The following is a 41,564-nucleotide window of genomic DNA, read 5'->3' on the forward strand; positions in this document are numbered from 1 at the left end:
GGGAAAAGGGGGAGTGGAGTGGGGAGGTTCCCTTTGATGGGGGGAGGGAAAAGACAAATACAGTTGGCGGGGGGTGGGGGGGGGAAAAAAGGCCCCCAGGGGAGGGGGGGGGGAACCACCAACACCCCCCCCCCCCCCACTGTCGTAGGAAGCTACTTACTGATCGCGGTACATCTCGGCCACGAGGAACGCCAGGTCCAGCGACTGGCTGCGGTTGAGCCGCGGGTCGCAGGCCGTCTCGTAGCGCTGGTGCAGGTCGTCGACGAAGATCTCGTCGCCGCCGCCCACGCACTCGGTGACGTCGTCACCGGTGAGCTCGACGTGGATGCCGCCCGGGTGGGTGCCCAGCTCCTTGTGGACCTCGAAGAAGCCCTTGACCTCGTCGAGGACATCGTCGAAGCGGCGGGTCTTGTGGCCGGAGGCCGCCTCGAAGGTGTTGCCGTGCATCGGGTCGGTCACCCAGGCGACCGTCGCGCCCGAGGCGGTGACCTTCTCGACCAGCTCGGGGAGCTTGTCGCGGACCTTGTCGGCGCCCATGCGGACGATGAAGGTCAGCCGGCCGGGCTCACGGTCCGGGTCCAGGCGGTCGATGTACGTCAGCGCCTCTTCGGCGGTGGTCGTCGGGCCGAGCTTGATGCCGATCGGGTTCGCGATCTGCGAGGCGAACTCGATGTGGGCGTGGTCGAGCTGGCGGGTCCGCTCACCGATCCAGACCATGTGGCCGGAGGTGTCGTACAGCTTGCCGGTGCGCGAGTCGGTACGCGTCAGCGCGCCCTCGTAGTCGAGGAGCAGCGCCTCGTGCGAGGCGTAGAACTCCACCGCGCGGAACTCGGCCGGGTCGGTGCCACAGGCCTTCATGAAGTTCAGCGCGTTGTCGATCTCGCGCGCCAGCTGCTCGTAGCGCTGGCCCGACGGGGAGGACTTCACGAAGTCCTGGTTCCAGGCGTGCACCTGGCGCAGGTCGGCGTAGCCACCCGTGGTGAAGGCGCGCACCAGGTTGAGCGTGGAGGCGGAGGCGTTGTACATCCGCTTGAGGCGCTCGGGGTCCGGGACGCGGGCGGCCTCGGTGAAGTCGAAGCCGTTGACGGAGTCGCCCCGGTAGGTCGGGAGCGTCACGCCGTCGCGGGTCTCGGTGGGCTTCGAGCGCGGCTTGGAGTACTGCCCGGCGATGCGGCCGACCTTGACGACGGGCACGGAGGCCGCGTACGTGAGGACGGCGCTCATCTGGAGCAGGGTCTTGAGCTTGGCCCGGATGTGGTCGGCGGACACGGCGTCGAAGGCCTCGGCGCAGTCGCCGCCCTGAAGGAGGAACGCCTCGCCACGGGCGACGGCTCCCATCCGGGCGCGCAGCTGGTCGCACTCGCCGGCGAAGACGAGCGGAGGATACGACTCGAGGTCCGCGATCACATCGCGCAGAGCCTCGGCATCGGGGTACTCGGGCTGCTGCGCCGCGGGCAGGTCTCGCCAGGTCGCCTTGGCGACGGCGTGGGTATCAGCGTTCACGGTCACGCGACAACAGTACGGGGTCTTCGCCCCGTCTCGTCCCCCTGCCCAGCTGCTGAGACACGGACCCGCCATCCGGACACGCGCGCGACACCTTCCGTGAGCCCGCGCGTTGAACAGCGCTGTTAGTTTCCGGCCCTTCCGACAACTGCACCGAGGGGTGGGTGTGATCCACAGACACCGCAAGAGACACCGCCAGGACCGCGGGCGGAGGCGACTGCTGTACGGCACGCTGGCGGGCGTCGTCGTCGGCGCCACGATCGGCACCCTCGCGGTCGCCTCCCCGGGCTCACTCGGCGGCGACGACGGCAGGAACGCCGCCGAACCCTCGCTCCGCTCGGCCTTCGCCGACGCGGCCCGCGAGTTCGACGTGCCGCAGAGCGTGCTGATGGCGGTCTCCTACCGGCAGACCCGCTGGGAGTCGCACGACGGCGAGCCCAGCACGACCGGCGCGTACAACGTCATGGGGCTGACCGACGTCGACCCCGACGACATCGAGGCGGAGGACGACGAGGAGCGCCTCGCGCACCTCAACGAGAGCGGCCGCCCGGAGATCGAGAGGACCTTCGACCGGGCCAGGGTGCTGGCCGCCCTGCCCAAGCGCGCCGTCGACACCGGTGATCCGCGGCTCCACACCGCCGACGCGGCCGCCGCGCTCATCGACGGTTCGGCGGAGTCCGTGAAGGAGGACCCGGCCCAGAGCATCCGGGCCGGCGCGGCGCTGCTCGCGGAGTACCAGCGCCAGGCCGGCGGCGGCGACGAGCTGCCGGACGCGCCCGGAGCCTGGTACCCGGCCGTCGCGCGCTACAGCCAGTCGCCCGACCGCAAGGGCGCCGAGCTCTTCGCGCGGCGCGTCTTCGAGTCGATCAGGACCGGCGAGAGCGAGCTGACCTCGGACGGCGAGCAGCTCGTCCTGCCGGCCGACCCCTCGGTACAGCCCGTCAGGCCGTCCCGGATGCCGCTCGCCGTCACCTCCGCGAGCACCGCGCAGGTCCCGACGCCCGAGTGCCCCTCCGGCCTCACCTGCAACTTCGTGCCCTCGCGCACGGCCTCCGACGGCACCACCCGCAACTACACGCTCGCCGACCGCCCGAACCAGAGTGTCGGCATCCGCCAGATCGTGATCCACGACACCGAGGGCGGCTACGACGGCTCGCTCGCCACCCTCACCAACCCGGACGTCAAGGCGAGCGCCCACTACCTGGTCCGCGCCTCCGACGGCCTGGTCACCCAGATGGTGGAGAACCGCAACCTGGCGTGGCACGCGGGCAACTGGACGCTCAACATGCACTCCATCGGCGTGGAGCACGAGGGCTACGCCATCAAGGCGGGCAGCTGGTACACCGAGTCGCAGTACGCGTCGACCGCCGCCCTGGTGAAGTTCCTGGCCGGGAAGTACGGCATCCCGCTGGACCGCGAGCACGTCATCGGGCACGACGAGGTGCCGATGCAGCTCGACGGCTACAGCAGCAGGACCCACTGGGACGCGGGCCCGTACTGGGACTGGAACCACTTCATGGCTCTGATGGGCGCGCCCACGGGCGCCGGCGGCGCGGGCGGGCTGCTCACGGCCGGCCAGGTCGTCCGGGTCGTCCCGCCGTTCACCACGGCCAACCAGCCGCCGCTGACGTACAACGGGAGCGCGGTCCCGGCCCGGCCGAGCAACTTCGGCTACCTGTACTCCGCCCCGTCGACCGGCTCGGCGCCGCTCACCGACCCGTACTTCTCCTCGCTCTGGACGGAGGGGTCGAACTGGGGCAACAAGGTCCGCGCGGGCGCCACCTACGTGGTCGCCGACCGGACCACCGACTGGACGGCCGTCTGGTACGCCGGGAAGAAGGCCTGGTTCCAGAACCCGGGCGGGCAGTACACCGTGCCGGTGACGTCCGCGCCGACCCGGGTGAGGGCCAGGGCCGGGGTGACGGTGCGGGTCTACGGCCGCTCCTATCCCGAGACCGCCGCCTACACGGCCGCGGGCCTGCAGGCGCCGACCGACGACCCGGACTTCCTGTCCAAGTACGCCCTCACGGGCGAGTACGCGAAGGCCGGCGTCGAGGTGAAGGGCGACGACTGGTTCGGCTCCGCCCAGAAGAACGTCGTCGGCACGGTCACGTACGTCCCGATCCACTACAACCACCGTCTCGCGTGGGTGCGGGCCGACCAGGTGGAGCAGGTGCCGGGCGTCGCGCCGGACCCCGGCACCACCCGGCACGACGTGCTCGCCCGTGACGCCTCCGGCGTGCTCTGGCAGTACCAGGGCAGCGGCGACCCGGCGCGCCCCTTCCTCACCCGCTACCGGGTCGGCCCCGGCTGGAACGCGTACGACGTGATCAGCGCGACGGGCGCACTGCGGGCCGACGGCACCGGGGACCTGGTCGCCCGCGACGGCTCCGGCTACCTCTGGTACTACCGGGGCACGGGCAACCCGTCGGCGCCGTTCGCGGCCCGGCTCAAGGTGGGCACCGGGTGGGGCATCTACAACCGGCTCTCCGGCGCGCGGGACGTCACCGGCGACGGCAGGGCCGATCTGATCGCCCGCGACGGTTCCGGCTACCTGTGGCTGTACAAGGGCACCGGCACCCCGTCGGCGCCGTTCGCCACCCGGGTGAGGATCGGCGGCGGCTGGAACCTGTACGACCGGCTGGTCCCGACCGGCGACATCACCGGCGACGGCAGGGCCGACCTCGTCGCCCGCGACGGCTCGGGCTACCTGTGGCTGTACAAGGGCACCGGCAGCGCCACCTCTCCGTACACCACCCGCGTGAAGATCGGCGGCGGCTGGAACCTGTACGACCGGCTGCTCGCCGTCGGCGACGTCACGGGTGACGCCCGGGCCGACCTCGTCGCCCGCGACACCTCGGGCTACCTGTGGCTGTACAAGGGCACCGGCAGCGCCACCTCCCCGTACGCCACCCGCGTGAAGATCGGCGGCGGCTGGAACGTCTACAACCTCCTGATCTGACCCGACCGTGGGTTAGAGTGCGGGCATGTTCGCGCAGACGACCCAGAACTGGTGGTGGACCGCTCATCCGGCGGCCCACTGACTGCGCGTACACCGAACGCACGCGAAGGCCGCCCGAGGGGCGGCCTTCGTCGTATCCACAGGCCGTTCCTCTCCGAATCCCGCCCCCCAGGCTCCCGGACCCCCGGAAGGAACCCGCTCATGGACCTCTCCCGTCTCCTCGACGACTCCGCCCCTCCCTTCGCCCTGCTGCGCCGCCGCACCCCCGGCCGCGACCACGACACCGTCGAGGTGCTGACCGGCCCGGTGCACGAGGCCGGGCGATTGGCCGAGCTGCCCGTGCGGGACCTGCCCACGCTGGCCCTGGTGCCGTTCCGGCAGATCCGCGAGCGCGGCTTCGACGTCCGCGACGACGGCACCCCGCTCGCGGTCCTGGTCGCCGAGGAGGCGTACGAGCTGCCGCTCGCCGACGCCCTCGCACAGCTCCCCGCCCACGACGTCCGGGTGGAGGGCGGCGGCTTCGACGTCTCCGACGAGGAGTACGGGCGGATCGTGCGGCGCGTGATCGACGAGGAGATCGGGCGCGGCGAGGGCGCCAACTTCGTCATCCGGCGCACCTTCACCGGCGAGGTCCCCGGCTTCGGGCGGGCCGACGCGCTCGCCCTGTTCCGGCGGCTGCTCACCGGCGAGCGGGGCGCGTACTGGACCTTCGTCGTCCACACGGGAGACCGCACGCTGGTCGGCGCGAGCCCGGAGGTGCACGTGCGGATGTCGGGCGGCACGGTCGTGATGAACCCGATCAGCGGCACCTACCGCTACCCGGCCGGCGCCGCGCCGACCCCCGACGACCTGCTCGCGTTCCTGGCCGACCGCAAGGAGACCGAGGAACTGTCGATGGTCGTCGACGAGGAGCTCAAGATGATGTGCACGGTCGGCGACCGGGGCGGGGTCGTGATCGGGCCGCGGCTCAAGGAGATGGCGCACCTCGCGCACACGGAGTACGAGCTGCGCGGACGCTCCTCGCTCGACGTGCGCGAGGTGCTGCGCGAGACGATGTTCGCCGCGACCGTGACCGGCTCGCCGGTGCAGAACGCCTGCCGGGTCATCGAGCGCCATGAGCCTGTCGGGCGGGACGGGGTCGGCCGCGGCTACTACGCGGGCGCGCTGGCGCTGCTGGGCACCGACGAGAACGGGGGACAGACCCTGGACTCGCCCATCCTCATCCGGACCGCCGACATCGCGGCGGACGGGACGCTGCGGGTGCCCGTCGGCGCGACGCTGGTGCGGCACTCCGACCCGGCGGGCGAGGTGGCCGAGACCCACGCCAAGGCGGCGGGCGTGCTGGCGGCCCTGGGGGTACGGGAGGGGCGGCCGCGGGACGAGGGCGCGGTGCCGCCGCGACTCGCCGAGGACCCGCGGGTGCGGGCGGCGCTCGACGCGCGGCGGGCGGATCTGGCGCCGTTCTGGCTGAGGATGCAGGTCCGGTCCGCGGAGCTGTCCGGGCACGCGCTGGTGATCGACGCGGAGGACACCTTCACCGCGATGCTGGCGCACCTGCTGCGGTCCTCGGGCCTGGAGGTGTCGGTGCTGCGCTACGACGAGCCGGGCCTCCGCGAGCTGGCGCTCGGGCACGAGGGCCCGGTGGTGCTCGGTCCCGGCCCCGGCGACCCGCAGGACGCGGCCGATCCGAAGATGCGTTTCCTGCGCGGGCTGACGGCGGAACTGCTGCGCGGCCACCGGCACGGGCTGCTCGGCGTGTGCCTGGGCCACGAGCTGATCGCGGCCGAGCTGGGCCTGGAGATCGTCCGCAAGCGGACCCCGTTCCAGGGCGCGCAGGTGCGGATCGACCTGTTCGGGCAGGAGCGGACGGTCGGCTTCTACAACAGCTTCACCGCGCGCTGCGACGAGCGGACGGCGACGGAACTGGCCCTGCACCGGATCGAGGTGAGCCGGGACGCGGCGACGGACGAGGTGCACGCGCTGCGCGGCCCCGGGTTCGCGGGCGTGCAGTTCCACCCGGAGTCGGTCCTGACGACGGAGGGGGCCGCGGTGACCGCCTCGCTGCTCGCGGGCGTGCTGGTCTGAACGGCGCGCGCTCCTGGGCGGGTGTCTAGGAGGCCCTCGGTACCAGGACGTTCGCGTCGCGCTCGCGCGCGAGGTGGTTGCGGACGTTCTGGACCGTGGTGTCGATGATCTGGCCGACCGCGTCGGCCGTGTAGTACGCCTGGTGGGAGGTGACCACGACGTTCGGGAAGGTCACCAGGCGGGCGAGGGTGTCGTCCTCGATGCCGGCGAGGGACTTGTCGAGGAAGAAGAGACCGGCCTCGGCCTCGTACACGTCGAGGCCCACGCCGGTGAAACGGCCGGCGCGCAGTTCGCGCACCAGGGCGTCGGTGTCGACGAGGCCGCCGCGGCTGGAGTTGACCAGGATCGCGTCGTCCTTCATGGCGACCAGGGCGGCCGCGTTGATGAGGTGGTGGGTGGCCGGGAGCAGGGGCACGTGAAGGCTGACCAGGTCGGCCTCGGCGAGGAGCGTCTCCTTGTCGACGTACTTCATGCCGAGTTCGAGGCAGGCGGGGTTCTGGGCGACGTCCCAGCCGAGCAGGTTCATGCCGAAGCCGTGGGCGATCCGGGTGAAGGCCTCGCCGATCCTGCCGGTGCCGAGGACGCCGACGGTACGGCCGCGCAGGTCACGGCCCATGAGCCCGTCGAGCCGGAAGTCGAAGTCGCGGGTCCGGTTGGAGGCCCGGACGATCCGCCGGTTGACGGCCATGGCGAGGGTCCAGGCGAACTCGGCGACGGAGTACGGCGAGTAGGAGGAGACGCGGGCGACGGTGAGGCCGAGCCGCTCGGCGACGTCGAGGTCGATGTTGTTGAAGCCGGTGGAGCGCTGGGCGATCATCCGGGTCCCGCCGGCCGCCAGGCTCTGCAGCACCCGCTGGTCGAGGCTGCAGTTGACGCTGGTGGAGACGACCTCGTGGCCGGCGGCGATGGGCGCCGTGTCCTCGGTGAGGAAGACGTCCAGGCACCGGACGTCGTGGTGTCCCTCGAAGGCCTTCTCGATCAGCGGCTTCTCGTCCCTCTGTACGCCGAACGCCAGGATCTCCACGGGCCCTCCGAAGACGTGCCGGAATTTTGTGGGTACGGGGCGAATATACGGGCTGGGGCCGGACCCGGCCCGGGCAGGGCGGCTCAGCCGAAGAAGACGCCCGCCTCCGCGTACAGCGCCGGGTCGACCGTCTTCAGCCGCGCCATGGCGGCGGACAGCGGGACCCGGACCACCTCGGTGCCGCGCAGCGCGACCATCGTGCCGTGCGCTCCGTCCCGTACGGCGTCCACGGCGTGCAGTCCGAAGCGGGTGGCGAGCCAGCGGTCGAAGGCGCTGGGGCTGCCGCCGCGCTGGACGTGGCCGAGGACTGTGGTGCGGGCCTCCTTGCCGGTGCGCCGCTCGATCTCGGCTGCCAGCCACTCCCCCACCGGCCCGGTGACGGGTCCGCCCGCCCGGGGCCTGGCGCCCTCGGCGACGACGAGGATCGGGGCGTAGGTGGCCTGGAAGCGGGAGGCGACCCAGGCGAGGACCTGGTCGAGGTCGAAGCGCTGCTCGGGCACGAGGATGACGTTGGCGCCGCCCGCGAGTCCGGCGTGCAGGGCGATCCAGCCGGTGTGCCGGCCCATGACCTCGACGACGAGGACCCGGCGGTGGGAGTCGGCGGTGGTGTGCAGGCGGTCGATGGCCTCGGTGGCGATGCCGACGGCGGTGTCGAAGCCGAAGGTCCAGTCGGTCGCGGAGAGGTCGTTGTCGATGGTCTTGGGGACGCCCACGACGGGCAGCCCGTGCTCGGCGTGCAGCCGGGCGGCGATGCCGAGGGTGCCGCGGCCGCCGATGGCGACCAGCGCGTCGGTGCGGTGCTTGGCCAGGTTCTCCCGGAGCCGCCGGACGCCGTCGGGGACGGCGAACGGGTCGGTGCGGGAGGAGCCGAGCACGGTGCCGCCGCGCGGCAGGATGCCGCGGACGGCCCGTACGTCGAGGGTCTCGGTGTCGCCCTCGACGACCCCGCGCCAGCCGTCGCGGAAGCCGGTGAAGCTCCAGTCGTACTCCTGGACGCCCTTGCGGACCACGGCGCGGATCACCGCGTTGAGTCCGGGACAGTCGCCTCCGCCGGTCAGCACACCGACGCGCATGGGCCGCACTCCTTCGCCGTACGTGGGGGATGCGGCCCACGCTAGTGGTGACGCGGGTCACACCGACACGGCGAAGAGGGTGAACCTTGCGGGCGGACCGGGCGTCCCGGGTCAGGCGTCGTCGAGGCCGCGCTCGATGGCGTAGCGGACGAGCTCGACCCGGTTGTGCAGCTGGAGCTTGCCGAGGGTGTTCTGGACGTGGTTCTGCACCGTGCGGTGCGAGATGACCAGGCGCTCGGCGATCTGCTTGTAGCTCAGGCCCTTGGCGACCAGGCGCAGCACCTCGGTCTCGCGGTCGGTGAGCTGCGGGGCCTTCGGCTCGTCGGCGCCGGCCGCCGGGCCGGGCTCGGAGGCGAGCCGCCGGTACTCGCCGAGGACCAGGCCGGCCAGGCCGGGTGTGAAGACGGGGTCGCCGACGGCGGTGCGGCGCACCGCGTCGATGAGCTCCTCGGTGCTGGCCGACTTCAGCAGATAACCGGTGGCGCCGGACTTGACGGCCTCCAGGACGTCGGCGTGCTCGCCGCTCGCGGAGAGCACCAGGACCCGCAGCCGCGGGTTGGCGCCGACCAGCTCCTTGCAGACCTGGACGCCGGGCTTGAGCGGCAGGTTCAGATCGAGGACCAGGACGTCCGGGTCGGCCGCGGCGGCGCGGCGCACGGCCTGCTCGCCGTCGCCGGCGGTGGCGACGACGTCGAGGCCCGCCTCGCCGAGGTCACGGGCGACCGCGTCCCGCCACATGGGGTGGTCGTCGACCACCATGACCCTGATCGGCCGCTGCGGCTGCTCGTTCTGCTCGCTCACTTCACTCCTGCCTTCCCCCGCCGTTCCCGCGGCGCGCGCGGGACCTTCAGTTCCACTTCGGTGCCCTGTCCGGGGACCGAGATCAGCTCGGCGGTGCCGCCGAGGTCACGCAGTCTGCCCCGGATGGACAGGGCGACGCCCATCCGGCCCTCCCCCTCGGCCTGCGCGAGCCGGCCCTCGGGGATGCCGGGCCCGTCGTCCCGGACGGTCACTATCACCTCGTCGCCCCAGTCCTCGACGAGGATCCAGGCGCGCGCGCCGTCTCCCGCGTGCACCCGCACGTTGTCGAGGGCGGCGCCGACGGCGGCGGCCAGTTCGCGGGCGGCCGGGGCGGGCAGGACGACGGGCGCGCCCGGGTCGGCGAGGGTGACCCGGGCCCCGGCGCGCGGCGCGAGCAGGGTCCGCAGGTCGATCTCGGCGCCGGGCTCGTCCTCGGCGTCCGGGACCTCCACGATCCGGACGACGGCGCCCTCGGACTCGTCCTCGGAGACGTGCGAGGTACGGGTGAGACCGCCGGCGACCAGGGTGCGCAGGGCGACCTCCTGTTCGCCGGCCATCCTGCCGAGTTCGGCCGCCTCGCCGCCGAGGGCGGTGCCGCGCCGCTGCACCATGGCGAGGACCTGGAGCACGCTGTCGTGGATGTCGCGGGCGAGCCGCTCGCGTTCGCGGGTGGCGGCCTCGATCTCCAGGGCCCGGGCGAGGGTGCGTTCGGAGGCGCGGGCGACCTCGACGACGTAGCCGATGGCGATGGAGGCGACCCAGACGAGGAGCACGTTGTGGAAGGTGTCCCGGCCGGGGTGGCCGCGCTCGATGATGTTGGCGACGGCGATGAGGGTGGAGGCGAGGCCGGCCCAGCGCCAGCCGCCCCTGAGTGCCCAGGTCAGGGCGGTGCCGGCGGTCCAGATCGACGGCAGGGTGGGGTGGTCGGTCGACTGGGCGTGGATGTCCGCGAGCGGGGTGAGGAGGATGCCGGTGAGCGCGACCGTCAGGTCGGCGACCAGGAAACGCTTGGTGCAGCCGACGGCGTTCGCCACCTTGGGGAGGGTCGCGAGGGTCCACACGCACAGGACGGCGAGGAAGGCGACGGCTATCCAGGGCCGTTCGTACCGCTCGCGTCCGAAGACGAAGATCAGCACCGCGTAGACCATGGTGCCCACGCGGTAGCCGGTGACCGCGCGCCACAGCGGCTGCTCGACCGACATGCGCACGACACGTTCGCGTCTGGCCATGTTCCCTACCCCCACCGCGCCCGCCAGGGGTCAGGCGCCGGACTCTTCCCGTGCCGCGATCTCGGCCTTGACGGCCTCCTTGGCGGCCTTCTCGGCCTCCGCGATCTGCCGCTTGGCGGCCGTCGCGTAGATGTCGACGTACTCCTGGCCGGACAGCTTCATGATCTCGTACATGACCTCGTCGGTCACCGAGCGCAGGATGAAGCGGTCGCCCTCCATGCCGCGGTAGCGGCTGAAGTCGAGCGGCTTGCCGATCCGGATGCCCGGGCGCATCAGCTTGGGCACGACCTTGCCGGGCGGCTGGATCTTCTCGGTGTCGATCATCGCGACCGGGATCACCGGCGCGCCGGTGGCGAGCGCCACGCGCGCGAGGCCGCCGGGCTTGCCGCGGTAGAGCCGGCCGTCGGGCGAGCGGGTGCCCTCGGGGTAGATCCCGAAGAGGCCGCCCTTCTCGATGACCTCGATGCCGGCCTTGATCGCCGCCTCGCCGGCGCCGCGCGCGCCGGAGCGGTCGACCGGGAGCTGGCCGACGCCCTTGAAGAAGGCGGCCGTCAGCCGCCCCTTCACGCCGGGCGTGGTGAAGTACTCGGCCTTGGCGATGAAGGTCACCTTGCGGTCGAGGACGGCCGGCAGGAAGAAGGAGTCCGAGAAGGAGAGGTGGTTGCTCGCGAGGATCGCCGGCCCCTCGGCGGGAACGTTCTCGAGGCCCTCCACCCAGGGCCTGAAGGCGAGCTTCAGGGACCCTCCGAGGGAGAACTTCATTGCGCCGTAGATCAACTCGCCATGCCTTCCGTGTGCCGTCACGACGACCTTATCCCGTACCGGCCCGGCCTGATCGCCGCAGGCGCCGCGGCTCGGGCCGGAACGCCGCTCCCCGGGGTGCGAACGGCCCTGGTCGGTGTCGGTCCGGTCGCGTACGGTGAAAGCCTTCCCCTTACCGAAGCCGCTTCGGCCGCCCGCGAGAGCGGGGCCCGGAGTCGAACCCGACAGGAGACCCCGTGCCGGTCCTTCCTGGAGCCGAGCCGTACCGCCACGAGGGCGGAGAGGTCGGCGTCCTTCTCTGTCACGGATTCACCGGTTCCCCGCAGTCGATGCGCCCCTGGGCCGAGTATCTGGCCGGGCGCGGACTGACGGTGTCGCTGCCGCTGCTGCCCGGGCACGGCACCCGCTGGCAGGACATGCAGCTCACCACCTGGCACGACTGGTACGCGGAGGTGGACCGGGAGCTGCGGGAGCTGACCGCGCGCTGCGAGCGGGTCTTCGTCATGGGCCTGTCGATGGGCGGCGCCCTCACGCTGCGGCTCGCGGCGAGGCACGGCGACGCGATCAGCGGCATCGTGCTCGTCAACCCGGGCAACAAGGTGCACGGCCTGGCGGCGTACGCGCTGCCGGTCATCCGCCACTTCGTGCCGTCCACCAAGGGCATCGCCAGCGACATCGCGAAGGACGGCGTGGACGAGGTCGGCTACGACCGGGTGCCGCTGCACGCGGCGCACTCGCTGCGGCGCTTCTTCCGGGTCGTGGACGGCGAACTGCCGCAGGTCACGCAGCCGATGGTGCTGCTGCACAGCCCGCAGGACCACGTGGTGCCGCCGGCCGACTCGGCACGGATCCTCGGCCGGGTCTCGTCGACGGACGTCAGGGAGGTCCTGCTGGAACAGAGCTACCACGTGGCGACGTTGGACCACGACATGGAGCGGATCTTCGAGGAGAGCTGGGCGTTCGTGACCCGGCTCGCCCCGGAGCTGGTCGGGGAGAACGCCGAGAAGGGAAGCGCGAGCGGTGGCTGAGCAGCAGGACGGGGAGCGCGAGCCGCAGCCCATCGACGAGGAGGCGGCCTGGGCCGCGATCGTCGCGGGGTACGGCGAGGAGCCCGCCGATCCTCCGGGCGCGCGCCCGTTCCGCCCGGTGGAGGACCTGGCGCTGCCGGAGCCTCCGGAGGAGGACGGCGGGGAGGGCGAGGAGAGGGCTCCCGGGTCCGGCTCCGGACCTTCCGGCGCGGCCGGACCTTCCGGCGCGGCCGGCACGCCCGCTGTGGCCGGTGCGGCCGGGACCTCCGGTGCCGACGGGGCCTCCGGCGCGGCCGGAGCTTCCGGTGCCGACGGGACCTCCGGCGCGGCCGGGGCTTCCGGTGCCGACGGCACGTCCGGCGGGTCCGCGGGCTTGGAGAAGCCGGACAAGTTCCGCAAGCCGGAGGCGCCCGGGGCGGCCGACGGACGCGCGGGGTCCGACGGGGCCGACGGGTCCGGGAAGCCGGACGACGAGCCGGGGAAGCCCGCGCTGGGCTCGTCCGTGGTCTTCGCGCCGGGCGTGGGCCTGGGCGGCGGGCCGCGCGACTACTCGCTCGCCGAGCCGGACGATTCCGACGGGGCGGCCGGGGCCTCGGACGAGGGCCACTTCGTGCCGCCGGAGCCGCCGCCGCTCCCGGAGGCCGACACCACGACCAAGTTCGCCTGGCTCGCGGTGGTCGGCGGCCCCGTCCTGATGCTCCTGGCCGTGCTGTTCCAGTGGGACATGACGTGGTGGCTCACCACCGTGTGCGTGGGCGGCTTCCTGGGCGGCTTCGTGACGCTGGTGGCCCGGATGAAGCACGACGACGAGGACGACGACGGCTTCGACGACCCGGGCCGCGGCGCCGTGGTGTGAGCCCTGGGCAGATGCCCCCTAGGCAGCGGGAACGACGGCAGGGACACGGACCACCGCCAGCACCGGCAGGTGGTCCGTCGCCGTTCGCAGGTCCCGGGGGTCGAGGTCCGTCGGGACGCCGCAGGCCAGGAAGTCGATGCCCGGCGTGGCGAGGATCGCGTCGATGCGGCGGTCGGGGGCCGTGACCGGCCAGGTGTGTTCCGCGCCCCAGGGAGCGATGTCCCAGCCGTCCTGGAGTTCCTTCGCCAGGCGGGTCCGGCTCCGGCCGCCGGGGCGCTCGTTGAGGTCGCCCGCGACGACGGTGTACGGCGTGCCGAGCGCGGCGACGCGGTCGAGGACCAGCCCCGCCTGCGCGTAGCGCTCGTCCTCGCGCAGGCTCAGGTGGCAGCTGATCAGGCCGAGCCGCGCACCGCCGACGCGGACCACGGCGGTGGCGAGGCCGCGCCGGTGCAGCCCCGGGGTGAGCGGCAGCAGGATGTCCTCGGTGCGTTCCACGGTGGCCCGCAGCGAGCACATCAGCAGCGGTCCGGCGGCCGTGGCTCCGCCGCTCAGCACGACGAGTTCGCTCTTGGCGGCCAGCCGCGCCGCGTGCTTGCGCCAGCGGAAGAAGCGCGGGGCCTCCTGGACGAGGACGAGGTCGGGGGCGCAGGCCCGGATCACCCGGGCGAGCGCGTCCTCGTCGTCGCGCATCGAGCGCACGTTGTAGCAGAGGATCCGTACCACGGCGGAACCATCGGGCTCGGTACGGGAGTTGGGCAGCTCGCTCATCGCCATGGAGCCACCATAAGCACGGTGCCCGCCGCGCCCCAGAGGGCACGACGGGCACCAGGGTGTGAACGGCCCGAGGAGCCGGCCTCAGCCCTGGCGGGCGAGGTCGGCCGCGCCGACCAGACCGGCCTTGTTGCCGAGCTGCGCGGCGAGCACCTGGGCGTGGGGACGCCACTGGCCGCCGATCAGCCAGCGCCGGAAGGACTTCCGGATCGGGTCGAGGACCAGCTCGCCCTCGTCGGAGACGCCGCCGCCGACGATGAAGGCCGACGGGTCGAACAGCGACGCCAGGTCCGCGAGTCCGGCACCCGCCCAGCGGGCGAGCTCGCGGAAGGAGTCGACGGCCACCTTGTCGCCCGCGCGGGCCGCCTCGCTGACGTGCTTGCCCTCGATGCCGGCGGGGGTGCCGTCGCCGAGGCCGAGGAGGATCTCCGCGTTCTCGGGGGTGGCGGCGGCGCGCTGCCTGGCGTACCGGACGAGGGCGCGCCCGGAGGCGTACTGCTCCCAGCAGCCCTGGCTGCCGCAGCCGCACAGCAGTCCGTCGGGGACGACGCGGATGTGGCCGAACTCCGCCGCCACGCCGAAGCGGCCGCGGCGCAGCTTGTTGCCGATGATGATGCCGCCGCCGAGACCGGTGCCCAGCGTGATGCAGATGACGTCCTCGTGGCCCTGGCCGGCGCCGAAGCGGTACTCGCCCCAGGCTGCGGCGTTGGCGTCGTTCTCCACGACGACGGGGAGGCCGACGCGCTGTTCGACCTTGTCCTTCAGCGGCTCGTGGCGCCAGTCGATGTTGGGTGCGAAGAGGACGGTGGCGCGCTTGTCGTCGACGTAGCCCGCGGCTCCGATGCCGACGGCCTCGATCTGGTACCCCTTGCCCGCCTCGGAGACCGCGGCGCAGATGGCGTCGACGATGCCCTCGGGGGTCGGCGGGGTGGGCACGGTGTGCGTGTCGAGGATGTTGCCGTCCTCGTCCACCACGCCGGCCGCGATCTTCGTGCCGCCGATGTCGACGCCGATGGTGAGTCCCATGTGTCCCTCAGTTTTCGGTCGAGCCCCGCTACGGCCCACCGTACCCGAGGAGGACGGTCCTCCTGATCAGTCCGGGATCAGTCGAGGTCGATGTGCTGCCCGGTGGCGGGCCCGTCCTCGGGGCCGTCGGTGCCGTCGCCCCGCCGCCCGTCCCCGGGTTCGTTCCGTGGTTCGTCCCGGCCGTCGTTCCGGGGTTCGTCCTGCTCGGCCGCGCCCGTGGCCTGGCGGGTGTCGCCGCGGGTCCAGCGGGCCTCCTGGCCCTGGACGGCGGAGCGGTAGGCGGCGAGCAGCTCGTTCCCGGCGGCGGCGAGATGGTCGAAGACCTGCGGGTTGCGCTCGATGACGGGCTCGACGAGGGCCTTCGCCTGGTTGACGACCTGCTGGACGGTGGCCGCGGCCTGGCCGCCGGCGAGGGAGCCGCCGAGCGGGCCGCCCAGGGTGCCGGAGAGCTTGTCGGCGACGGCCTCGAAGAGCTTGCGGAACTCCTCGGCCGGGGAGCCGGGCTGCTCACCGGCCCGCGCGCGGCGGCGGGCCTTCTCTGCCTCCAGGTCCTCGGCGCAGGCCTCGGACCAGGCGTCCGCATCGCTCATGGCGTACTCCTCAGGTCTTCTACGGTCGACGGTACACGCCCCGCGCCGGGTCAGGGAGCGGTCCTCGGCCACAGGCCGGGGTCGGGCGTGAACCGGATCCGCAGGTCGCCCTCGACGAGCCCGGCGCCGGTGACGGTGCAGCGGCGCAGTACCGCGGGCAGCGGGACGGCGCGGCGGAACGGCCCGGCGCCGAGCAGGAGTTCGTCTCCCCGGCGGACGAGCGAGAGGCCGTCCTTGACGGCTCCGGGCAGGGGGATGTGCCAGACGAGCATGCCGTCCTCGTCGCGCCGGTCCTCGACGGTCCACGCGGGCGGGGCGGCGGGCGCGGCCGGGCCGCTCACCGCGAGCAGGGCGAGGTCCTCGGGGCCGCGCACGGCGCGCCCGAGGTGCGGCAGCTCGTGCAGGCCGGGGTGGATCTCGCGCAGGGCGGCGAGGTGGCGGTGCTGTTCGGCGGCGAGGCCGGCGAACCAGGGGTCGGGCGAGTCGGCGGGCAGCACCCGGTTGGCGACGACGCCTTCCAGGGCCAGGCCCTGCAGGGCGAGACCGAGCCGGGCGGTGCTCAGCGCGTCCTCGGCGCCGGGCCCCGGCTCGACGACGAGCCGTACGGCGGTGCCGGGCGCGTCGAGGACGTCCTGGACGGCGGCCAGCTCGGCGTCCCAGCGGGCGGTCGCCTCGTACAGCCACTGCGCGGGCATCGGTACGCCGGCGAGCTGGGCGAGCATGGGGCGCAGCGCGCGGGCGGCCTGGCGCTCGGGCGGGAGGAGGCGGCGCAGGTAGCGCCGCAGCTGGGCGGGCAGGGCGAGCAGGGCGAGGGCCTCGGTCACCGGCGGCAGGTCGACGACGAGCAGGTCCGAGTCCCCGGCGGCGGCGTCCCGCAGGGCCCTGAGCAGGGCGAAGTCGCGGCTTCCGGGAAGGGCGGTCAGCTCGGCGTCCTCGAAGGGCGCGGCGCCGAGCAGGTCGAGGGCGGCACCCGAGCGGGCCTGGAAGGCCAGGAACTCCCGGCGGAAGTCCGCGGCGGGATCGGGCACGTGCAGGCGCAGGGGCTCGCCGGCCACGGCCGCGGGGTCGGCGTCGGCCGACACCAGCAGCACGCGATGCCCGGCCCGGGCGCCGGCGAGCGCGGTACCGACGGCCACGGAGGTCCGCCCGGCGCCGCCGTTCCCGGTGACAAGAATGATCCGCATGCGCCGACCGTACCGGCGTCCGCGCCGGACGACGGCGGTGAGGGCCGGGGGCCGCCCGGGCCACGGGTCCCGGACGGCTGCGGGTCGTGGTTACTTCGGGGACTCGACCCGGGCCTTCAGGCCCGCCAGGGCGCGGTCGATGATGACCTTCTCGGCCTTGCGCTTGATCATGCCGAGCATCGGGATCTTGACGTCGACGGTCAGCTGGTACGTCACCTCGGTGCGCCTGCCGTCCGCGGTCGGGGCGAGGCGGTAGGAGCCGTCGAGGGCGCGGAGCATCTGGGACCTGACCAGGGTCCAGCTGACCTCGTGGTCACCGGTCCAGGTGTAGGCGAGGGTGTGGTCGTCCCGGATCGCGCCGGCGTCCAGGAGCAGCCGGACCTTCTCGGCGCGGCCGGCCTCGTCCGTCTCCAGGACCTCGGCCTCCTTCACCTCGCCCGTCCACTCGGGGTAGCGGGCGAAGTCGGCGATCACGTTCATGACCTCGGCCGGGGCCGCCTCGATGGTGATGCTCGAGCTGGTGTGTTCCGCCATCGCGGGGGCTCCTCGTATGGGCGCGATTCGTCAGTCTGCGTGCAGGCTATCGCGGCCCCGTCACGCGCCCGTACGCGACCGTCACCACTCCAGGGTCCACGGCCGGCCGGTCGCCGCGAAGTGCCCGACGTTGACGCACTCGGTCGCCCCGACCCGCATGCGGCGGGCCAGCGGCTGGTGGACGTGGCCGAAGAGGGCGTACCGCGGGCGGACCCGGCGGATGGCGTCGAGGAGGGCTCGGCTGCCGCGCTCGAAGCGGCGGGCGACGGTGTCGTAGGTGAGCTCGGGCACGTCCGGCGGGATGTGGGAGCAGAGCACGTCGACCTCGCCGAGCGCCTCGACCTTCGCCGCGTACTCCTCGTCGGAGATCTCGTACGGCGTGCGCATCGGGGTGCGCAGGCCGCCGCCGACGAAGCCGAAGACCAGGCCGTCGAGCTCGACGCGGTCGCCGTCGAGGACGGTGGTGCCGGGGCGCGCGTACTCGGGCCACAGGCCGGGGATGTCGACGTTGCCGTAGGTGGCGTAGGTGGGCGTGGGGAAGGCGGCGAACATCTCGGCGTACTGGCGGCGGACGGCCGATTCGATGGCCGTGGCCCGGTCGATGCCGAGTTCGGCCCAGAGCCGGCGGCCGAGGTCGCGGGCCTCGTCGAAGCGGCGGGCGGTGCGCAGCTCGACGATGAGGTCGGCGTTCTCGACGCCGAAGAGGTCGGGGAAGATGCCGCGGCTGTGGTCGGCGTAGTCGAGGAAGAGCACCAGGTCGCCGAGGCATATCAGGGCGTCGGCGCCCTCCCCCGCCTTGGCGAGGGCTCCGGTGTTGCCGTGCACGTCGCTCACCACGTTGATCCTCATGACGTCAGCCTAGGGGGTGCGACCTGCGGTTACTTGGGAGTCGGGAAAGCGGTGGACTACTGTGCGGCGAGGAACGCCATCCATGTGTGACGCACGGAACATCTGGCCTGAACCCTCTATCCGGAACCGTGTACTGATGGGTAACGTCCGGGCAGTCCACAGTCGTGCTCACCCCCACGAAGAGCACCTGCCCGATCATGGACCGCACCGGTGCATCACACAGAGCCGTGGCGCCGGCGCCCGATGAGGAGCAGCAGTCTTGCGCGAGTTCAGCCTTCCGGCCCTGTACGAGGTCCCCTCGGACGGCAACCTGACGGATCTCATCCGCCGCAACGCCTCCCAGCACCCAGATGTCGCCGTGATGGGCCGCAAGGTCGCGGGGGTCTGGACCGACGTCACCGCGAAGCAGTTCCTCGCCGAGGTCAGGGGTGCGGCGAAGGGCCTGGTCGCGGCCGGTGTCGAGCCGGGCGACCGGGTCGCGCTGCTGTCCCGTACCCGTTACGAGTGGGTGCTCCTGGACTTCGCGATCTGGAGCGCGGGCGCGGTGACCGTGCCGGTGTACGAGACCAGCTCGCCGGAGCAGATCCAGTGGATCCTGGGCGACTCGGGCGCGTCCCTGGCGCTCGTCGAGACCGCGGCGCACGAGGCCTCGGTGGAGTCGGTGCGGGCGAACCTGCCGGCCCTGAAGAGCGTGCGGCAGATCGAGGCGGACGCGATCGCCCGTCTGACCGCCGAGGGCGCGGACGTCTCCGACGAGGAGCTCGACCGCCGGATGTCGACCGCGCACGCGGACGACCCGGCGACGATCGTCTACACCTCGGGCACCACCGGCCGCCCCAAGGGCTGCGTGCTGACCCACCGCGCGTTCTTCGCCGAGTGCGGCAACGTGGTCGAGCGGCTGAAGCCGCTGTTCCGTACGGGCGAGTGCTCGGTCCTGCTGTTCCTGCCGGCCGCGCACGTCTTCGGGCGGCTGGTCGAGGTCGCCTCCGTGATGGCGCCGATCAAGCTCGGCTGCGTGCCCGACATCAAGAACCTCACCGACGAGCTCGCGGCCTTCCGGCCGACGCTGATCCTCGGTGTGCCGCGGGTCTTCGAGAAGGTCTACAACTCGGCCCGGGCGAAGGCGCAGGCCGACGGCAAGGGCAGGATCTTCGACAAGGCCGCGCACACCGCGATCGCCTACAGCCGCGCGCTGAGCACGCCGCAGGGCCCGTCGTTCGGTCTGCGGCTGAAGCACAAGGTCTTCGACAAGCTGGTGTTCAGCAAGCTGCGGGCGGTGCTCGGCGGGCGCGGCGAGTACGCGATCTCCGGCGGCGCGCCGCTGGGCGAGCGGCTCGGCCACTTCTTCCGCGGCATCGGCTTCACGGTCCTGGAGGGCTACGGCCTGACGGAGTCGTGCGCGGCGACCGCGTTCAACCCGTGGGACCGGCAGAAGATCGGCACGGTCGGCCAGCCGCTGCCGGGCTCGGTGGTGCGGATCGCCGACGACGGCGAGGTGCTGCTGCACGGCGAGCACGTCTTCTCCGGCTACTGGAACAACGAGGCCGCGACGGCGGAGGCGCTGGCGGACGGCTGGTTCCACACCGGGGACATCGGCACGCTCGACGAGGACGGCTACCTCGCGATCACCGGCCGCAAGAAGGAGATCCTGGTGACGGCGGGCGGCAAGAACGTCGCCCCGGCGGTCATCGAGGACCGGATCAGGGCGCACGCCCTGGTCGCCGAGTGCATGGTCGTGGGCGACGGGCGGCCGTTCGTGGGCGCGCTGGTCACCATCGACGAGGAATTCCTCGGCCGTTGGGCGGCCGAGCACGGCAAGCCGGCCGGCGCGACGGCGGCCTCGCTGCGCGAGGACGCGGACCTGCTCGCGGAGGTCCAGCGCGCGGTGGACGACGGCAACGCGGCGGTCTCGAAGGCGGAGTCGGTGCGGAAGTTCCGTATCCTGTCGACGCAGTTCACGGAGGAGGCGGGGCACATCACCCCGTCGCTGAAGCTGAAGCGCAACGTGGTGGCGAAGGACTTCGCCGACGAGATCGAGGCGATCTACCGAGCCTGACGGTTCATCGGAACGCCCTCGGCGGGCCCGTGTCACGGGCCGGCCGGGGGCGTTCGCGCGCGTCAGGACCGGAATGGTCAATTCCGTACACACGAGAGGAAATCGCCGTCATGCGGCTCCAGCGAACCACCGCCGCCCTGGGCGCGGCCCTCACCGCCCTCGTCGCCCTCACCGGGTGCAGCAGCTCCTGGGGCGAGGACGCCGGTCTGCCGGCGGCCGGCGACATGGCGGCGATCGAGAAGCTCGTCGGGGCCCGCACGATGTGCAGCGACCTGCGCACGGGCACGGCCGGCGGCACCATGAGCGAGGAGTCCCGGGACCCGGCCTGGGCGGTCAGGGAGCGCGGGGTGTGCGGCGACGACGCCGGTGACACGCTCACGCTGCTGTCCGTCTCGGACATGGAGAAGTTCCAGGAGTCCGCGAAGAAGGCCGCCGCGGCGGGCCACGCCACCCGCTTCCTGCTCGGCCAGGACTTCGCGGTGGTGACGGCGGACCCGAAGGCGGCGCGCGACCTGATGGCCTCCGACGTCCTGCTCTTCACCTGCGAGCAGGGCTTCAACGTCCCGGACGGCTACCGCAGCGAGAAGCTGCTCGTCGACGGCTGCGCCCTGACGGACTACCTCCCGGCCTAGCAAGGGGGCCCGGCACGGGGCCCCGACACCGGTCGCCCCGGCCGCTCGCTACAGCAGTTCCCTCAGACGGTCCGCCAGGAGGTCCCAGCGCCAGCGGTCCTCGACCCACTGCCGGCCCCGCTCGCCCATGCGGGTGCGCAGCTCGGGGTCGAGGAGGAGCGTGGCGATGCGGTCGGCGGACTCCTCGGGGACGCCGCCACGGACGACCCAGCCGGTCTCGCCGTCGAGGACGGCGTCCGGTGCGCCGCCGGAGTCGCCGGCGACCACCGGAAGGCCGGTCGCGGAGGCCTCCAGGTAGACGATGCCGAGGCCCTCGACGTCCAGGCCGCCGCGGCGGGTGCGGCAGGGCATGGCGAAGACGTCGCCCGCGCCGTAGTGGGCGGGGAGCTCCGACCACGGGACGGCGCCGGTGAAGCGGACGGAGGCGGCGACGCCCGTGCGGACGGCGAGCTTCCGCAGGTCCTGCTCGTACGGTCCGCCGCCGACAATCAGGAGCACGGCGTCCGGCACCCGCCGCAGGATCTCCGGCATGGCGAGGATCAGCGTGTCCTGGCCCTTGCGCGGCACCAGCCGCGACACGCACACGACCACGGGCCGGTCGCTCAGGCCGAGCCGCTCGCGCACCTCGGCGCCGCCCGAGTCGGGGTGGAAGGTCTTCTCGTCGACGCCCGGCGGCAGCTGCACCATGCGCGCGGCGGCGGCCGGGCTGAGCGCGGTCGCGATCCGGGAGCGGGTGTACTCGCCGAGATACGTGAGGGTGTCCGTGCCCTCGCCGATCCGTCCAAGCAGCTGCCGCGCCGCGGGCAGCTGCGCCCATCCGGCCTCGTGCCCGTGCGTCGTGGCGACGAGGCGGCGCGCGCCGGCCCGGCGCAGCGCCGGGGCCATCAGGCCGAGCGGGGCCGCCGCACCGAACCACACCGACTCGCAGCCGTGCTCCCGCAGCAGCGCGGTCGCGCGCGCGGTGACCCGAGGAGTCGGCAGCAGCATGGTGGTGCGATCGCGGACGACCGTGAAAGGCTGTTCGGCGTCGAACGCGGCGGTCGCCTCGATACCCTCGCGGCTGCGCTTCCACGTGGAGGCGTAGACCACGATCCGCTCGGGATCCAGACGCAGCGCCATGTTGTGCAGGAACGCCTGGATTCCGCCCGGACGTGGCGGAAAGTCGTTGGTTACGATCAGGGTCTTGTGCATCGTGGCCGACAGTACCGCGATCGCGCCCCGAGCCCGGCACCACCACCCTCCGCCCCGGCGGACCGACAGGACAGGAACAGGACAGGTATGACGGGCGCAGTGGGCACGGCGGTACGTGACGGACTGGCGCGCGCCCGCGACGCGGTCGACACGCGCGACGGGCGACTGGCGCGACCGCTGGGCCTGTGGGCGTTCAGCCGCGGGCTGATCCTGCTGTGCGTCTTCAAGATCGTGGTGATCCCCGGCCCCGACGTGACCAGTGACGTCGAGGAGATCTACCAGGGCTGGTACGAGGTCCTGCGGACCGGCACGTACCCCATGGACGACGTCACCTGGCAGTACCCGCCGGCCGCCGCGCTCGCGATCCTCTCCCCCGCCCTGCTGCCGTTCCTCGGCTACTCCTCCGCCTTCTTCGTGCTGGCGCTGCTCTGCGACGCCTTCGTCTTCGGCCTCCTGACGTACGCGGGCCGGCGCCCGGGCCGGTCGATGCGCGGCGCCTGGCTGTGGCTGGCCGGGGTGCCGCTGCTCGGCCCGACCGCGTACTGCCGCTACGACCTGATGGTGACGGCGGTGGCCGTGGCGGGTCTGCTCGCAGCGCTGCGCAGCCCGGTCGTGCTGGGGGCGCTCGCCGGCTTCGGGGCCACCCTGAAGGTGTGGCCGGTGCTGCTGCTCGCGGGCGCGGCGCGCGGCCGGGCGGCGTTCCGCTCGACGGCCGCGGCGGCGGGCACGGCGGCCGGCGTGCTGCTGGCCTGCGGGCTCGCGGCGCCGGGCGCGCTGGCCTTCCTGGGCTTCCAGCGGGACCGGGGCACGGAGATCGAGTCGCTGGGCGCGATGGTCTTCCACGTGGCCCGGCACTTCGGCTGGCCGGGCGAGGCGCGGATGAACTACGGCTCGATCGAGTTCCTCGGCCCGGGCGTGAAGGCGGTGTCCACGGCGGCGATGCTGCTGTCGTTGGCCGCGTTCGGCTGGCTCCTGGTGTGGTGGTGGCGGGCCCGCCGCCGGACCACGGGCACCACGGCGGACGCGGCCTTCGTGGCGGTGCTGCTGTTCACCACGACGAGCCGGGTGATCAGCCCGCAGTACATGATCTGGCTGGTGGGTCTGGCCGCCGTGTGCCTGGTCTACCGGGCGAGCCGGATGCGCCGGCCCGCGTATCTGGTGCTGTGGGCGACGGCGGTCACGCAGTTCGAGTTCCCGGTGTGGTTCTCGCACGTGGGCGACAGCGATCCGCTCGGCGTCGGACTGCTCCTGGTCCGCAACGGGCTCCTGGTGGCCGCCACGTTCTCCGCGTGCCGGATCCTGTGGCGGCAGACGGTCACGGAGCCGCGCCTGGAGGCGGCGGACCCGGTGCGCCTGCCCGCTCAGGCCGACCGCGAGAGGACGCCCGTCGCGGTCTCGTCGCCCTCCTGAGGCCCGGCCCCGCCCTCCGCGGCACGGACCCGGCGGCGGTGCAGCACGCCGAGGGCCGCGCACTGGGCGGCCATCGCGAGCGCCATGGCGAGGCAGACCCCGCCGAGGCCGAGCGCGCCGGAGAGCACGTACGCCGGCGGTAGCTGCAGCAGGACGCCGCAGACGGTGATCCTGGCGAGCAGCGAGGAGTCGCCGGCGCCCTCGAAGACCCCGGCGAGGGCGATGAAGACGGCCATGAGCAGCAGGTACGGCCCGAGGCAGCGCAGGAACAGCGCGCCGGCGGCGGCGACGGCGGGCTCGGCACCGAAGCCGCGCATGACCGGCCCGGCGGCCGCGGACAGCAGCACCGCGGCCCCCGCGCCGAGCAGCCCGCCGAGGAGGAGGGCCTGCCGGCCGACGGCCCGGCGCTCCTCGCTCCCCCGCGTTCCCTGTCCCGGCCGCCCCGGGGACGGGGCCAGGGCGCCCAGCCGGTGCGCGGTGTGGATGGCCGCGGCCTGCTTGACGGCGTAGAAGGCCATGGTGGCGACGTACATGGCCTTGGTCGCGATGCCGTAGGCGGCGATCTCGGTGACGCCGATCCGGGCGACGACGGAGACCAGGGCGAGCGCCCCGGCCATGCGGACGGCGAAGTCGACGGACATCGGCAGGCCGAGGGCGGCGGTACGGCGCACGGCGGCGGTCAGGCCCTCGGCGGGCCGCGCGGCGCGGGCGGCCCGCAGGTGGGCGTTGCGGCGCAGTGCGAGGAGTCCCGCGGCGAGCGCCGCGGTGCGTCCCACGACGGTGGAGACGGCGGCTCCCTCGACTCCGTGCGCGGGGACGAGCAGGGGGTCGAGGACCAGGATCAGCCCGTTGGCGAGGAAGGCGAGCCGCATGGGCGTGCGGGTGTCGCCGGTGCCCTTGAGGACGCCGTCGAGGACGGCGGTGGCGAAGAAGACGGCCGTGCCGGGCAGGGAGATCGCGAAGTAGGCGGTGGCGAGGCCGTGTGCGGGGTGGCCGGACCCGACGAGCAGGAGGGCGGCGAGCGGCTCCCGCAACAGGTAGCCGCCGATCGCGACGGGCGGGACGAGCAGGGCGCCCAGGGCGGCTCCGCCGCGCGCGGCGGAGCGCAGGGCCCCCGGGTCGTCGGCGCCTCTGGCGCGGGCGACGAGCACGGTGGTGCCGGAGGCGGCCATGAGGACGACGCCGAGGAGCAGGTTCTCGACGTTGGTGGCGACGGCGACGGCGGCGACGGCGTCCCCGCCGAGGCGGGCGACCCAGACCATGTTGATGATCGCGGCGGCGACTCCGGCCAGGAGCTCCAGGTAGACGGGGCCGGCGAGCCGGACGAGCGTGCGGCGGTGTTCCTTCGCGGAGTCCCTCATGGACCGCTTCCCCCTCGATTCGAGATGCCTCTTTACGAGATACCTCGAATCGAGGCATCTCGTAAAGAGATAGCATGACGCCGCGTACGCGACAAGCGCGAAGGAGTCCGCCGGTGCTGGAGCTGACGATCCTGGGCTTCCTGGACGACCGGCCGTTGCACGGCTACGAGCTGAAGGAACGCATCCAGGGCCTGAGCGGCCACGTCCGCCCGGTCAGCGACGGGGCGCTCTACCCGGCGATCACCCGTCTGGTGAAGAACGGTCTCGTCGACAGCCGTACGGAGCCGGGCGCGGGTGCGGCCCCGCGCCGGGTGCTCTCGCTGACGCCCGAGGGCCGCGCGGAGCTGTTCGACCGGCTCCGCTCGCCGAAGGACGTCGAGATCACCGACGGCCATCGCTGGTTCACCCTGCTGGCCTTCCTCGGCCGGCTCCCCGACCCGGCCGGACAGGCCGCCGTCCTGCGCCGCCGCAAGGCCTTCCTCGACACCCCCGCCAGCTTCTTCTACGAGGCGGGCGCCCCGGTCCGCGCGGAACAGGAACCGGACCTCTTCCGCCGGGGCATGCTCCGCATCGCCCGGGCCACGGGCACGGCGGAGAAGGCCTGGCTGACCGAGGCCCTGGCCGAACTGGACCGCAAGGCGGCGGGGAACCAGGGCCCGTCCGGCGGATCAGGGCGGGACGCGTCCTAGGGCCGGTCCGGGCCTGATCCGCCGGGCAGGCCCCCGCCCAGCCGCTCGCGCAGCTGTTCCCGCCACTGGGCGGTGAACTCCTCCGGCGTCGTGTCCAGGACGTCCTTCAGGGCCTTCTCCAGCGCGCCCTCGCGCTGCGGGTGGGCCCCGACGGCGCGGTAGAAGGCGGTGAGGCGCTCCTCGCCCCACCGTTCGGCGATCAGCAGGCAGGCCAGCCAGCCGCTCTCGTACGCCCGGGCCATCGCCTCGCCGTCGCCGCCGAAGGCGAACTCCTTGTCGTCCGGCAGCGCGCCGGGCGTCCGGCCGGCCCGTACCGCTCGGGCGAGTTCGGGCGCGGCCTGGGCCGGGGTGCGGCCGGTGCCGCGGTAGGCGACCCAGTCGGCGAAGCCCTCGGAGAGCCAGAGCGGGGTGGCGGCGGTGGTCTGGACGCGGGTGGCCACATGGGTGGTCTCGTGGGTGAGCACGAAGCGGCGCCCGAAGTCGCCGAGCACGCCGTACGCCTCCGGGTTGACGATCACCCGGTCCGCGGGCGCCGCCGGGCCGCCGCCGACCTGGCCGGTGGTGACCGCCGCGATGCCCCGGTACGAGGCGGCGGGCGCGCCGAGCAGCCTGCCCATCGCGTCCACGGAGGCCGGGACCAGGACCACGATCCGGCCCGCCCAGGGCGAGGGCCAGGCGTCGCCGACGGCGGGCACCGCCCGGTCCGCCGCGTCCGCGATCTCCCGCAGGCGCTCCCGGCTCTGCCCCACTCCGAGGACGAGGCTGCGGCGGCCGGTCACGGTGGTGACCTCGCCCTGCTGCCACAGCTGCTGCGGGGCGCCGTCAGCGGCGCGGTCGCCGGTGACGTACCAGCGGCCGTCCCGCTCGGCGAGGTCGAGGATCCGCTCGCTGGTGGCGGGCCCGGAGTCGTAGCCCTTGATGCGGTAGCCGAGTTCGGCGCGGGCGGTGGCCCGTCCCTCGCCGGCCGGGTCGACGTCGGTCACCCGGTAGGCGACGCCGCCGAGCGGGATCGGCGCGAGCCGGTCGAACTCGGTGCGCGCGGCGGGTACGAACGCGGGGTCGAGGCCGGCGAGATAGCCGACCTCGTCACGTGCGAGCAGTGCGGCGGCGTGCCGGTCGAGCAGGCTCTGCACCTCGGCGCGCGCCGGGCCGTCCGGCTCCGGGGCCGCGCAGCCGGTGAGGGCGAGCAGCCCGGCGAGCAGGCACACGCCCGCGCCGCGCGCCGCTCCGCTCCCCTGACCTGCCACGCTCCGATCGTACGGGGGAACGGCGGAAGCGACCCCGGACGGTTTCCGGCGCCCGCCCGGCCGCGGGACCGGCCGCCCGTCCCGGCCGCCCGCCCCGGCGCCGCCTGGGGTCCCGCCCGGGCCGTCCGGGGCCCGCCGCCGCCTCCGGCCGGCTCAGACCCGGGTCACCGTCACGTGGGACATCATGTTCACCGGGTCGTAGCGGACCCGGGCGCCGGGGTAGGGCGCGTGGATGACCTGGCCGTTGCCCGCGTAGATGGCCACGTGGCTGGCGTCGCCGCGGTAGGTGACGAGGTCGCCGGGCTGGGCCTGCGAGAGCGGGATGCGGCGTCCCGCGTTGCGCTGGGCCTGGGAGGTGCGGGGCAGGGCGATGCCCGCCTGGCGGTACGACCAGACCATCAGGCCCGAGCAGTCGAAGGCGGAAGGGCCGGTCGCGCCCCAGACGTACGGCCGGCCGATGGCGCTGCGCGCGGCGATCACCGCGGCGGCGGCGCGCGAGGGCCCGAGGTCGCCGAGCGGCGGGAGTTCCTCGTCGAGGGCGGCGCGGCCGGAGCGGGAGGCCCGTTCGAAGCCGGCCCGTTCGTCGGCGGAGAGGGAGGCGAGCACCCGGCGGGCCTCGGCGAGCTTGCGCTCGACGGTGCGCTTGTGCCGGGCCACCTCGTTGCGGCTGCGCTCCAGTTCGGCGAGGGTCTTGCCGGCCTCGGCCCGCTGCTGCGCCAGTCTGCGCAGCTCGTGCTTGAGTTCGTCGAGGGCGGCGCCCTGGCGGGCGGTGACCCGGTCGAGGACGGAGGCCCGTTCGAGGTAGCTGTCCGGGTCCGAGGAGAGCAGCAGGGCGAGGGCGGGGTCGATGCCGCCGGATCGGTACTGGGCGCCGGCGACCGAACCGAGCGCGCCGCGCATGCGGTTGATGCGCTCCTGGGCGCGGGCGAGGCCGTCCTGGGCCTGGGAGACCGTCCTGCGCAGCCGGTCGGCCTTCTCGTCGGCGCGGTTGAAGCCCTCGGTGGCGCGCTCGGCCTCCTCGAAGAGCCGGTCGACGGTGGCACGGGTGGTCTCGGGAGTGGCGCCGCCCGGGTCGGCGTGCGCGGGGACGGCGCCGAGTGCCGTGGCCGCGGTGGCCGCGGCTGCGGTGAGGACGGTGACCCTGGCGGGTCGTCGGTGGGACGCCACGAATCGCGCTCCGTTCGGTTCGACGGACTGGCGCGGCAGACAGTAGCCGGTGATCCACCCGTGTCCAACGAACCCTGCGGGCACACAAAGTGACGCCCCGCCCGAGACCACAAGGTCACCGGCGGGGCGTCGCGTCAGTCCTGGATCCGGCGAACCACCCGTTCGGAGGGCGGGTCGCGCGGGTCGGGCGCCGTCGCGCGTCCGCGTCAGACGCGGACGCCGAACTGGAAGGTGCCCATGTAGTCCATCGACTCGTAGCGGACCACGGCGCCCGGCTTGGGGGCGTGCAGGATGGTGTTGTTGCCCGCGTAGAGGCCCACGTGCGAGAGGCTGTTGAAGAAGACGAGGTCGCCCGGCTTGAGCTGGCTGCGGCCGATCTTCACGCCGTCGTTCTGCTGGGTGTAGGTGGTGCGGCTGATGCTGACGCCGGCCTGGCGGTAGGCCCACTGCGTCAGACCCGAGCAGTCGTAGGAGTTGGGGCCCTCGGCGCCGGAGACGTACGGCTTGCCGAGCTGGGTGGCGGCCGCGTTGAGGGCGGCGGCGCCGCGCTGCGAGGCGGGCACCTCGTTGCCGAGGTCGACGCGGTCGCCGGCGGCGCGGCTGGCGCGCTGCTCCTCTTCCTGCATCTTGGCGCGCTCGGCGGCGGTCAGGGTGTTGAGCAGCTTCTGCGCCTCGGCGAGCTTGCCCTGGAACTTCTTCTTCTTCTCGCCGAGGGTCCTGCGGACGTCCTCGAGGTCAGCGAGCTTCGTCGTCGCCTCGGCGCGCTGCTGGGCGAGGGTGCGCTGCTTGGTCTGGATGGACTGCAGCACGTCGGCCTGCTTGGCGCCGAGCTGGTCGATCGCGGACGCCTTGTCGAGGTAGGTGTCCGGGTCGGAGGAGAGGAAGAGCTGGAGCGCCGGGTCGATGCCGCCGGAGCGGTACTGGGCGGTGGCGACCGAACCGATCTGCCCGCGCAGGGTGTTGAGCTCCTGCTGGCCGCGGGCCACCTTGTCCTGAAGGGCGCTGATCTCCTTCTGCAGCTTCTCGCGGCGCTCCTCGGCGAGGTTGTACTGCTCCGTGGCCTCCTCGGCCTCGTGGTGCAGCTTGTCGACCTTCGACTTGACCTCGTCGATCTTCGGCTTGGGGGCTGCCACGGCGCCCGACTGGGCGGAGAGCGCGACGGCCGCGGCGGCGGTCGCGGTGAGCACGGTCACACGGGCGCGGCTCGGCTGCTTGGGACGACGGTGGGACGCCACGAAGGCGATCTCCTTCTTCCTCGAGCCGCCAACCGGGCAGCGGCAGGCGGGACCAACGCTGTCATCCCCGATGGATGATCAACCGCGCGAAGGTTCGAGGCCCGACCCTAGTGACCATCTTGTGATCAGTTCAAATCCCAACGGGCAAAATCTGGCCCGCTCAACACATTATTTACGCGCATCCCACGGGCAGTAATGGCCACTTGACCCTCTGCGGATCAGAAAACGGGCATTACGGGTGGACGTGACGAGAGGTCACGAGAGGCGCGAAAGGCGCTTCAGCAACAAGGCGGACGCGACGGGCCGCGCACCGGACTTGGCGACGCCGTCGGCCACCTCGCGGTCGGTGGACACCACCACGACCGGCCGGCCGGGCGGCTCCGCGCGCACCAGCTGACGGATCAACTCGTCGGCCGTGACACCGGGCTTGGAGAACAGCACCCGGACCCCGCGCGGCGGGGCGAGCAGCACGGGAGCCGCCAGCTCGGCCCCGTCGAAGACACAGGTGACCTCGGCGCCCGAGCGGGCCGCCAGCGCGGACAGGCCGCCGAGCAGCCGCAGCCGCTGCTTCTCCAGCGGCATCGTCGGATAGCCGGTCTTCGTCACGTTGTAGCCGTCCACCACCAGGTGCGTCTGGGGCAGTTCGAGCAGCTGGTCGAGGAGCGCGGGATCCGTCTCGGACAGGGCACGGGCCGCGATGTCCTTCGGCGACATCCGGCCCGGCTCCACCGCGTCCACGGTGTCCGCCGGATGCATCGACACCGGCGGCAGGGCGAGTTCGCGACGCAGCCCCTGGGCGGCGTCGAGCACCGTGTCCAGGAGCAGCCGCAGCCGCATGTCCTCCACCGAGCGGCCCTCGCGGGCGGCCCGCCGGCTGGCCTCCAGGGCGGCCTCGACCTCGCCGAGCCTCGCCTTGAGGCGCCGGCTCTCGCTCTCGGCGGCCGACACCTGCGCGGCGGCCTCGGTGCGCGCCGCGTCGATCTCCGCCTGGACGCGGCGCAGCGCGGCCTCGCCGCGCTTGACGTCGCTCTGGGCGCTGCGCAGCTTCCGGTGAAGCGATTCGGCTTCCTTGCGGGCGGCCTCCAGGTCGCGTCGCAGCTGCTCGGTCTCGGCCCTGGCGCGGTCCCTCGCCGCCGCGACCTCCTCGCGCAGCCGCTCCAGCTCGCGGCGGCCGGCCTCGTCGGCGCGCTCGGCGTCGGCCCGTTCGGCCTCCTCGCCCGCGGCGGCCACGAGCTTGCCCCAGCCGGGCGGGCGCAGCACGTACGCCGCCGCGGCCACGTCGACCGGGTCGGCGGCGGCCGGCGGGGCGCCGGACTCGACGGCCCCGGCCAGCTCGGGCTGGGACTCCTTGAACCGCTCCCCGATCCGCTGCCGGAACAGCGGATCGCCCTCCAGGGCGGCGGCCATCGCGTTCCCGGCGAACTTGGCCCGGCGGGAGGCGGTGAAGCGGGCGTACTGGCGCAGCGGGGCCGGCAGCTCGGCGACGGTCAGCCCGCCGAAGGCGTCGGCGACGAGCGCGACGACCTTGCGGCGTACGGCCTCGGGCAGCGGTCGGTCGAGCGCCTCCGCAGCGCCGTCTGCCGAGCCTTCCGACCCGGCACCCTGCGCGGGCTGCTCCACGATCCGTCACCCACTCCCTGTCTCGCCTCGCCGGGCCGCTCCTCAGGAAGCGGCGCCCGGCCTGTCCACCAGTTCGATCTGGTCCACCGCGTTGCACCAGCGGCAGCGGACCGACTCGATGGTCTCACTGACCACCTCGCGCTCCTCGACCTTGGGCTCTCCGGCGAGGTCCAGATGGACGTACTCGACGACCTTGGACGAGCGGGTCACGTCGAAGCGGGTCAGATTGCCGCAGAGAGTGCAGCGCCAGCGGGTCTCGGCGGTCGGCAGGGGAACCGTCGTCATCGTGCCGTCCTCTTTCCGTACGAGGCTTTACGGGCCCGCGGTGCGCCGTCGAACTGCGGGAGTACTGCCCGTAACCCTACGGCCTCGCGGGTACCCCGTGTCACGGCGAGGCACTCTGTCCAGGTGGGCCCCGGTACGCCATGATCTGTCCATGATCGACTGGCGGAGCGCGGTCCTCGGCGCCTGGCGCGGCGCCCGTGGCGGGCCCACCGTGACCTACGGACTCATCGCGTGCTGCGTGCTGCTGTTCGCCGTCAGCCCGGTGTCGGGACTCGGTCCGGCGTACGGCACGGGCGACGAGCTGCTCGCGGCGCAGAGCGCGTACTTCCAGCGCTGGGGCGTCATCCCCGCCGAGCTGACCCAGGGCGAGCCGCGCGCCCTGCTCACCCCGCTGACCGCGCTCTTCGTCCACGGCAGCTGGCTGCACCTGCTCGGGAACATGCTGTTCCTGTACGTCTTCGGCGCCATGGCCGAGGAGCGCATGGGCGCGACCGGCTTCGGCCTGTTCTACCTGGGCGTCGGATATCTGGCGCTGGCCGGCTACGCGGCGGTGCACGGCGACCAGGCGGACAGCGGGCAGACGCTGGTCGGGGCCTCGGGAGCGATCTCGGGCGTGCTGGGCGCCTTCCTCTATCTCTTCCCGCGCTCCCGGGTCACCAGCCTCTTCCCCTTCCTCTTCTTCCTGCCGCTGCGCTTCCCGGCCTGGATCGTGCTGGCGTTCTGGTTCGCGCTCCAGTGGCTGGCGGCCCGCTCGGCCGGGGCCGGGCCGGGGGTCGCGTACCTGGCGCACGTGATCGGCTTCGCGCTGGGCTTCGTCTACGCGTGGGCGCGCTACAGGCGTGGGGATAAGGTGAAACCACCAGCCGCGGCCACCGAGGGAGAAAGCCAGCCGTGATCACCGCGATCGTGCTCATCAAGACCAGCGTGGACCGCATCCCCGAGATCGCCGAGGCGATCGCCGCGATCGACTCCGTCAGCGAGGTCTTCTCGGTCACCGGCACCTACGACCTGATCGCCATGGTCCGGGTCGGGCGCCACGACGACCTGGCCGACATCATCCCGGGCCAGATCTCCAAGATCCCCGGCGTCGAGGCCACCGACACGCACGTCGCCTTCCGCGCCTACTCGCAGCACGAGCTGGACGCGGCCTTCGCCATCGGCCTGGAGTCGTAGGGCGCCCGGACACAGCGGTGAAGCCGGCCTCTCCCCACGGGAGGCCGGCTTCACTCGTACGGGGGAACCCCGTCAGCCGTGGTACGGGCCGGGTTCAGCCGCGGTCCGGGACGCAGCGGCCGTCCTCGGTGCGGTACTTCCACCGGGCGCCGTCGCGCACCAGCTCCTTCACCGCGCCGACGAACCGCTCCACGTGCTCGTCGGGCGTGCCCGCGCCGAAGCTCACCCGGATCGCGTTGAGGGACCTCTCGCCCGGGGCGGCCTCCGGGGCGCCGCACTCGCCCGGGTCCCGCGGGTCGCTGCCGAGCAGCGTGCGCACCAGCGGGTGGGCGCAGAACAGGCCGTCGCGGACGCCGATGCCGTACTCGGCGGACAGCGCGGCGGCGAAGTGGGAGCTGTTCCAGCCCTCCACGACGAAGGAGATGACGCCGACGCGGTCGGCGTCGTCACCGAAGAGCGAGAGCACCCGCACCTCCGGCACCTCGGCAAGACCCTCGCGGACCTTGGCGATCAGGTGCCGCTCGCGGGCGACGAGGGAGTCGAAGCCGGCCTCGGTGAGGGCCTTGCAGGCGGAGGCGATGGAGTAGACGCCGATGACGTTCGGCGAACCGGCTTCGTGCCGGGCCGCGGTGGTGTGCCACTCCACGTCCACACCACCGTCGGCCCGGCGGGCCACCTTGCGGGAGGCGCCGCCGCCCGCGAGGTAGGGCTCGGAATCCCGCAGCCAGTCGGCGCGCCCGGCGAGGACGCCGGAGCCGAACGGGGCGTACAGCTTGTGCCCGGAGAAGGCGACCCAGTCGACGTCCAACTCCCGTACGGAGACGGGGTGGTGGGGCGCCAGCTGGGCGGCGTCCAGGACGATCCGCGCGCCGTGCGCGTGCGCGGCGGCGGCGAGTTCGCGCACCGGCCACAGCTCGCCGGTGACGTTGGAGGCGCCGGTCACGCAGACCAGGGCGGGCCCGTAGGGATCCCGGTCGGCGAGGGCCCGCTCGAGGGTGGCGACGGCCTGCTCCGGGGTGCGCGGCGCGTTGAGGTAGGTGACCCGGGCGTCGCGCCAGGGCAGCAGCGAGGCGTGGTGCTCGGTCTCGAAGACGAAGACCTGGCAGTCGGCGGGGATCACCTGGGCGAGCAGGTTGAGCGAGTCGGTGGTGGAGCGGGTGAAGACGACCTGGTCGCCGGGGCGGCAGTCGAGGAACTCGGCGACCGTGGCGCGGCTGTTCTCGAAGAGGTCGGTGGAGAGCTGGGAGAGGTACCCGGCGCCGCGGTGGACGCTGCCGTAGTACGGGGCGTAGGCGGCCACGTCGTCCCACACGCGCTGGAGGGCCGGGGCGCTGGCGGCGTAGTCGAGCGCCGCGTAGGTGACCTCGCCGCCGGTGACGAGCGGGACGGTGACGTCACGGCCGAGGACCGGCAGCGGGGCGTCGCAGCAGGGGTCGGAGTCGGCCGGAGCGGCGGCGGAAGCGGTGGCGGAGGCGTTCGGGCGTGCGGACATGACGGTGTCTCCCGGCATAAAAGGGGCGCGAAAGGGCGTGAGGGGCCCGTGCGGCGGCAGCGCGGAAAGGGGTGCCGCGTACGGGTGTTGAGGTGGAGAAAGGGGCCGGAGGCCCTAGCGCATTCGCTTGCTCACGAGACACCGCTCCCTAGAGGACCAAGGACCCCAGGGTGTGCGCAGGGGTCCGCGCTTGCCGCAGGCTTCTGCTCGTACGGCCTGGTCTTCACCCGGGGCACCCCGCCACGGACGGAGGGTTGCCGGACAGCCAGCCGGGGCTTTGTCGCTGTCACTCATGACCTGTTCCAGAACCTATGCCAGACGATCACGACGACGCAACCCCGTCCCGGCATCCGGGACGGGGTCGCAATCCGCCGTTCACACGCGCTCAGGCGTTGCTGGCCGCGATCCACCGCTCCAGGGTGCGGCGGGCGGAGCCCGAGTCGACCGACTCGGCGGCCCGGTCCATGCCGGCCCGCAGCTGCTCCGCGAGGGTGCCCTCGCCCGGCTCCAGGGCGACCAGCGCGGCGGCCGAGTTGAGCAGCACCGCGTCCCGTACCGGGCCGGTCTCGCCGGCGAGCAGCCGCCGGGCGACGTCGGCGTTGTACGAGGGGTCGCCGCCGCGCAGGGCGTCCAGGGTCACCGGCTCGATGCCGACGTCCCGCGGGTCGAAGCGCTCCTCGCGGACGGCGCCGTCCCTGACCACCCACACCCGGGAGGTGCCGGTGGTGGTCAGCTCGTCCAGGCCGTCGTCGCCGCGGAAGACCAGGGCGGAGTTGCCGCGGTCGGCGAGCACGCCGGCCACGATCGGCGCCATGCGCGGGTCGGCGACGCCCACGGCCTGGGCGCGCACCTTGGCCGGGTTGGTGAGCGGGCCGAGCACGTTGAAGGTGGTGCGGATGCCGAGCTGGCCGCGGGCGGCGGCGACGTACCGCAGCGAGGGGTGGAACTTCACCGCGAAGCAGATGGTGATGCCCGCCTCCTCGGCGACCTCGGCGACCCGCTTCGGGGTGAGGTTCAGGTTGATGCCGAGCTTCTCCAGGACGTCGGAGGAGCCGGAGGCGGAGGAGGCGGCGCGGTTGCCGTGCTTGACGACCCTGACGCCGGTGCCGGCGACCACGATCGACGACATCGTGGAGATGTTCACCGTCTTCGCCCCGTCGCCGCCGGTGCCGACGATGTCGACGGCCGGCCCGGGCACCTCGATGACGTTGGCGTGCTCGTACATGGTCCGTACGAGACCGGAGATCTCCGCCACCGTCTCGCCCTTGGCCCGCAGGGCCACCATGAACCCGGCGATCTGCGCGTCGGTCGCCTCGCCGCGCATGATCAGGTCCATCGCCCAGGCGGTGTCGTCGGCGGACAGGTCTCGGCCTTCGAGGAGTCCGTTCAGCAGGGCGGGCCAGGAGCGGCCCGCCGCGGTGTCGCCTCCAGCGGGGTGCACAGCGCTCATGGTCGCTCCTGTGTGTACGTACGGGACTGCGAGGTCGTCTCCCACCCTATCGATCTCCGGGCACGGCAAAGAGCCCCGTCCATCGAATGGACGGGGCTCTCGCCGTGGCGACTACCAGGTCAGGCGGTCAGGTGATCAGTGGTGGCCGTGGCCGCTCTCGATCTCCCTGAACTCCTCGACCGTCGGCTTGGCGATCTGGTTGTCCGCGCCGTAGTAACCCCGGTTGAGCTTGACCCGGAGCTTCTCCATGCGGCCGATCTTGCGCTCCACGCCGTTCTCGTCGACGGCCGGCGGCAGCTCGGCCGGCTCGTACTGCTCGTGGGCGGTGAGCTTGTAGCGCTCGCCCTGGCTGAGCGGCTGGTGGACCTCGACGAACTCACCGTGCGGCAGGCGCTTGATGATGCCGGACTCGCGACCGTGCAGCACCTTGTCCTTGTCCCGGCGCTGGAGGCCGAGGCAGATCCGCTTGGTGACGATGAACGCGATGACCGGGCCGACGAAGAAGAAGATCCGGACGAACCAGGTGATCGAGTTGATCGACAGGTGGAAGTGCGTGGCCCAGAGGTCGTTGCCACCACCGACGAGCATGATCATGTACGCGGTGATCCAGGCGACACCGAAGGCGGTGCGCGTCGGAGCGTTGCGCGGGCGCTGCGCGATGTGGTGCTCGCGCTTGTCGCCGGTGATCCAGGACTCGATGAACGGGTACACCGCGATGGCGGCCAGCACCACCGGGAAGATCACCAGCGGGATGAAGACGCCCAGGACCAGCGTGTGGCCCCAGAGGTTGATCTCCCAGCCCGGCATGACACGGATCAGACCCTCGGCGAAGCCCATGTACCAGTCGGGCTGGGCGCCGGTGGACACCTGGTCCGGGCGGTACGGGCCGAGGGCCCAGATCGGGTTGATCGAGGCGATCGCCGCGATGACCGCGATGACACCGAAGACCAGGAAGAAGAAGCCTCCGGCCTTGGCCATGTACACCGGCAGCAGCGGCATGCCGACGACGTTCTTGTTGGTGCGGCCGGGGCCCTCGAAGTGCGTGTGCTTGTGGACGAACACCAGGATGAGGTGCGCGACCACCAGGCCGAGCATGATGCCCGGGAGCAGCAGCACGTGCGCCGAGTAGAACCGGGCGACGAAGTCGCCGCCGGGGAACTCGCCGCCGAACAGGAACATCGACAGGTACGTGCCGACGATCGGCACGGACAGGATCGCGCCCTGCATGAAGCGGACACCGGTGCCGGAGAGCAGGTCGTCCGGGAGCGAGTAACCGGTGAAGCCGGTGAACATGCCCAGGAAGAACAGCAGGAAGCCGAACAGCCAGTTGATCTCACGCGGCTTGCGGAACGCGCCGGTGAAGAAGACGCGCATCATGTGCACGAACATGCCGGCGAGGAAGATCAGCGCCGCCCAGTGGTGGATCTGCCGGATGAGCAGACCACCGCGCACCTCGAACGAGATGTGCATGGTCGAGTTGAACGCCTCGGACATCAGCTGTCCCTGGAGCGGGACGTACGGTCCGACGTACTCCACCTCGTTCATCGACGGGTGGAAGAACATCGTCAGGTAGACGCCCGTCAGGATGATGATGAGGAAGCTGTAGAGGCAGACCTCGCCCAGCATGAAGGACCAGTGGTCCGGGAAGATCTTCCGCATGTTGGCCTTGGCCAGCGTGTAGATCCCCAGGCGGCCGTCGGCCCAGTCGGCGATCCGCTCTCCGGCGGGCGCCTTCTTCTGCGTGTTGGTCACAGTGCTCATCCGCGCTCCCAGAAAGCAGGACCGACGGGCTCTTCGAAGTCGCCGTGCGCCTCGAGGAAGCCCTTGTCGTTCACGCCGATCCGCAGCTGCGGGAGGGCGTGGCCGGCCGGGCCGAAGATGACGCGGGCGCCGTCGGACAGGTCGAAGGTGGACTGGTGGCACGGGCAGAGCACGTGGTGCGTCTGCTGCTCGTACAGGGAGATCGGGCAACCGACGTGGGTGCAGATCTTCGAGAAGGCCACGATGCCCTCGTGGGACCACTCGAGCTCGCGCTTGTCCTTGATGTCCTCCGGCTGGATCCGGACGATCATCAGGGCGGCCTTGGCGATCTCGGTCTGGAAGTGGTGGTCGTGCTCCTCCAGGCCCTCGGGCTTGGCGAACGTCAGCGAACCGACGGCGACGTCCTCGGGACGCAGCGGCTCGTTGGTGTTCATGTTGATGAGGAGCTTGCCCTTCGCCCACATGGTGGAGCGGAGCTTCTTCTCGGGCAGCGGACCCATGTCACGCAGCAGCACGACGCCGGAGAGCGGCACCAGGGCCAGCGCGCCGAACAGCGTGTTGCGGACCAGCTTGCGGCGGCCGAAGCCGGACTCGGCGGCACCGGCCGCGAAGTCCGCCATGACCTTGGCCTTGACCTCGGGCGACGCCTCCATCGGGTGACGCTCGTCGGCCACCTCGACGTCGGACATCAGGGTGCGGGCCCAGTGGACCGCGCCCGCGCCGATGAAGAACAGGGCCAGGCCGAGCGTCCAGCCCAGGGCGAAGTTGAGCGCGGACACCCGGCCGAACGGCCAGATGTACACGATCTGGTCGACCGGGAAGATCACGTACGAGGCGATGAAGCCGATCGTGGCCAGCATCGACAGCGTGAACATGAAGGCGATCGCGCGCTCGGACCGCTTGGCGGCCCGCTCGTCGATGTCCTGGATGCGCGGCTTGTGGGGCGGGAGGCCCGGGTCGGCGAACGGGTCTTCGGCGACCTTCACCGCGCCGTGCGCGGTGTCCTGCTCGGTCGGCAGGTTCTCTTCTGAATTCTCTTGGGTACTCATGACTTCTTGGCCTTAGCGGTGTGGGCCGCGACCCAGATGGCAACTGCGATCAGCGCGCCCAGACCGAAGATCCACGCGAACAGACCCTCGCTGACGGGGCCGAGGCCACCCAGCTTGAGACCACCCGGGTTGTCGGCCTTGTCGCTGTTCACGGCCTGGACGTAGGCGATGATGTCCTTCTTCTGCTTCTCCGGCATCGTGGTGTCGGGGAAGGAGGGCATGTTCTGCGGGCCGGTCTGCATGGCCTCGTAGAGGTGCTTCGGGTCCACGCCCTCGAGGCTCGGGGCGTACTTGCCGTAGGTCAGGGCACCGCCCTCACCGGTGAAGTTGTGGCACTGGGCGCAGTTGGAGCGGAACAGCTCGCCACCCTTGGCGACGTCGGCGCCCTCAGGGCTGTACTGGTTGGCCTTCGGCACGGTCGGGCCGGCACCGAGGGAGGCGACGTACGCCGCGAGCTGATCGATCTCAGCCTGCGTGTAGATGACCTTCTTCCTCGGGACCTGCGCGCCCGGCTGCTGCGCGGGCATGCGGCCGGTGCCGACCTGGAAGTCCACGGCCGCCGAGCCCACGCCGACCAGGGACGGGCCGTCAGAGGTGCCCTGACCGCCGGTTCCGTGGCAGCTGGCACAGCCGACGGAGTAGAGCTTCTTGCCCTCCTCGATGGCCAGGGACTGGGCGGTTTCGTCGGCCTTCGCCGTGCCCGCGGGCGCGAACGCGGCGTAGAGCCCCCCAGTTGCCGCCAGCGCGAGAAGTAGGACGACGACCGCCGCCAGCGGATGGCGTCGTCGTGCGGAGAGCTTTTTCACGGATTACCCCGGTGTCAGGATCTTCTGCGTCGATGCTTGCTGGATGTGTCGGTCCGCCCGGAGGCGGAGCCCGATTACTTGATCAAGTAGATCGTGGCGAAGAGGCCGATCCAGACGACATCGACGAAGTGCCAGTAGTAGGACACGACGATGGCGGCGGTTGCCTGCTCGTGAGTGAACCTCTTGGCGGCGTACGTCCGGCCGAGGACCAGCAGGAAGGCGATGAGACCGCCCGTCACGTGCAGGCCGTGGAAGCCGGTGGTCAGGTAGAACACCGTGCCGTACGGGTCGGAGGACAGCGAGAGGCCGTCCTTCTTGACCAGCTCGGTGTACTCGAAGACCTGGCCGCCGATGAAGATCGCGCCCATCACGAACGTGATGACGAACCACGTCCGGAGCTTCTTCACGTCACCGCGCTCGGCGGCGAAGACGCCGAGCTGGCAGGTGAGGGAGGAGAGCACCAGGATCGTGGTGTTCGTCGCGGAGAACGGAAGGTTCAAGGCGTGCGCCTTTTCCGTCCAGAACTCCGCGCCCATCACGGATCGCAGGGTGAAGTACATCGCGAAGAGGGCCGCGAAGAACATCAGCTCGGAGCTCAGCCAGATGATGGTTCCGACGCTGGTGAGGTTCGGTCGATTGACCGACGGGTGCGCGTGCCCGGTATCTACTGTCGTTACTGTCGCCACGACCGACATTATGTCGGTCGCTTATCCCGCCCTCACTCCGGGGGGTGCCGTTCGGAGTGTCCGGGGCGCGTGTCCTGCCCGAACGGCCCATCCGGGCGGGCTTCCGGCACCCTTCGAACAGGTGTTGAACGGGTGTTGACGGGCTGTGGAGCGGAGTAGCATCCGCGCAACGGCCGACCACCTTCACGGAGGAACGATGCAGTCGAGCGCCACGGTCCTGGTCTACAGCGACGACGCGAACACCCGCGCGCAGGTCCGCCTCGCGGCCGGGCGCCGGCCCGCCGCCGATGTTCCCCCGGTCGAGTTCGTGGAGTGCGCGACGCTGCCGGCGGTGCTCGCGGCCCTGGACGAGGGCGGCATCGACGTGTGCGTGCTCGACGGCGAGGCGGTGCCGGCGGGCGGCATGGGCGTGTGCCGGCAGATCAAGGACGAGATCTTCCGCTGCCCGCCGGTGCTGCTCCTCATCGGCCGCCCCCAGGACGCCTGGCTGGCCACGTGGAGCCGCGCGGACGCCGCGGTCACCCTTCCGGTGGAACCGGTCGAGTTCGCGGCGTCCCTGGCGGCCCTGCTGCGCTCGCGTCTCTGCGTCGACGCGTAGCACCGCCCGTACGGGCTACAGGCTCGGCCTGAGCCGGGCCTTCGCGTCCTCGGTGGCCGTGGGGTCGCCCTTCTCGGCCACCAGGGCGCTGCCCCGGCGCCACTTGTCCCAGCTCAGGTTCCAGTCGCCGAAGCCGTTGCCGAAGGTGTCCATCATCTGGCCCGAGCTGTTGACGACCTTGACGATGTCGCCCGGGCGGACGTTCTCGTAGAACCAGGCCGCGTTCCCGGTCGACATGCCGGTGCAGCCGTGGCTGACGTTGGCGACGCCCTGGGAGCCGACGGACCAGGGCGCGGCGTGGACGTACTCGCCGCTCCAGGTGACCCGGGTGGCGTAGTAGACCGGCAGGTCGTACGACTCCGAGCTGCCCTCCGCGATGCCGATGCTGGTGCCGCGCATCCGGACGTAGTACTCCTTGCCCAGCACCACTTTGATCCCGTTCCGGGTGGAGAAGCCCGGTTTTCCGGTGGTCACCGGAATGGTGTTGATCACTTTTCCGTTCCGGCGCACCGTCATGTGGTGGGAGCCGGCGTCCGTGACGGCCTCGACGCGGTCGCCGATGGTCAGCGTGAGCGGCTTGGAGTCGCCGCCGTAGAGCTTGTCGCCCACCTTGACGCCCGCGAGGTTGCCGGTGACGGTGACGGTCGCGCCGGTGGGCCAGTACTCCTTCGGACGGTAGTGCAGCTTCTTGTCGTCCACCCAGTACCAGGAGCCCTCCACGGCCGGTACGGAGCGGACCTTGAGGGCCCGTTCGACGACCGCGCGGGCCTTCCTGTCCTTCACCGGGAGGCTGAGCTCCGCGGTGACGGGCTGCCCGACGCCGTACTTGCCCGCCTCCGGGCCGAACGTGACGGTCAGCGCCCGTTTGGCCGGGGCGGTCTCGAACGTGAACGTACGGGCTCCTGGGGCGCCGTCCTCGTCCTCGGTGGCCACCCGGACGGTGTAGCGGGCGCCGGCCGCCAGCGCGGCCGTGGAGCGCCACTTCTGCCCGTCGGCGGTGAGTTCGCCCGCCAGGTGGTGCCCGGACTCGTCGGTCGCGGTGACGTCGGTGATCCGCCCGTCCTCGCCCTTGGCGGTGATCTCCAGGGGCTTCTCGGGGTCGGCCTTCCTCCCGCCCTCGGGCGCGTTGAAGGCGATCTGGTCCGCCGCGTCGAAGGGCCTCGCCGACAGCGGATGGCCACCGCTGCCCGCGCACGCCGTGACGCCCGCCGTGACGGTGAGGGCCAGAAGAGTGCAGCTCAGAACAGTCCGAATGCGCGGCGTGTCGTTCATGACTTCACGCTAAGAACAATCCTCGCGCCCGGCGCGCCGAGCGCGGCAAAAGAGGGGCCCGGGGGGGTGTGGTTTGCTGGGGAGGGCGGATGGCGCCTGGGGTTGCT

Annotated in this window: 38 protein-coding genes and 1 riboswitch; of the genes, 12 read left to right on the forward strand and 26 right to left on the reverse strand. The window is 72.4% G+C overall.

Annotated elements, in window-relative coordinates:
• Positions 1 to 156 precede the first annotated feature (156 nt).
• A complete protein-coding gene (locus tag ACFWJO_RS14355) occupies positions 157 to 1,509 on the reverse strand; it encodes a class II 3-deoxy-7-phosphoheptulonate synthase (protein WP_386865012.1) in 1,353 nt (450 codons plus the stop codon).
• A gap of 160 nt (positions 1,510 to 1,669) precedes the next feature.
• On the opposite strand from ACFWJO_RS14355, the gene ACFWJO_RS14360 reads away from it, so the two are divergent.
• The 3 genes from ACFWJO_RS14360 to ACFWJO_RS14370 all read left to right on the forward strand — a co-directional run bounded on the left by ACFWJO_RS14360 (position 1,670) and on the right by ACFWJO_RS14370 (position 6,550).
• Complete coding sequence (locus ACFWJO_RS14360) at positions 1,670 to 4,465, forward strand: N-acetylmuramoyl-L-alanine amidase (RefSeq protein WP_386865013.1); 2,796 nt, start codon at positions 1,670 to 1,672, stop codon at positions 4,463 to 4,465.
• 25 nt (positions 4,466 to 4,490) lie between these two features.
• Positions 4,491 to 4,547, forward strand: a complete 57-nt coding sequence (locus ACFWJO_RS14365; RefSeq protein ID WP_078513512.1) for a trp operon leader peptide — start codon at positions 4,491 to 4,493, stop codon at positions 4,545 to 4,547.
• Between the two features lie 119 nt (positions 4,548 to 4,666).
• Entirely contained in the window at positions 4,667 to 6,550 is a 1,884-nt protein-coding gene (locus ACFWJO_RS14370) for an anthranilate synthase family protein (RefSeq protein ID WP_386865014.1), read from the forward strand.
• Positions 6,551 to 6,575: 25 nt separating this feature from the next.
• Here the strand turns inward: ACFWJO_RS14370 and ACFWJO_RS14375 are convergent, their stop codons facing one another.
• The 5 genes from ACFWJO_RS14375 to ACFWJO_RS14395 all read right to left on the reverse strand — a co-directional run bounded on the left by ACFWJO_RS14375 (position 6,576) and on the right by ACFWJO_RS14395 (position 11,439).
• A complete protein-coding gene (locus ACFWJO_RS14375) occupies positions 6,576 to 7,574 on the reverse strand; it encodes a 2-hydroxyacid dehydrogenase (RefSeq protein ID WP_386865015.1) in 999 nt (332 codons plus the stop codon).
• Between the two features lie 83 nt (positions 7,575 to 7,657).
• A complete protein-coding gene (locus ACFWJO_RS14380; RefSeq protein WP_386865016.1) occupies positions 7,658 to 8,647 on the reverse strand; it encodes an ATP-dependent 6-phosphofructokinase in 990 nt (329 codons plus the stop codon).
• Positions 8,648 to 8,758: 111 nt separating this feature from the next.
• Positions 8,759 to 9,406, reverse strand: coding sequence for a response regulator (locus ACFWJO_RS14385; RefSeq protein WP_386865073.1), 648 nt, complete (start codon positions 9,404 to 9,406; stop codon positions 8,759 to 8,761).
• Between the two features lie 38 nt (positions 9,407 to 9,444).
• Positions 9,445 to 10,677 carry a MacS family sensor histidine kinase gene (gene macS / locus ACFWJO_RS14390; protein WP_386865017.1) on the reverse strand — a complete coding sequence of 411 codons (1,233 nt, stop codon included), beginning with the start codon at positions 10,675 to 10,677 and terminating at the stop codon, positions 9,445 to 9,447.
• 30 nt (positions 10,678 to 10,707) lie between these two features.
• Positions 10,708 to 11,439, reverse strand: coding sequence for a lysophospholipid acyltransferase family protein (locus ACFWJO_RS14395; protein WP_384420839.1), 732 nt, complete (start codon positions 11,437 to 11,439; stop codon positions 10,708 to 10,710).
• A gap of 236 nt (positions 11,440 to 11,675) precedes the next feature.
• On the opposite strand from ACFWJO_RS14395, the gene ACFWJO_RS14400 reads away from it, so the two are divergent.
• Together ACFWJO_RS14400 and ACFWJO_RS14405 are read left to right on the forward strand one after the other, a co-directional pair.
• On the forward strand, positions 11,676 to 12,467 hold the full coding sequence (locus tag ACFWJO_RS14400) for an alpha/beta hydrolase (protein WP_386865018.1): 792 nt from the start codon (positions 11,676 to 11,678) through the stop codon (positions 12,465 to 12,467).
• A complete protein-coding gene (locus ACFWJO_RS14405) occupies positions 12,460 to 13,323 on the forward strand; it encodes a hypothetical protein (RefSeq protein ID WP_386865019.1) in 864 nt (287 codons plus the stop codon). The genes ACFWJO_RS14400 and ACFWJO_RS14405 overlap by 8 nt, the downstream gene beginning before the upstream one ends.
• Positions 13,324 to 13,341: 18 nt before the next feature.
• On the opposite strand, the gene ACFWJO_RS14410 is transcribed toward ACFWJO_RS14405, so the two are convergent.
• From ACFWJO_RS14410 to ACFWJO_RS14435, 6 genes are all read right to left on the reverse strand, one after another.
• Positions 13,342 to 14,097 carry an endonuclease/exonuclease/phosphatase family protein gene (locus ACFWJO_RS14410; RefSeq protein ID WP_386865020.1) on the reverse strand — a complete coding sequence of 252 codons (756 nt, stop codon included), beginning with the start codon at positions 14,095 to 14,097 and terminating at the stop codon, positions 13,342 to 13,344.
• Positions 14,098 to 14,178: 81 nt separating this feature from the next.
• Positions 14,179 to 15,120, reverse strand: coding sequence for an ROK family glucokinase (locus tag ACFWJO_RS14415; RefSeq protein ID WP_386865021.1), 942 nt, complete (start codon positions 15,118 to 15,120; stop codon positions 14,179 to 14,181).
• Between the two features lie 77 nt (positions 15,121 to 15,197).
• The gene (locus ACFWJO_RS14420; RefSeq protein ID WP_386865022.1) at positions 15,198 to 15,710 is read right to left on the reverse strand and encodes a DUF5304 domain-containing protein; all 513 of its coding nucleotides are present in this window, start codon (positions 15,708 to 15,710) and stop codon (positions 15,198 to 15,200) included.
• Between the two features lie 50 nt (positions 15,711 to 15,760).
• On the reverse strand, positions 15,761 to 16,894 hold the full coding sequence (locus tag ACFWJO_RS14425; protein ID WP_386865023.1) for an ArsA family ATPase: 1,134 nt from the start codon (positions 16,892 to 16,894) through the stop codon (positions 15,761 to 15,763).
• A 90-nt stretch (positions 16,895 to 16,984) separates the two neighbouring features.
• Entirely contained in the window at positions 16,985 to 17,428 is a 444-nt protein-coding gene (locus ACFWJO_RS14430) for an SRPBCC family protein (protein WP_386865024.1), read from the reverse strand.
• Between the two features lie 81 nt (positions 17,429 to 17,509).
• Positions 17,510 to 18,265 (reverse strand): metallophosphoesterase, encoded by a 756-nt coding sequence (locus ACFWJO_RS14435; RefSeq protein WP_386865074.1) that lies wholly within the window; start codon positions 18,263 to 18,265, stop codon positions 17,510 to 17,512.
• Positions 18,266 to 18,536: 271 nt separating this feature from the next.
• Here ACFWJO_RS14435 and ACFWJO_RS14440 point away from each other — a divergent pair, with 271 nt between their 5' ends.
• Positions 18,537 to 20,333: an AMP-dependent synthetase/ligase gene (locus ACFWJO_RS14440; protein ID WP_386865025.1), complete on the forward strand. Its 1,797-nt coding sequence runs from the start codon at positions 18,537 to 18,539 to the stop codon at positions 20,331 to 20,333.
• A 110-nt stretch (positions 20,334 to 20,443) separates the two neighbouring features.
• Positions 20,444 to 20,965, forward strand: coding sequence for a hypothetical protein (locus tag ACFWJO_RS14445; RefSeq protein WP_386865026.1), 522 nt, complete (start codon positions 20,444 to 20,446; stop codon positions 20,963 to 20,965).
• Positions 20,966 to 21,013: 48 nt separating this feature from the next.
• Here the strand turns inward: ACFWJO_RS14445 and ACFWJO_RS14450 are convergent, their stop codons facing one another.
• Entirely contained in the window at positions 21,014 to 22,156 is a 1,143-nt protein-coding gene (locus tag ACFWJO_RS14450; RefSeq protein WP_386865027.1) for a glycosyltransferase family 4 protein, read from the reverse strand.
• 87 nt (positions 22,157 to 22,243) lie between these two features.
• On the opposite strand from ACFWJO_RS14450, the gene ACFWJO_RS14455 reads away from it, so the two are divergent.
• Positions 22,244 to 23,566, forward strand: coding sequence for a glycosyltransferase 87 family protein (locus ACFWJO_RS14455; RefSeq protein WP_386865028.1), 1,323 nt, complete (start codon positions 22,244 to 22,246; stop codon positions 23,564 to 23,566).
• Here the strand turns inward: ACFWJO_RS14455 and ACFWJO_RS14460 are convergent.
• Positions 23,518 to 24,927, reverse strand: a complete 1,410-nt coding sequence (locus ACFWJO_RS14460) for an MATE family efflux transporter (RefSeq protein ID WP_386865029.1) — start codon at positions 24,925 to 24,927, stop codon at positions 23,518 to 23,520. The two genes, ACFWJO_RS14455 and ACFWJO_RS14460, sit on opposite strands and share 49 nt — an antisense overlap.
• 113 nt (positions 24,928 to 25,040) lie before the next feature.
• Here ACFWJO_RS14460 and ACFWJO_RS14465 point away from each other — a divergent pair, with 113 nt between their 5' ends.
• Positions 25,041 to 25,616 carry a PadR family transcriptional regulator gene (locus ACFWJO_RS14465; RefSeq protein WP_386865030.1) on the forward strand — a complete coding sequence of 192 codons (576 nt, stop codon included), beginning with the start codon at positions 25,041 to 25,043 and terminating at the stop codon, positions 25,614 to 25,616.
• On the opposite strand, the gene ACFWJO_RS14470 is transcribed toward ACFWJO_RS14465, so the two are convergent.
• From ACFWJO_RS14470 to ACFWJO_RS14490, 5 genes are all read right to left on the reverse strand, one after another.
• A complete protein-coding gene (locus tag ACFWJO_RS14470) occupies positions 25,613 to 26,863 on the reverse strand; it encodes a hypothetical protein (protein WP_386865031.1) in 1,251 nt (416 codons plus the stop codon). The genes ACFWJO_RS14465 and ACFWJO_RS14470 overlap by 4 nt on opposite strands.
• 153 nt (positions 26,864 to 27,016) lie before the next feature.
• Positions 27,017 to 28,030 carry an NlpC/P60 family protein gene (locus ACFWJO_RS14475; RefSeq protein ID WP_386865032.1) on the reverse strand — a complete coding sequence of 338 codons (1,014 nt, stop codon included), beginning with the start codon at positions 28,028 to 28,030 and terminating at the stop codon, positions 27,017 to 27,019.
• 206 nt (positions 28,031 to 28,236) lie between these two features.
• Positions 28,237 to 29,265: an NlpC/P60 family protein gene (locus ACFWJO_RS14480; RefSeq protein ID WP_386865033.1), complete on the reverse strand. Its 1,029-nt coding sequence runs from the start codon at positions 29,263 to 29,265 to the stop codon at positions 28,237 to 28,239.
• Positions 29,266 to 29,520: 255 nt separating this feature from the next.
• A complete protein-coding gene (locus ACFWJO_RS14485) occupies positions 29,521 to 30,885 on the reverse strand; it encodes an NYN domain-containing protein (protein ID WP_386865034.1) in 1,365 nt (454 codons plus the stop codon).
• Positions 30,886 to 30,927: 42 nt separating this feature from the next.
• Positions 30,928 to 31,170, reverse strand: coding sequence for a hypothetical protein (locus tag ACFWJO_RS14490; protein ID WP_128976779.1), 243 nt, complete (start codon positions 31,168 to 31,170; stop codon positions 30,928 to 30,930).
• A gap of 151 nt (positions 31,171 to 31,321) precedes the next feature.
• Here ACFWJO_RS14490 and ACFWJO_RS14495 point away from each other — a divergent pair, with 151 nt between their 5' ends.
• Positions 31,322 to 32,065 carry a rhomboid family intramembrane serine protease gene (locus ACFWJO_RS14495; protein WP_386865035.1) on the forward strand — a complete coding sequence of 248 codons (744 nt, stop codon included), beginning with the start codon at positions 31,322 to 31,324 and terminating at the stop codon, positions 32,063 to 32,065.
• Positions 32,062 to 32,343 (forward strand): Lrp/AsnC family transcriptional regulator, encoded by a 282-nt coding sequence (locus ACFWJO_RS14500; RefSeq protein WP_128976777.1) that lies wholly within the window; start codon positions 32,062 to 32,064, stop codon positions 32,341 to 32,343. The genes ACFWJO_RS14495 and ACFWJO_RS14500 overlap by 4 nt, the downstream gene beginning before the upstream one ends.
• Before the next feature lie 94 nt (positions 32,344 to 32,437).
• On the opposite strand, the gene ACFWJO_RS14505 is transcribed toward ACFWJO_RS14500, so the two are convergent.
• The 6 genes from ACFWJO_RS14505 to ACFWJO_RS14530 form a co-directional block, all read right to left on the reverse strand.
• Positions 32,438 to 33,835: an aminotransferase class V-fold PLP-dependent enzyme gene (locus ACFWJO_RS14505; RefSeq protein ID WP_386865036.1), complete on the reverse strand. Its 1,398-nt coding sequence runs from the start codon at positions 33,833 to 33,835 to the stop codon at positions 32,438 to 32,440.
• Positions 33,836 to 34,016: 181 nt separating this feature from the next.
• Positions 34,017 to 34,133: riboswitch (SAM riboswitch) on the reverse strand.
• A gap of 87 nt (positions 34,134 to 34,220) precedes the next feature.
• Positions 34,221 to 35,285, reverse strand: coding sequence for an anthranilate phosphoribosyltransferase (trpD, locus tag ACFWJO_RS14510; protein ID WP_386865037.1), 1,065 nt, complete (start codon positions 35,283 to 35,285; stop codon positions 34,221 to 34,223).
• 135 nt (positions 35,286 to 35,420) lie between these two features.
• Positions 35,421 to 37,046 (reverse strand): cytochrome bc complex cytochrome b subunit, encoded by a 1,626-nt coding sequence (locus tag ACFWJO_RS14515; RefSeq protein WP_386865038.1) that lies wholly within the window; start codon positions 37,044 to 37,046, stop codon positions 35,421 to 35,423.
• Positions 37,043 to 38,095, reverse strand: coding sequence for a Rieske 2Fe-2S domain-containing protein (locus tag ACFWJO_RS14520; RefSeq protein ID WP_386865039.1), 1,053 nt, complete (start codon positions 38,093 to 38,095; stop codon positions 37,043 to 37,045). The genes ACFWJO_RS14515 and ACFWJO_RS14520 overlap by 4 nt, the downstream gene beginning before the upstream one ends.
• Positions 38,092 to 38,901, reverse strand: a complete 810-nt coding sequence (locus ACFWJO_RS14525) for a c-type cytochrome (protein ID WP_384420829.1) — start codon at positions 38,899 to 38,901, stop codon at positions 38,092 to 38,094. Before ACFWJO_RS14525 ends, ACFWJO_RS14520 begins: the two co-directional genes overlap by 4 nt.
• A 74-nt stretch (positions 38,902 to 38,975) precedes the next feature.
• On the reverse strand, positions 38,976 to 39,596 hold the full coding sequence (locus ACFWJO_RS14530) for a heme-copper oxidase subunit III (RefSeq protein ID WP_386865040.1): 621 nt from the start codon (positions 39,594 to 39,596) through the stop codon (positions 38,976 to 38,978).
• A 187-nt stretch (positions 39,597 to 39,783) separates the two neighbouring features.
• Between ACFWJO_RS14530 and ACFWJO_RS14535 the strand changes: the two genes are divergently transcribed.
• Positions 39,784 to 40,185: a hypothetical protein gene (locus ACFWJO_RS14535; protein ID WP_386865041.1), complete on the forward strand. Its 402-nt coding sequence runs from the start codon at positions 39,784 to 39,786 to the stop codon at positions 40,183 to 40,185.
• 15 nt (positions 40,186 to 40,200) lie between these two features.
• Here ACFWJO_RS14535 and ACFWJO_RS14540 read toward each other — a convergent pair whose 3' ends face one another.
• Positions 40,201 to 41,457 (reverse strand): Ig-like domain-containing protein, encoded by a 1,257-nt coding sequence (locus ACFWJO_RS14540; RefSeq protein WP_386865042.1) that lies wholly within the window; start codon positions 41,455 to 41,457, stop codon positions 40,201 to 40,203.
• Positions 41,458 to 41,564: the final 107 nt, after the last annotated feature.

Source organism: Streptomyces sp. NPDC127092 (genome assembly GCF_042722475.1).
In the GTDB taxonomy this organism is placed as follows: domain Bacteria; phylum Actinomycetota; class Actinomycetes; order Streptomycetales; family Streptomycetaceae; genus Streptomyces.

Coding starts and splice junctions, on each gene's coding strand:
- ACFWJO_RS14370 (WP_386865014.1), top strand. CDS start 4,667: ATGGACCTCTCCCGTCTCCTCGACGACTCCGCCCCTCCCTTCGCCCTG.
- ACFWJO_RS14380 (WP_386865016.1), bottom strand. CDS start 8,647: ATGCGCGTCGGTGTGCTGACCGGCGGAGGCGACTGTCCCGGACTCAAC.
- ACFWJO_RS14385 (WP_386865073.1), bottom strand. CDS start 9,406: ATGGTGGTCGACGACCACCCCATGTGGCGGGACGCGGTCGCCCGTGAC.
- macS (WP_386865017.1), bottom strand. CDS start 10,677: ATGGCCAGACGCGAACGTGTCGTGCGCATGTCGGTCGAGCAGCCGCTG.
- ACFWJO_RS14395 (WP_384420839.1), bottom strand. CDS start 11,439: ATGAAGTTCTCCCTCGGAGGGTCCCTGAAGCTCGCCTTCAGGCCCTGG.
- ACFWJO_RS14410 (WP_386865020.1), bottom strand. CDS start 14,097: ATGGCGATGAGCGAGCTGCCCAACTCCCGTACCGAGCCCGATGGTTCC.
- ACFWJO_RS14415 (WP_386865021.1), bottom strand. CDS start 15,120: ATGGGACTCACCATCGGCGTCGACATCGGCGGCACGAAGATCGCGGCC.
- ACFWJO_RS14420 (WP_386865022.1), bottom strand. CDS start 15,710: ATGAGCGATGCGGACGCCTGGTCCGAGGCCTGCGCCGAGGACCTGGAG.
- ACFWJO_RS14425 (WP_386865023.1), bottom strand. CDS start 16,894: ATGCGGATCATTCTTGTCACCGGGAACGGCGGCGCCGGGCGGACCTCC.
- ACFWJO_RS14430 (WP_386865024.1), bottom strand. CDS start 17,428: ATGGCGGAACACACCAGCTCGAGCATCACCATCGAGGCGGCCCCGGCC.
- ACFWJO_RS14445 (WP_386865026.1), top strand. CDS start 20,444: ATGCGGCTCCAGCGAACCACCGCCGCCCTGGGCGCGGCCCTCACCGCC.
- ACFWJO_RS14450 (WP_386865027.1), bottom strand. CDS start 22,156: ATGCACAAGACCCTGATCGTAACCAACGACTTTCCGCCACGTCCGGGC.
- ACFWJO_RS14455 (WP_386865028.1), top strand. CDS start 22,244: ATGACGGGCGCAGTGGGCACGGCGGTACGTGACGGACTGGCGCGCGCC.
- ACFWJO_RS14460 (WP_386865029.1), bottom strand. CDS start 24,927: ATGAGGGACTCCGCGAAGGAACACCGCCGCACGCTCGTCCGGCTCGCC.
- ACFWJO_RS14490 (WP_128976779.1), bottom strand. CDS start 31,170: ATGACGACGGTTCCCCTGCCGACCGCCGAGACCCGCTGGCGCTGCACT.
- ACFWJO_RS14495 (WP_386865035.1), top strand. CDS start 31,322: ATGATCGACTGGCGGAGCGCGGTCCTCGGCGCCTGGCGCGGCGCCCGT.
- ACFWJO_RS14505 (WP_386865036.1), bottom strand. CDS start 33,835: ATGTCCGCACGCCCGAACGCCTCCGCCACCGCTTCCGCCGCCGCTCCG.
- trpD (WP_386865037.1), bottom strand. CDS start 35,285: ATGAGCGCTGTGCACCCCGCTGGAGGCGACACCGCGGCGGGCCGCTCC.
- ACFWJO_RS14515 (WP_386865038.1), bottom strand. CDS start 37,046: ATGAGCACTGTGACCAACACGCAGAAGAAGGCGCCCGCCGGAGAGCGG.
- ACFWJO_RS14520 (WP_386865039.1), bottom strand. CDS start 38,095: ATGAGTACCCAAGAGAATTCAGAAGAGAACCTGCCGACCGAGCAGGAC.
- ACFWJO_RS14530 (WP_386865040.1), bottom strand. CDS start 39,596: ATGTCGGTCGTGGCGACAGTAACGACAGTAGATACCGGGCACGCGCAC.
- ACFWJO_RS14535 (WP_386865041.1), top strand. CDS start 39,784: ATGCAGTCGAGCGCCACGGTCCTGGTCTACAGCGACGACGCGAACACC.
- ACFWJO_RS14540 (WP_386865042.1), bottom strand. CDS start 41,457: ATGAACGACACGCCGCGCATTCGGACTGTTCTGAGCTGCACTCTTCTG.